Source organism: Aquirufa beregesia, from assembly GCF_011090385.1.
GTDB classification, from domain to species: domain Bacteria; phylum Bacteroidota; class Bacteroidia; order Cytophagales; family Spirosomataceae; genus Aquirufa; species Aquirufa beregesia.
On sequence record NZ_SEWW01000011.1, the window covers coordinates 1 to 57,671 of the forward strand.

54 protein-coding genes (1 of these 54 running past the window's edge) are annotated in these 57,671 nt (G+C 40.7%); 16 read left to right on the top strand and 38 right to left on the bottom strand.

The window, feature by feature from the left end:
• Window positions 1-338: transposase (locus EWU23_RS13045; RefSeq protein ID WP_166232919.1), on the bottom strand; the 338-nt coding region annotated here is incomplete at its 3' end.
• A gap of 195 nt (window positions 339-533) precedes the next feature.
• On the opposite strand from EWU23_RS13045, the gene glmM reads away from it, so the two are divergent.
• Window positions 534-1,922 carry a phosphoglucosamine mutase gene (gene glmM, locus EWU23_RS13050; protein WP_166232921.1) on the top strand — a complete coding sequence of 463 codons (1,389 nt, stop codon included), beginning with the start codon at window positions 534-536 and terminating at the stop codon, window positions 1,920-1,922.
• 5 nt (window positions 1,923-1,927) lie between these two features.
• A complete protein-coding gene (locus EWU23_RS13055; RefSeq protein WP_166232924.1) occupies window positions 1,928-3,079 on the top strand; it encodes a cysteine desulfurase family protein in 1,152 nt (383 codons plus the stop codon).
• On the opposite strand, the gene proS is transcribed toward EWU23_RS13055, so the two are convergent.
• A complete protein-coding gene (gene proS / locus EWU23_RS13060; protein WP_166232926.1) occupies window positions 3,076-4,548 on the bottom strand; it encodes a proline--tRNA ligase in 1,473 nt (490 codons plus the stop codon). The genes EWU23_RS13055 and proS overlap by 4 nt on opposite strands.
• Window positions 4,549-4,680: 132 nt before the next feature.
• On the opposite strand from proS, the gene EWU23_RS13065 reads away from it, so the two are divergent.
• Entirely contained in the window at window positions 4,681-5,688 is a 1,008-nt protein-coding gene (locus tag EWU23_RS13065) for a hypothetical protein (protein ID WP_166232928.1), read from the top strand.
• 11 nt (window positions 5,689-5,699) lie between these two features.
• On the top strand, window positions 5,700-7,256 hold the full coding sequence (locus EWU23_RS13070; RefSeq protein WP_166232930.1) for an outer membrane protein transport protein: 1,557 nt from the start codon (window positions 5,700-5,702) through the stop codon (window positions 7,254-7,256).
• Here EWU23_RS13070 and EWU23_RS13075 read toward each other — a convergent pair whose 3' ends face one another.
• Genes EWU23_RS13075 through EWU23_RS13085 form a run of 3 tightly spaced genes read right to left on the bottom strand, consistent with a single transcriptional unit; the run spans window position 7,257 to window position 9,481 of the window.
• Window positions 7,257-7,778, bottom strand: a complete 522-nt coding sequence (locus tag EWU23_RS13075; protein ID WP_166232932.1) for a shikimate kinase — start codon at window positions 7,776-7,778, stop codon at window positions 7,257-7,259.
• 2 nt (window positions 7,779-7,780) lie between these two features.
• The gene (locus EWU23_RS13080; protein WP_166232934.1) at window positions 7,781-8,890 is read right to left on the bottom strand and encodes a BT_3928 family protein; all 1,110 of its coding nucleotides are present in this window, start codon (window positions 8,888-8,890) and stop codon (window positions 7,781-7,783) included.
• 12 nt (window positions 8,891-8,902) lie between these two features.
• Window positions 8,903-9,481, bottom strand: a complete 579-nt coding sequence (locus EWU23_RS13085) for a DUF1599 domain-containing protein (protein ID WP_166232936.1) — start codon at window positions 9,479-9,481, stop codon at window positions 8,903-8,905.
• A gap of 150 nt (window positions 9,482-9,631) precedes the next feature.
• Between EWU23_RS13085 and folP the strand changes: the two genes are divergently transcribed.
• Window positions 9,632-10,426: a dihydropteroate synthase gene (folP, locus tag EWU23_RS13090; RefSeq protein ID WP_166232938.1), complete on the top strand. Its 795-nt coding sequence runs from the start codon at window positions 9,632-9,634 to the stop codon at window positions 10,424-10,426.
• A complete protein-coding gene (locus EWU23_RS13095) occupies window positions 10,404-11,219 on the top strand; it encodes an aminotransferase class IV (protein ID WP_166232940.1) in 816 nt (271 codons plus the stop codon). Before folP ends, EWU23_RS13095 begins: the two co-directional genes overlap by 23 nt.
• Here the strand turns inward: EWU23_RS13095 and mog are convergent.
• The 8 genes from mog to aroQ are packed head-to-tail and all read right to left on the bottom strand — an operon-like array spanning window position 11,216 to window position 16,933.
• Entirely contained in the window at window positions 11,216-11,743 is a 528-nt protein-coding gene (mog, locus tag EWU23_RS13100) for a molybdopterin adenylyltransferase (RefSeq protein ID WP_166232942.1), read from the bottom strand. The genes EWU23_RS13095 and mog overlap by 4 nt on opposite strands.
• Window positions 11,740-12,537, bottom strand: coding sequence for a tRNA threonylcarbamoyladenosine dehydratase (locus EWU23_RS13105; RefSeq protein WP_166232944.1), 798 nt, complete (start codon window positions 12,535-12,537; stop codon window positions 11,740-11,742). The genes mog and EWU23_RS13105 overlap by 4 nt, the downstream gene beginning before the upstream one ends.
• 2 nt (window positions 12,538-12,539) lie before the next feature.
• Window positions 12,540-13,505 (bottom strand): glycosyltransferase family 2 protein, encoded by a 966-nt coding sequence (locus EWU23_RS13110; protein WP_166232946.1) that lies wholly within the window; start codon window positions 13,503-13,505, stop codon window positions 12,540-12,542.
• 33 nt (window positions 13,506-13,538) lie between these two features.
• Window positions 13,539-14,255: a tRNA1(Val) (adenine(37)-N6)-methyltransferase gene (locus EWU23_RS13115; protein ID WP_166232948.1), complete on the bottom strand. Its 717-nt coding sequence runs from the start codon at window positions 14,253-14,255 to the stop codon at window positions 13,539-13,541.
• Entirely contained in the window at window positions 14,242-14,868 is a 627-nt protein-coding gene (locus EWU23_RS13120) for a ribonuclease H1 domain-containing protein (protein ID WP_166232950.1), read from the bottom strand. The genes EWU23_RS13115 and EWU23_RS13120 overlap by 14 nt, the downstream gene beginning before the upstream one ends.
• A gap of 2 nt (window positions 14,869-14,870) precedes the next feature.
• Entirely contained in the window at window positions 14,871-15,440 is a 570-nt protein-coding gene (locus EWU23_RS13125) for a MarC family protein (protein ID WP_166232952.1), read from the bottom strand.
• Between the two features lies 1 nt (window position 15,441).
• Window positions 15,442-16,506 (bottom strand): aminotransferase class V-fold PLP-dependent enzyme, encoded by a 1,065-nt coding sequence (locus EWU23_RS13130; protein WP_166232954.1) that lies wholly within the window; start codon window positions 16,504-16,506, stop codon window positions 15,442-15,444.
• Between the two features lies 1 nt (window position 16,507).
• A complete protein-coding gene (gene aroQ, locus EWU23_RS13135) occupies window positions 16,508-16,933 on the bottom strand; it encodes a type II 3-dehydroquinate dehydratase (protein WP_166232956.1) in 426 nt (141 codons plus the stop codon).
• 101 nt (window positions 16,934-17,034) lie between these two features.
• On the opposite strand from aroQ, the gene xerD reads away from it, so the two are divergent.
• Window positions 17,035-17,943: a site-specific tyrosine recombinase XerD gene (xerD, locus tag EWU23_RS13140; RefSeq protein WP_166232958.1), complete on the top strand. Its 909-nt coding sequence runs from the start codon at window positions 17,035-17,037 to the stop codon at window positions 17,941-17,943.
• Between the two features lie 903 nt (window positions 17,944-18,846).
• Here the strand turns inward: xerD and EWU23_RS13145 are convergent.
• Entirely contained in the window at window positions 18,847-19,020 is a 174-nt protein-coding gene (locus EWU23_RS13145) for a hypothetical protein (protein WP_166232960.1), read from the bottom strand.
• Window positions 19,021-19,942: 922 nt separating this feature from the next.
• Between EWU23_RS13145 and EWU23_RS13150 the strand changes: the two genes are divergently transcribed.
• Together EWU23_RS13150 and EWU23_RS13155 are read left to right on the top strand one after the other, a co-directional pair.
• The gene (locus EWU23_RS13150; protein ID WP_166232963.1) at window positions 19,943-20,368 is read left to right on the top strand and encodes a transposase; all 426 of its coding nucleotides are present in this window, start codon (window positions 19,943-19,945) and stop codon (window positions 20,366-20,368) included.
• 23 nt (window positions 20,369-20,391) lie between these two features.
• On the top strand, window positions 20,392-21,192 hold the full coding sequence (locus tag EWU23_RS13155) for a DDE-type integrase/transposase/recombinase (protein ID WP_166232965.1): 801 nt from the start codon (window positions 20,392-20,394) through the stop codon (window positions 21,190-21,192).
• Between the two features lie 690 nt (window positions 21,193-21,882).
• On the opposite strand, the gene EWU23_RS13160 is transcribed toward EWU23_RS13155, so the two are convergent.
• Genes EWU23_RS13160 through EWU23_RS13175 form a run of 4 tightly spaced genes read right to left on the bottom strand, consistent with a single transcriptional unit; the run spans window position 21,883 to window position 24,644 of the window.
• Window positions 21,883-22,287 carry a hypothetical protein gene (locus EWU23_RS13160; protein WP_166232967.1) on the bottom strand — a complete coding sequence of 135 codons (405 nt, stop codon included), beginning with the start codon at window positions 22,285-22,287 and terminating at the stop codon, window positions 21,883-21,885.
• A 4-nt stretch (window positions 22,288-22,291) separates the two neighbouring features.
• A complete protein-coding gene (locus EWU23_RS13165) occupies window positions 22,292-23,509 on the bottom strand; it encodes an alanine dehydrogenase (RefSeq protein WP_166232969.1) in 1,218 nt (405 codons plus the stop codon).
• Window positions 23,506-23,940 carry a tRNA (adenosine(37)-N6)-threonylcarbamoyltransferase complex ATPase subunit type 1 TsaE gene (tsaE, locus tag EWU23_RS13170; protein WP_166232971.1) on the bottom strand — a complete coding sequence of 145 codons (435 nt, stop codon included), beginning with the start codon at window positions 23,938-23,940 and terminating at the stop codon, window positions 23,506-23,508. Before tsaE ends, EWU23_RS13165 begins: the two co-directional genes overlap by 4 nt.
• Window positions 23,940-24,644 (bottom strand): SDR family oxidoreductase, encoded by a 705-nt coding sequence (locus EWU23_RS13175; protein ID WP_166232973.1) that lies wholly within the window; start codon window positions 24,642-24,644, stop codon window positions 23,940-23,942. The genes tsaE and EWU23_RS13175 overlap by 1 nt, the downstream gene beginning before the upstream one ends.
• Window positions 24,645-24,681: 37 nt before the next feature.
• On the opposite strand from EWU23_RS13175, the gene EWU23_RS13180 reads away from it, so the two are divergent.
• Complete coding sequence (locus EWU23_RS13180; protein WP_166232975.1) at window positions 24,682-25,413, top strand: MlaE family ABC transporter permease; 732 nt, start codon at window positions 24,682-24,684, stop codon at window positions 25,411-25,413.
• Here the strand turns inward: EWU23_RS13180 and EWU23_RS13185 are convergent.
• From EWU23_RS13185 to EWU23_RS13195, 3 genes are read right to left on the bottom strand one after another with little or no spacing between them, the layout of a single operon-like run.
• Complete coding sequence (locus tag EWU23_RS13185) at window positions 25,410-26,264, bottom strand: transglutaminase family protein (protein WP_166232977.1); 855 nt, start codon at window positions 26,262-26,264, stop codon at window positions 25,410-25,412. The genes EWU23_RS13180 and EWU23_RS13185 overlap by 4 nt on opposite strands.
• A complete protein-coding gene (locus tag EWU23_RS13190) occupies window positions 26,261-26,995 on the bottom strand; it encodes a peptidase (RefSeq protein ID WP_166232979.1) in 735 nt (244 codons plus the stop codon). The genes EWU23_RS13185 and EWU23_RS13190 overlap by 4 nt, the downstream gene beginning before the upstream one ends.
• Before the next feature lie 54 nt (window positions 26,996-27,049).
• Window positions 27,050-28,012, bottom strand: coding sequence for an alpha-E domain-containing protein (locus EWU23_RS13195; RefSeq protein WP_166232981.1), 963 nt, complete (start codon window positions 28,010-28,012; stop codon window positions 27,050-27,052).
• Between the two features lie 185 nt (window positions 28,013-28,197).
• On the opposite strand from EWU23_RS13195, the gene EWU23_RS13200 reads away from it, so the two are divergent.
• The 3 genes from EWU23_RS13200 to EWU23_RS13210 all read left to right on the top strand — a co-directional run bounded on the left by EWU23_RS13200 (window position 28,198) and on the right by EWU23_RS13210 (window position 32,383).
• Window positions 28,198-29,229, top strand: coding sequence for a quinone-dependent dihydroorotate dehydrogenase (locus tag EWU23_RS13200; RefSeq protein ID WP_166233047.1), 1,032 nt, complete (start codon window positions 28,198-28,200; stop codon window positions 29,227-29,229).
• 63 nt (window positions 29,230-29,292) lie between these two features.
• On the top strand, window positions 29,293-31,767 hold the full coding sequence (locus tag EWU23_RS13205) for an FtsK/SpoIIIE family DNA translocase (protein ID WP_166232983.1): 2,475 nt from the start codon (window positions 29,293-29,295) through the stop codon (window positions 31,765-31,767).
• Window positions 31,768-31,774: 7 nt separating this feature from the next.
• A complete protein-coding gene (locus EWU23_RS13210; protein WP_166232985.1) occupies window positions 31,775-32,383 on the top strand; it encodes a LolA family protein in 609 nt (202 codons plus the stop codon).
• A 181-nt stretch (window positions 32,384-32,564) separates the two neighbouring features.
• Here the strand turns inward: EWU23_RS13210 and purQ are convergent, their stop codons facing one another.
• From purQ to EWU23_RS13240, 6 genes are all read right to left on the bottom strand, one after another.
• Complete coding sequence (purQ, locus tag EWU23_RS13215; RefSeq protein ID WP_166232987.1) at window positions 32,565-33,242, bottom strand: phosphoribosylformylglycinamidine synthase I; 678 nt, start codon at window positions 33,240-33,242, stop codon at window positions 32,565-32,567.
• Window positions 33,243-33,298: 56 nt separating this feature from the next.
• Window positions 33,299-34,906 carry a M1 family metallopeptidase gene (locus EWU23_RS13220; protein ID WP_166232989.1) on the bottom strand — a complete coding sequence of 536 codons (1,608 nt, stop codon included), beginning with the start codon at window positions 34,904-34,906 and terminating at the stop codon, window positions 33,299-33,301.
• Between the two features lie 35 nt (window positions 34,907-34,941).
• Complete coding sequence (locus EWU23_RS13225; RefSeq protein WP_166232991.1) at window positions 34,942-35,328, bottom strand: phage tail protein; 387 nt, start codon at window positions 35,326-35,328, stop codon at window positions 34,942-34,944.
• A 98-nt stretch (window positions 35,329-35,426) separates the two neighbouring features.
• Entirely contained in the window at window positions 35,427-36,743 is a 1,317-nt protein-coding gene (gene ahcY, locus EWU23_RS13230; RefSeq protein WP_166232993.1) for an adenosylhomocysteinase, read from the bottom strand.
• Between the two features lie 181 nt (window positions 36,744-36,924).
• The gene (locus EWU23_RS13235; protein WP_166232995.1) at window positions 36,925-37,401 is read right to left on the bottom strand and encodes a thioredoxin family protein; all 477 of its coding nucleotides are present in this window, start codon (window positions 37,399-37,401) and stop codon (window positions 36,925-36,927) included.
• On the bottom strand, window positions 37,398-39,701 hold the full coding sequence (locus EWU23_RS13240; RefSeq protein ID WP_166232997.1) for a TonB-dependent receptor: 2,304 nt from the start codon (window positions 39,699-39,701) through the stop codon (window positions 37,398-37,400). Before EWU23_RS13240 ends, EWU23_RS13235 begins: the two co-directional genes overlap by 4 nt.
• A 104-nt stretch (window positions 39,702-39,805) precedes the next feature.
• On the opposite strand from EWU23_RS13240, the gene EWU23_RS13245 reads away from it, so the two are divergent.
• The gene (locus EWU23_RS13245; protein ID WP_166232999.1) at window positions 39,806-40,516 is read left to right on the top strand and encodes a metal-dependent transcriptional regulator; all 711 of its coding nucleotides are present in this window, start codon (window positions 39,806-39,808) and stop codon (window positions 40,514-40,516) included.
• A 78-nt stretch (window positions 40,517-40,594) separates the two neighbouring features.
• Here EWU23_RS13245 and EWU23_RS13250 read toward each other — a convergent pair whose 3' ends face one another.
• A complete protein-coding gene (locus tag EWU23_RS13250) occupies window positions 40,595-41,887 on the bottom strand; it encodes a UDP-N-acetylmuramoyl-tripeptide--D-alanyl-D-alanine ligase (protein WP_317164331.1) in 1,293 nt (430 codons plus the stop codon).
• Window positions 41,888-41,925: 38 nt separating this feature from the next.
• On the opposite strand from EWU23_RS13250, the gene EWU23_RS13255 reads away from it, so the two are divergent.
• The gene (locus EWU23_RS13255) at window positions 41,926-44,049 is read left to right on the top strand and encodes a T9SS type A sorting domain-containing protein (protein ID WP_166233001.1); all 2,124 of its coding nucleotides are present in this window, start codon (window positions 41,926-41,928) and stop codon (window positions 44,047-44,049) included.
• Here EWU23_RS13255 and EWU23_RS13260 read toward each other — a convergent pair.
• Entirely contained in the window at window positions 44,046-45,002 is a 957-nt protein-coding gene (locus EWU23_RS13260) for a sulfite exporter TauE/SafE family protein (protein WP_166233003.1), read from the bottom strand. The genes EWU23_RS13255 and EWU23_RS13260 overlap by 4 nt on opposite strands.
• A gap of 131 nt (window positions 45,003-45,133) precedes the next feature.
• Here EWU23_RS13260 and leuS point away from each other — a divergent pair, with 131 nt between their 5' ends.
• Window positions 45,134-47,956: a leucine--tRNA ligase gene (leuS, locus tag EWU23_RS13265; RefSeq protein WP_166233005.1), complete on the top strand. Its 2,823-nt coding sequence runs from the start codon at window positions 45,134-45,136 to the stop codon at window positions 47,954-47,956.
• A 90-nt stretch (window positions 47,957-48,046) separates the two neighbouring features.
• Here leuS and EWU23_RS13270 read toward each other — a convergent pair whose 3' ends face one another.
• The 9 genes in view from EWU23_RS13270 to EWU23_RS13310 are tightly spaced (at most 59 nt apart) and all read right to left on the bottom strand, a layout consistent with a single transcriptional unit that may run on beyond the window.
• Complete coding sequence (locus EWU23_RS13270; protein WP_166233007.1) at window positions 48,047-49,531, bottom strand: sulfatase family protein; 1,485 nt, start codon at window positions 49,529-49,531, stop codon at window positions 48,047-48,049.
• A 1-nt stretch (window position 49,532) separates the two neighbouring features.
• Window positions 49,533-50,579 carry an SO2930 family diheme c-type cytochrome gene (locus EWU23_RS13275; protein ID WP_166233009.1) on the bottom strand — a complete coding sequence of 349 codons (1,047 nt, stop codon included), beginning with the start codon at window positions 50,577-50,579 and terminating at the stop codon, window positions 49,533-49,535.
• Window positions 50,580-50,581: 2 nt separating this feature from the next.
• Entirely contained in the window at window positions 50,582-51,787 is a 1,206-nt protein-coding gene (locus EWU23_RS13280) for a parallel beta-helix domain-containing protein (RefSeq protein WP_166233011.1), read from the bottom strand.
• A 1-nt stretch (window position 51,788) separates the two neighbouring features.
• Window positions 51,789-52,628: a sugar phosphate isomerase/epimerase family protein gene (locus EWU23_RS13285; protein ID WP_166233013.1), complete on the bottom strand. Its 840-nt coding sequence runs from the start codon at window positions 52,626-52,628 to the stop codon at window positions 51,789-51,791.
• Between the two features lies 1 nt (window position 52,629).
• Entirely contained in the window at window positions 52,630-53,721 is a 1,092-nt protein-coding gene (locus EWU23_RS13290; RefSeq protein ID WP_166233015.1) for a Gfo/Idh/MocA family protein, read from the bottom strand.
• A gap of 21 nt (window positions 53,722-53,742) precedes the next feature.
• Window positions 53,743-54,102, bottom strand: coding sequence for a hypothetical protein (locus EWU23_RS13295; RefSeq protein WP_166233017.1), 360 nt, complete (start codon window positions 54,100-54,102; stop codon window positions 53,743-53,745).
• Window positions 54,103-54,161: 59 nt separating this feature from the next.
• Window positions 54,162-55,529 (bottom strand): alkaline phosphatase family protein, encoded by a 1,368-nt coding sequence (locus EWU23_RS13300; RefSeq protein WP_166233019.1) that lies wholly within the window; start codon window positions 55,527-55,529, stop codon window positions 54,162-54,164.
• 4 nt (window positions 55,530-55,533) lie between these two features.
• On the bottom strand, window positions 55,534-56,736 hold the full coding sequence (eboE, locus tag EWU23_RS13305) for a metabolite traffic protein EboE (protein WP_166233021.1): 1,203 nt from the start codon (window positions 56,734-56,736) through the stop codon (window positions 55,534-55,536).
• A gap of 6 nt (window positions 56,737-56,742) precedes the next feature.
• Window positions 56,743-57,671, bottom strand: partial view of a 3-dehydroquinate synthase gene (locus EWU23_RS13310; protein ID WP_166233023.1) — the 3' portion only. 217 nt of this gene lie beyond the right edge of the window; only the last 929 of its 1,146 coding nucleotides appear in the window; its start codon lies off the right edge, out of view; the stop codon is at window positions 56,743-56,745.

The window sequence follows — 57,671 nt, forward strand, 5'->3', positions numbered from 1 at the left end:
TCTTCAATATCCAATCCTTGTTGTTCACAAATAACCTCTAAGGTGCTTTCCGCAATAACTCGGTCGGTGACAATGTCTGCAATAGACATCTTTAAGCGCTTTATTTCTAGCTTTAAAGCAGCGATTTCATCTTTTTCTTGGGGAGTTTCCACACGAATAGTTTTTGGTATGAGATTAAAATTACCACTTTTTCTTGCCCAACAAGCAATCGTGGTTGAACCTTTAATTCCATAGCGCCGCTGTAATTCATTGGCACTATAAATACCTTGTGATAGTTCTTCTAATACTTGTTGTTTGAAACTCTCACTGTAACGATAAATCCTCTTAATTTTAAGCATAAGTATTCAGTTTGTAACTGTCTACTTTTTTCAGGACGGGACAGAATGAGTTTTAGGGTTTACTTTTTAGTGATTCTGTCTTCAAGCTATTTCCAACTACCAAATAATTTATAATCCATAATTTATATTTCCTTCCAATTTCTTGTTGCAAATTCGTAAATTTACCTTTCGTTTCCACCTTTAAATATTTGCATTTTGGCCTTAATCAAATCAATCTCTGGAATTCGTGGTACTATTGGAGGAAAGCCTGGTGAAGGCTTAAGCCCCATTGATGTTGTTACTTTTGCTGCGGCTTATGGTACTTGGCTTCGTCGTAATAACCATCCTTCCAATTCCATTGTGTTGGGTCGTGATGCGCGTATTTCGGGTGAAATGGTTTCTTCTTTGGTGGCTAATACGCTGATTGGTTTAGGTTGGAACGTGCTCGACATAGGTTTGTCGACGACACCTACCGTCGAACTAGCCGTCCCTTGGACAAAAGCTGCCGGAGGGATCATCATTACTGCCAGTCATAATCCAGCGCAGTGGAATGCCCTAAAGCTCCTAAATTCGGATGGTGAATTCATTTCGGATGCCGATGGGAAGGCTTTATTGCAGATTGCAGAACAACAAGATTTTCAGTTTTCAGAAGTGTTTCAATTAGGAAAAATCACTCAAGATGATTCCTTCCTAGACCAACATATTCAACATGTCCTTGACCTTCCTTGGGTGGATGTCAATGCAATTGTTCAATCCAAATTCCGCATTTTGGTGGATGCGGTGAATTCCACTGGGGGTATCGTGGTGCCTCATTTATTGAAAGCTCTAGGAGCGGCTCATATAGATGTGATCTTCGGTGAACCTACAGGCCATTTTGCCCATAATCCAGAACCACTTCCAGAAAACTTGACGGACATGATTGCCAAAATGAAGTCGGGTAATTATGACTTAGGTATTGTCGTAGACCCTGATGTGGATCGCCTTTGCTTCATTAATGAAGACGGTACTCCTTTTGGAGAAGAATATACCTTGGTGGCTGTAGCAGATTATGTATTGTCCAAACAAGTTGGAAATACGGTTTCTAACCTATCGTCTACCCGTGCTTTGCATGATGTGACCGAGTCTAAAGGGGGGCATTATTTTGCGGCGGCGGTTGGTGAGGTGAATGTGGTGAATCAAATGAAGGCACAAAAGGCCATCATTGGGGGAGAGGGTAATGGAGGTGTTATCTTCCCAGAATCGCACTATGGACGTGATGCTCTCGTGGGTATTGGTTTGTTTTTAACGCATTTGGCTAATTCAGGTATGAAGATTTCAGAGTTGAGAGCCTCATATCCAGCTTATGTGATTTCCAAGAATAAAATAGAGCTTTCGGCCAATCTCAACGTGGATTTAATCCTCGATTCCATTGCCAAAGCGTATCAAGAATACAATGTCAACACGATTGATGGGGTCAAAATTGACTTCCCGAATGGATGGGTGCATTTGCGCAAATCCAATACGGAACCTATCATTCGTATTTATGCGGAAGCTTCTACGGAGGAACAAGCGAACATTTTTGCTCAACAAATTATGAATGCGATTGAGAAAATCGCACAGTCTTAAAATTTATGTCAAATTCTGTCACGCCCATCTATTTGGACAATGCAGCTACTACGCCCATTGATCCCTTAGTTTGGCAAGAAATGCAGCCGTATTTTGAAAATTTCACGGCTAATCCCTCGTCGATTCACTCCCATGGCCGACAAGCCAAAGTGGCGGTGGAGCGAGCACGCAAGTCCATTGCCACCTTATTGAATGCTTCTCCCTCGGAGATTTTCTTTACTTCGGGTGGTACGGAGGCGGATAATACTGTCATTCAATCTGCTGTTTTATACGGTGGTGTAAAGACCATCATCACGTCGCCCTTAGAACATCATGCCGTTTTGCATACGTCTGAGGCTTGGTTGAAACTGGGATTGGTGGATCTCAAATTAGTTCAATTGCTTCCCGATGGCAGTATCGATTTAGCTAATTTGGAACGTCTCTTGCAAGAAAACCCTCATGCCTTGGTGAGTTTGATGCACGGAAATAATGAAATCGGTAATTTATTGGATTTGAATGCAGTAGGTGCTCTTTGCGAGCAATACGGCGCTATTTTTCATTCGGATACGGTTCAAACCATGGGCCATTATCGTCATGATATGTCGCAATTACCTGTCCATTTCATCGTGGGTGCAGCACATAAATTTCATGGTCCCAAGGGCATCGGTTTTTTATATACCAAAGCAGGTTCAAAATTTCATCCATTACTACATGGTGGCGCGCAAGAGCGTAACCAACGTGGGGGAACAGAAAATGTCTATGGCGCCATTGGTCTAGCTAAAGCATTGTCCATTGCTTATGAAGAAATGGATGCGCATGAGGCCTATATCAAAGGCTTGAAGGCCTATTTCATCGAGGGCTTGAAAAAAGCTTTCCCGAATGTGGAATTTAATGGAAAATCAGGTGATGTAGACAATAGTTTGTACACGGTGCTCAATGTGCGTTTCCCCCAAGTGGCGGACGGCGATATGCTCTTGTTTCAATTGGATATCGAGAAAATTTCAGCTTCAGGTGGTAGTGCTTGTTCGAGTGGGACTTCGGTAGGTTCACACGTCTTGTCGGCTTTGAACCCCAATGCCGCAGGAGCGGCCGTTCGTTTTTCTTTCTCAAAAAACAATACCCAATCGGAGATCGATCGGGTATTGGAGGTATTGAAGAAATTGATTCCCGCGTCTTAGTAAGCGCGGGCAAAAATAACGCGTTGTTTCGATGGGTTTCCAGTAAGGATGCATTTTCCTGCTTCTTCCTGGGAATCCAAAGGAATACAACGAATGGTGGCTTTGGTCAATTCCTTGATCTTTTCTTCGGTCTCAGGACTTCCATCCCAATGGGCCGACAAGAATCCCCCTTCTTCTATTTTCACTAGGAATTCATCCCATGTATTCACATCAAACGTATTGGCAGCCCTGAAATCCAGTGCTTTTTGGTAGATGCTGATCTGGATATCTTCTAAGGTATCTACAATCACTTGCTCAATGCCTTCAAATGGCAAACTGGTTTTCACACGGGTATCACGACGGGCCAATTCGATGGTTCCATTTTCAATGTCGCGGTTACCAATCGCCAAGCGAATAGGGACACCTTTTAATTCATATTCGGCAAACTTGAAGCCTGGGCTTTGGTTTTCAGATACATCAAATTTCACCGAAATGCCACTTTTCTTCAAAGCGGCAACCAATGGATCAATTTTAGATTTGATGTTATTCAATTGCTCTTCTCCTTTGTAAATTGGCACAATCACCACTTGGATAGGGGCTAATTTTGGAGGTAATACCAAACCTTGGTCATCCGAGTGCGCCATGATCAAAGCTCCCATCAAACGGGTAGAAACACCCCAAGAGGTTCCCCACACAAATTCTTGTTGGTTGGCTTTGTTCAAAAATTTCACATCAAATGCTTTAGCAAAGTTTTGTCCCAAAAAGTGGGAAGTACCTGCCTGCAAGGCCTTTCCATCCTGCATCATGGCTTCGATGCAATAGGTATCTTCTGCACCCGCAAAACGCTCATTGGCAGTTTTACGTCCTTTGATGACTGGCATAGCCATGAAAGTCTCCGCAAATTCGGAATAGATGTTCAACATCTGTTCCGTTTCTTCTACTGCTTCTTCTTTGGTAGCGTGTGCCGTATGGCCTTCTTGCCATAGGAATTCCGCTGTTCTCAAGAACAAACGGGTACGCATTTCCCAGCGCATCACGTTCGCCCATTGATTCATCAAAATAGGCAAGTCGCGGTAGGATTGCACCCAGTTTTTATAAGTAGACCAAATCACGGTTTCTGAAGTCGGACGAATGATCAATTCTTCTTCCAATTTTGCTTCTGGATCCACGATAACCCCGTGGCCGTTCGGGTCATTTTTTAGTCGGTAATGAGTTACTACAGCACATTCTTTAGCAAAGCCTTCTACGTGAGAAGCTTCTTTGGAAAGAAAGGATTTGGGGATTAAAAGGGGGAAATAAGCGTTTACGTGCCCGGTTTCTTTGAACATATCATCCAAGGCTCTTTGCATTTTTTCCCAAATAGAATAGCCATACGGTTTGATGATCATACAGCCACGTACCGCTGAGTTTTCAGCTAGGTCTGCACGCTTCACCAATTCGTTATACCATTCGGAATAATTTTCAGCTCTGCTGGGTAAGGATTTACTCATAAAAATAGCTTGTCGCGTAATTAATTAGATATTTATTCGTTTTATTTGTGTTAATATTATCACTCAACGAACGATTAGCGACAAAGATACGTTATTGTCCTTAGTTAAGCTTATACTTTTATCTCTAAGACCATGAAAAATCAACTTATTATCTTGTCTTTTCTGGGTATCGCAGCTTTATTTCAAGCTTGTGTGACCATTCAGGTCAGTCCATCAGGAGAAGTTGCCAAGAAGCAATTTGCTTCGGATGATTTGTATGATGCACCCCAGCGTGCAGTGGCTTCAACTAAAAAAGTGAAATCCGATTATTTGAATTTTGATGATAATACCGTAGTCATTGAAGAGGAAGAGGGAATTGCGGAGGAGTCGACTTATTTGAACTCCAGAAGCGTTTATAATTACAACAATAGTGTTAATCCTACTACCTATAACCAAGTGTATAACAGTGGTTATAATGCGGGTTATAACACCGCTTCAGCTTGGAACAATTGGTATGTAAATCCCATGATTAGCTTTGGTTATGGATTTGGTTCTCGTTGGTATTCACCATTGAGTTCATACAACATGATGATGAACCCATACTATTCCAGCTATGCGATGATGTATGATCCATTTTTCTCTGGTTCTTCCTTCGGTTATGGATTTAATTCTTATCGCTATTATGATCCATTTTATAACCCATGGTCATTTTACAACCCTTACCGCAATTTTGGAGGGGTAGTCTACAATAATTACAATTACTATAATTCTTTGGGTTCTAGTGGGTATAATTACAATAATACCACGGTAGACCCTCCTCGTAAAGTGAATTATGGTCCTCGTGATGCAGCTTCTTCCAATAGGGCTAGTTACGGTGATTCTTTCTCCAACACGCCTAGAAGCGGCAATAACTATTACAACAGTCAAGGTTCTAATCAGCCAAGTACCTATTCTAACCGTTCAGTGGGTACACAAAGTAACGAGCGTTCGGCAGCGCCAAGAAGAAATAGTAATGTAGAATACCGCTATGCGGAACCATCACAATCTCGTCAGACGGAAACTTTCTCTAGACCTTCTTCTAACTCAGGAGGAGGATCATATGGTGGAGGCGGAAGTAGTGGCGGCGGTGGCGGTGGTGGAAGTTCACGTGGACCTAGGTAATTTTTGATCTTATGAAAAAGTATATTGTAACAATCGCCTTAGGATTGTGTTTGCCTAGCTTTGTGTTTGGGCAAATATACAGCTATGCCAACTTGGCCAAATACTTCTCTACTAGCTATGCTACGGGAACCGCCCGTATGCAGGCCTTGGGAGGTAATTATAGTGTCTTGGGAGCAGATATTAGTTCCATTGCAGCTAATCCTGCAGGCTTGGGATTGTACAATCGTTCGGAGGTGCATTTGAGCATGGCTCAACAAAATTCCTCCACTAGCTCCGATTACCTAGGAAGTACTGCCAAGCAAACAGATGCTTTATTTCATTTACCCAGTTTAGGCTTGGTCTTAGCTGGAGATCCTAGTACCTACAGTAAATGGCATGGAGCTTTTGGTATCAGCTATTCAAAGCATGTGGTCTTTACGCAGCCAGTTTATGTGACAGGGACGAATAACCGTAGTTCATTATTGGATTCCTTCATTGAGAAGGCCAACGATAAAAATGCAACAGGGGCTAGTTTAGACGATGAATACAGTCCAGCGAGTAATTATGCCGATAGCCCGGAAGCAGCGGCTTATCAAGCCTATTTGATTGATCCTAACTCAACCTCAGGAGGTGTACCATTCACTCGATATGAGCCTAATTTGCCGACTTACCAAGTAGGGGAAGTGGTAAATTCAGGGTCCTTGAGCAGTTGGAATTTTAGTTATGGAGCCTCCTACATGGACAAATTGTACATTGGTGCGGGTTTGCAGTTTTCTAAAATTACGTCAACGACCACCAGCAATTGGACAGAAGAGTATGTAGGTGGACGCTATGTGGCTGGAATGAATTACCGTGAAAATTTAGTGACCAATGGTTCTGGCATCTCTTTGTCATTGGGCATGATTTATAAGTGGAGTCCAAATTTGAGGGTGGCGTTTAATTTCCAAAGCCCTGCTTATTTTGATCAAATGAATGAGCGTTATGATGCACGAATTAGCCCAACAGTCAATGGCATTCCATCTTATGATTCCAATGGGGTCCCTATCGTCATTACCAAAGTTAAGCCTGTTTACGTAACTCCTAATGAATTTACGTATCAAATGACCAGTCCTATGACCTTATCTGGAGGATTGGCTTATTTCTTTGGGAAGAGAGGCTTTTTGAGTATGGATTTGGCTTATGTGAACTATCCTGGCATGCGAGTTTCTTCCGGAGAATTATCGTCTTTGGCTAATCAACAGTTTCAAGATAAACATAATGGACAAATCAAACGTAATTTTGATTCGGCATTGAACATTAAGGTAGGGACGGAGATTCGTGTAACAACGAATTGGAATGTGCGAGCAGGAGTGGCCCAGTTTGGTAGTGGATATGCCAGTACGTACGATAGCATTGATCGCAATAGCCTTCAAATCTCAGGAGGAATTGGATATCGTGCCTCTTCTTTTTATATCGATTTAACGGCTGTTCAGCGTACAGCTAAAGATGGATTTACCCCATATAGCTTAAAAAATGCTGCAGATTATTCTTCGGCCATGTTGACAAAGAATAACCTGCAGCTGGTTTTAGGTGCGGGAATCTTGTTCTAGTTATTGAACAGGAACATACGATTCAATCAGCCACAACAATTGATTGACGCTGATTTCTCCATCCACCTGAATATCAGCTTGCTTGTAAAAAGGAAGTCTTTCTTCAAAGGTCTTTTTGATGGTCGCTATAACCGCTTCTTCGCTTTGGCTTTTGTCCAATAAGGGACGGTTATTTCCTTGGGCTTTATACAATCTCTTGGCTAAGTCATTCAACTCCACATTCAAGAAAATACTGATGCCGTGCTTCTTCATGTAATCCATGTTGTCGAAAAAGCAAGGTACCCCACCACCTGTGGCGATGACCATGGATTGATCCGGCTGGAAACCATGCAAAGTTTTGCGTTCTAATTCACGGAAATGTGCTTCACCTTGGTTTGAAAAAATTTCAGAAATAGTTTTTTGTTCCCTTGTTTCAATCAGCTTATCCATATCAGTAAAACTAAATCCTAAGTTTTTCGCTAATTCTTTCCCAAGAGTACTTTTACCCGAGGAGGGCATTCCTATTAAATAAATATTTCTCATTCTTAATCTGTTGTTATTAAACGTTGGTCTATGTCTTCGATACTAGGCAGGTGGTAGGCAGACCATTTACCACGAACAGTTCCTTGGTTGATCAACCAAAGTCCCGGGCTAGAACGAATGATGGTTTTTAATACTTTGGTATCAACGGACATCGCTGGGAAGTTCAATTGATACTCGTGTCGGATGGCATTGACCTCTTCGTCGGAAGAAGCACTCAATAACCAAACCTGGATTCCTTTTTTACTGGCTTCATTCGCCAATACGGCAATTTGTTTTAAAGCGTCCAAGTGCGCATGATGCACATTGGGTATAATGACCATGAGTTTTTTACCCGTAAAACTCGCTGCGGTATAGTCGATGGTATCGTTTTCCACCCAAATACGGTAATCCGTAATCAAGGGTCTAGCTTCTTTTTCATTCAAAGCTTGCATGGAAACAAAAATGGCTTGGGTATCCGTTGGCATTTCTGTCAATGTCTCTTCTTTACCATGGATTTTATATACATAAGAAAAGCGTAGCGCTTCTCTGGACTTCATGTTTTGCGGAATATTGTCACCAATGGCATAAGGAAGACCATCGTGGATAGGCAAGTAGAAAAAGCAGTAAATACCTAAAGAAACACTTACTAGGGCACTGATGAGGACAGGACTGAGATTCTTATTGAAGGACTTTATTTTGTCCGTAAACAATAAACTTACTGCCAAAACAAATAAGAACACATCTTTAAAGAAAGAAGTCCAGGGCGTTAATTTGATGGTTTCTCCGAAACAACCGCAGTCGGTAACCTTGTTGAAATAAGCCGAATAAAAAGTCAGGAAACCAAAGAATCCCAAAAGGCCTAAAAAAGTCCAAAGCACTTGTTTGGTTCGGTAATTAGCCCAAAGAGCGATACCCAGAACAATTTCCATGCTACTTAACAGGATGGATAGCGGTAAAGCCAAGGGAATCCAGAATTTCCAAAAGCCTTCCATGGCGGGAAAATCCTGGGAGAAAACATCGAAATATTCTTCCAACTTCAATTGGGTGCCAATCGGGTCATTGAGCTTGATGAGACCTGAAAAGAGGAAGATAAAGACCAATAAAAAAGTAGCGATTCGACTGTATTGCCGCATGTTATTGGTGGATTATTGTTGTTGGATTTGCATTTGCTCTTCCTTGATTTTGATTAAACAGAAGACTGCGTAATTCAGCATGTCTTGGTAATTAGCTTCTACACCTTCGGAAACTAAGGTTACACCCAGGTTGTTTTCGATTTGTTTGGTGCGGAAAATCTTCATTAAAATCAGGTCTGTCATACTACTCACCCGCATGTCGCGCCAAGCCTCACCATAATCATGGTTTTTATTACGTAAAAGCTCTAAGGTGATTTCTATTTGGTGATCATAAAATCGACTTAATTCTTCTGCTGAAAATTCCATTTGTTCCGAATTTTCAAGGGATCTTTGAATCAAGGCAATGATGCAATAGTTGATGATTCCAATGAATTCACCTTCAATACCATCTTGAATTTTTTGCTCTCCTTTTTCTTGAATGCTGCGAATACGCTGCGCTTTAATAAAAATTTGATCTGTTAAACTAGGCAATCGCAAAATTCGCCAAGAAGTACCGTAATCTTTGTTTTTTTTATCAAACAAGGCTTTGCAGTGTGAAATTACTTGTCGATATTCGATTTCAGTTTGGGAAGGCGCATTGTCCCTGTTCATAGGAGAGGATTAGTTTACAAATCTCTTTTTTTTCAGACTACAAAAATATTTAAATTATCCTAAATTTCAGCTCATTTGGAAGCTCTTTTTCCATCTTTTCAAACAATTCGATATAAGTCGGGTTTGATTGATCTTCAGATACCCCAAATCATGGGTATATTGAACGCTACGCCCGATTCATTTTTTTCAGCTAGTCGGGTGAGTGTCATCGACGATTGCCTGACATTAGCTGCCAAAATGATCGAGGAAGGGGCAAGCATCTTGGATATTGGGGGGCATTCTACCAGACCCAATGCGGATGCCGTTTCTGCCCAAGAGGAGCAAGATCGTGTAATTCCGGTGCTGGAGGCCTTACGTAAAGCCTTTCCCCAAATGTGTCTATCCGTGGATACCTACCGTTTGTCCGTTGCACAGGCTGCCATCCAAGCGGGGGCAGATTGGTTCAATGATGTGGGTGGAGGGCAAATGGATGATGGAATTTTCGATTGGGTAGCAAAAAATCAGGTTCCTTATATTTTAATGCATAGTGTAGGCGCATTTTCTCAGGTGCATCAGGTGCCAGTTTATGAATATGTGGTGGAAGATGTCTGGTTAGACATGGCAAAAAAAATACATGCATTGAGGTCCTTGGGTGCTAAGGATATCGTGTTAGATCCAGGCTTTGGTTTTTCTAAATCCTTGGATCAAAATTATCAATTGATGGCTCAACTGCATCAATTTACTCGATTAGGTGTGCCGCTATTGGTGGGGATTTCTCGTAAATCCATGATTCAGAAAGTGCTAGGAACTCAAGCGGAAGAGGCCTTGAATGGGACTAGCGTTTTGCATACGGTGGCATTGCAACAAGGCGCCAATATTTTGCGAGTGCATGATGTGAAAGAAGCCCGACAAGTCATTCAATTAGTGAAGAAATTACAAGAAAATGGTTTACCCAATTTATCATAATCACCACTGGATAGATCCAGATCAGGTGTATGTAGGCATTCAGGATGTCGGCTTTTTACGGGGCTTTGGCATATTTGACTTTTTTAGAGTCATGCATGGCAGACCTATCTTTCTATCGGATCACCTAGATCGTTTTTTGGTATCGGCAGATAAAATGGGGATTTCCCATATTTACAGCAAAGAACAGCTAGCAGGTTTAATTCATGAGATTGCGGCTAAGTCGGAAGTGGAATGCTTGGGCATCAAAATGGTGCTTACAGGTGGTGATTCCTCCAACGGATTTGAACCTCAAGGCAAAAGTCAATTATTCATCATTCCCAACGAGTTTCAGTTCATGGACCCCATTCATGGCATGAAATTGGCCAGTCGGCAGTATGTCCGTGAAATGGCGGATATCAAATCCTTGAACTATGCTTATGCCATCCGAAATTGGAGCGGAATTAAATCCCAAGGATTTGATGATTTAATCTATTATACGGATGAATATGGTGTGTCGGAATCCTCCAGAAGCAATTTGTTCTGTGTGAAAGATGGAGTTTTATATACACCTGCTCAACATATCTTAGAGGGAATTACTCGAAAACATGTGATTGACTTGGCTTCTTCCTTTATGGAGGTCAAGGTGCAAGATGTGAGTTTGGAAGCATTTAAACAGGCCGATGAGGTCTTTACCACAGGAAGTACCAAGCGAGTGGTTCCTATCCTTCAAATTGATGATAGTATCATTGCCAATGGGAAAAGAGGAGCCATCACGGCACAATTGTACGAACTCTTACTCCAGCACGAACATTAAGAAACGGGCGGACGGAAGGCTTTCATGTTGGCATCATTACACACTAAAAATGGGCCACCAATCAAATCAATACAATAGGGGATAGCAGGAAATACCGCTTCTAAGCATTGGCGAATAGCTTTGGGTTTTCCGGGTAAATTGATGATCAAGGATTTCCCTCGGATGCCAGCAGTTTGACGACTCAAAATGGCCGTAGGGACGTATTGTAAGCTGACCTGGCGCATCAGTTCTCCAAAACCAGGCATCATCTTTTGGCATACCGCCTCTGTGGCTTCAGGAGTAACATCACGCAGTGCAGGGCCTGTTCCTCCTGTCGTGACAATCAAACAAGCTTCCGCTTCATCCGCCATTTGGCACATGGTTTGTTCCAATAGCGCTTGTTCATCAGGAATTACGGCATAAACAACTTCAAAATCTGAAATCAAATATTCCTTGAGTAATTCCACTACAGCTTTGCCTGGGATATCTTCGTAGATACCCGCACTGGCCCGGTCAGAAACATTGATAACCCCTATTTTGATCATTTCTTTTGTTTATTTTTTTGCTCCATTTTAATGAAGGCCTTAGGCTTTTTTTCCATGGGAATAGGCTCATTCAATAGGTCGCGAATCACTACCGAAGCGCAAACACCACCAAAAGCCGCAGGCAGATAGGAAATAGTTCCGTAGGCCGACTTCTTGAAGTTGGACCCATCGGTTAAGATAAGCGATTCATCTTTTACTTTTTCCTGAGAATAAACAGCTTTAATGCCGCGTGAAACACCCATTTTGCGGATGCGCTTTCTCACCAAAGAAGCTAAATAACATTCTCTGGTATCCAACAAGTCCGCTGTTTTGAGTTTGGTTGGATCTAATTTTCCTCCTGCTCCCATGGAGCTCACTATGTTCAAACCTAAGTCATAGGCTGTTTTCAATAAGGTCAATTTGGGTGTGACCGAATCGATACAATCCATGACATAATCGTATTTCGTTTTTTCTAAGATGTCTTTGGCCGCTTCTGGGCTTAAAAAGGCCTCATGTTCGTGCAAGACCAAATCTGGATTAATAGCCTTTAGGCGTTCGGCCATAATTTTTACTTTAGCCACACCGTGGTTGGTAGCTAAAGCAGGTAATTGACGATTGCGGTTCGTGGGGTCTACCACATCGCCATCTACTATGGTCATGGTTCCAATACCTGCACGGGCAATAAATTCTGCTGCAAAGGAGCCAACTCCCCCTAGTCCTACAATCAATACATGGGCATTTTGTAATTGCTGAATGCCTTGTTCTCCAATGAGAAGTTCCGAGCGACTCAGCCAACGAAGGTCTTTTGTACTCATATTTAGGATATTTCTTCCTTGATTTGATAATCAGTTGTTTTATCAGAATTGGTTACCATCAGCTCACCAATGAAGCCTGCCAAAAATAATTGAACGCCCAGAATAATGGCCACCAAGGCCAAAAAGAATAAAGGGTTATCCGTTACATTGCGGTATTTTAAATGCTGTGTGATATTGTATAGCTTTTCGCCGATGAGCCATAAGGTAATGATGCTTCCAGAAAAGAAAGACAGGATACCTAGGCTACCAAATAGGTGCATGGGTCTCTTACCAAAGGTCTGTACGAAGGTGATGGAGAGTAAATCCAAAAATCCATACAGGAAACGCTCTAAGCCAAATTTGGTTACACCATATTTTCTGGCTTGGTGCTGTACCACCTTTTCTCCAATTTTAGAAAAACCGTTCCATTTAGCCTGAACAGGAATATAGCGATGCATTTCGCCGTATAAGCGAATGGTCTTAATCACTTCTAATTTGTAGGCTTTCAGTCCACAGTTGAAGTCGTGCAAATACACTCCCGAAAGAGCTCTCGTAGCGGCATTGTATAATTTGGTAGGGATGGTTTTGGATAGAGGATCAAAACGTTTTTGTTTCCAACCTGAAACCAAATCAAAGCCATCTGAAGTAATCATTTCATACAAAGCAGGAATCTCATCAGGTGAATCTTGCATGTCGGCATCCATGGTAATGACCACAGATCCTTGTGCCTTAGAGAAGCCTTCATGCAAGGCAGCTGATTTACCATAGTTACGGGCAAAAGAACTAGCTTTTAAGCTGGGGTATTGAACCGATAAGGATTTCAATACTTCCCAGGATTCATCCCGACTGCCATCATTTACAAAAATCATTTCATAGGTGAAATGATTGGCTCGCATAACCCGATCAATCCAGGCACATAGCTCAGGGAGTGATTCAGCCTCATTGTAGAGGGGAATGACGATGGAAATTTGTAGCGTAGAATCTTGCATGTTGACAAAAATACAAAAAGCTAAGTTATTATTTTAGGGGAAAATTAAATAGTACGGTTTTAATAATTCTTGAAAATCAGGGTGGTAGTCGCCCTGTTCATCCCGAATATGGATTTGTTCTTTCAATAGTTCAGATTTTTGACGAGATCCCCAGAGCATTTGTCGGAGTACCTTAGCCCCTGGCTTGGGAATAATATCGGCCAAGCGATTGGCAAATATGCCTCTTTTTTCAGCAGTTTGTAAGAAAAGACCCATTTCATAGGGAGGATATAAGACGGCAAAATTCCCTGAATCCGCTAATTGATGTTGGATAGCTTGCGCTAAATCATCTGGAGATAAGTGATCTGCATGTATGGCAGCTTGTTTGGAACTATCAGAAGCGGCTAAATGGTTCGTGAAAAATGGAGGATTACACAGGATAAGGTCATATGCTTGGCTTGCTGTCCAAGTTTTGATATCTCCTTGAAAGACCTTGATTTGCACTTTAAATGGGCCATGTTCCGCATTTTGATGGGCTAATTCCGCCACATCTGGATGGATTTCTAGGGCATCCACTTGCAAGCCGGGGGCTTTTTGACAAAGCATGTGAGCCAACAATCCGCATCCAGTACCTATATCCAAGGCATGATGGACGTTTCCTAAAGGTATCCATGCACCGAAAAGACATGCTTCCGTACTGATTTTAAGTCCTGGATTTCCGTGAGCTAGTTGAAATTGTTTGAACTGAAAAATGGACCTACTTTCTGCCATAATCCGCCGGATTTTCACCCCAATGCTCTGTTTCCCACTTCAAGATTTTCGTTTGGTAGAAATTACCTTTCAACCAAGCGATGGCCTTATCGACTCGCTGGAATAGCTCTTCCGTTTCGGTATTTCGTTCCAAATTGGTTTTGATGGCCTTATTTCTAACCCAAGCGATGGCCGTTCTGGAATCGGAATACAAGGGAAAAGGACAATCGATTTTCTTTAAATAGGCCAAGCCATGCACAATGGCCAGAAATTCGCCAAGATTGACCGTTCCAATGGGATAGGGGCCTTGGGCAAAAAGTACCTCTTTGGTTTCGGTATTGACACCCTGGTATTCCAACACCCCAGGATTTCCAGAACATGCAGCGTCCACTGAAATGCTTGGGATAATAATGGCTTGGGAGTTAATGGTCTTTTTAACACTGGCTTTTTTAGCCGTATCAATGCTAGCCCAATAGTTCTTTTTGAAGGCATCTTCGGCTGCGGCACGACTATCAAAAGATTTGTATTGTGCCCCTGGGAAGTTCTTGATTAACTTTTCGGCCTTACCCCAAGAATCAAAAATCCCTGTTTCATGACCCGCCCAGATGACATAGTATTTTTGTTTTTTACTCATGCTTAGAACAATCGGGTCTTAATGATTTTAATAGCAATGGCAATTAAGATGACCCCAAAAACCTTACGCAAGATTTGTGTACCAACGTTCCCTAATTTCTTTTCTATCCAAACGCTAGTGCGTAAAACGAGGTAGATGAAGATGAGGTTAATCAGAATACTGATGATAATGTTTTCTTCTTCAAACTGTGATTTTAAGGAAATCAGAGTAGTCATGGTCCCTGCTCCAGCAATCACTGGAAAGGCAAGGGGTACAATGGAGTGGGTCCCTTCTTGCATCTCTTCTGCTTTGAAAATATTTCTTCCCAAGGTCATTTCTAGACCAATCAAAAAGATGATCAGTGCCCCTGCCACGGCAAAGGAATTGGTATCAACCCCTAGCAGATGCAGGATGAATTTACCTGCAAAAAAGAACCCAATCATGATGGCGCCAGAAACCAAAGTGGCTTGTTCGGCGTGAATGCTTCCATTTTTCTTTCGCAGATCTATGATGATGGGAATAGAGCCCAAGATATCGATCACGGAAAAAAGAATGAGGGAAGAGGAAATGATTTCTTTTAGGTTGAAGTGCATGTTAAGCTTGTATAAGTTGAATGAGCGAGTATATATCTTCTACGGTATGGCTTGGGAAATTGGCAATGCGGAAGGTATTGTTCTTCCAGGTTCCATAACCTTTGCCTAAATCAATCAGGTGTTGTTCAGCCAACTTAAAAATGCGACTTACCTCCGAGGCTTCTCCTTTCAAAGCGAGTACCGTCGGTAGTCGAAGTTCTTGCTTGCCCACTAAAAAATCAAATTCAAAAGAGGATTGACGTGTCCAAAAATCTTCCCAAATGGCCATTTTCTCCAAGGTATGTTGGTGGATTTCTTGAATAGAAGGCAGCGTTTGGCTTAAACGATTTAGTAAATAAATCCCCAAAACATTGGGTGTATAATGCGTTTGGAACAACTTTCTATTTTGTTCCATCAAAATGATGCTATTGTAATGATCTTTTCTGTTCAGTTTTTCGGCTCTTTCTAAGGCTTTGGGAGAACAAATCAATACCCCTAATCCGGCAGGAATGCCCATGCATTTTTGACAAGAAGCCAACCAAACATCGGCTTCTGACCAAGGAAGTTCGATACCTCCCATGGAAGACGTGGCATCCACGGCAATCAGGCAATCGGTAGAAAAGCCTAATTCTTTTCGATTAATCACTTGGCCTGTTCCATTGGATGTTTCACTTTGAACTAAGCAAAGTGTATCCACTTCTGTTTTTATTTCTGCTGAGATTGTGGTGGCAAATTCCGACAAAGACTCATTTAATTCAAACTCCAAACTGGAAGCTTGGGGAATAATTTGCTCCACATAATGCCCCCATTTTTTACCAAATGCCCCATTGTAAAGATGAAGGCTTTTCTTTTCTATCAGGGATTGAGCCACGATTTCCCAAGCCTCGGTGGCCGAAGAAATGAAATAGATGGTGTATTCGGCCGGAATGTCCCACTTTTGGTGCAAGTTTTCTAGGGTTTCTTTCAACAAGCTTTCAAAGCGGGCACTGCGGTGGTTGATGCTCACAATTCCCTGCTCATACGCTTCTTGGATGAAGCCCAAAGTTTGAGGATAGACTTTGGAAGGACCAGGGTAAAAAGATAGCATGTTAAATAAAGGAGTATAGGCCTAAATCATAACTTCTCAATCCAAAACCAATGATGCTTCCTTTGCATTTTGGACTCAAGTAAGAATGCGCACGAAAAGATTCACGGGCATGAACATTGGAGATATGCACTTCAATCACGGGGGTAGAAATAGCTGAAACAGCATCTGCCAAAGCGATGGAAGTATGTGTGTATCCACCTGCATTCAACAAGATACCATCATAGGAAAAACCCACTTCATGTAATTTGCTGATCATGGCGCCTTCGCTATTGGATTGAAAATATTCCAATTCCAATTCCTTTCCGAATTTATCCTTCAGTACTTCTAGGTATTGTTCAAAGGTCTGATGACCGTAAATTTCTGGTTCTCTCGTTCCTAATAGGTTCAAATTGGGCCCGTTTAGGATCAATATTTTTTGTCGTACCATACCAATGGGTTTTGCTTACATCTACGGATTTTAAAACGTCCGTCAAGGCTTAAAATTACGTAATTCTTCTAAATTTACATGTTTGTTTCAATAAAAAGCCCATGTGGGAAAAGGAAATACGTTCGTTTGGAAACTATTTAAAGATAGAGCGAGGCTTGTCCGGCCATTCGCATGAGGCTTACTTGCGGGATGTCACTAAATTAGCCACTTATTTGGCTAGCAGTTTCGGAGATGATCTCCCCATAGCGGAAGTTCAAGAAGTACATCTATTAGCATTTTTGAAGGATTTACACGGACTGGGTATCGAGGCAAGTACACAAGCTAGGTGCTTGTCGGGCATTCGCTCTTTCTTTCATTTTCTTCAATTTGAAGGCAGCATTCAGCAAGATCCCACTTTGCATATTAAGAGTCCTCAGCAAGGCCGGAAACTCCCAGATACTCTTTCTTTTGATGAAATCAATCAGATTTTGGAACAAAATGATATGTCGACCCCCGAGGGAGTGCGCAATCGGGCCATGTTGGAAATGTTGTATGGAGCTGGCATGCGGGTTTCCGAGTTGACCAATTTGAAATTGACGGATGTTTACGAGGATATTGGTTTTTTGAAAGTGCGGGGGAAAGGAGATAAGGAAAGATTGGTGCCAGCAGGCAAGGATGCTTTTCATTATTTGAAAATCTACTTGGAGTCGGTACGGTCACAAATTTCAGTCAAAAAAGAGGCCTTGAATGTTGTCTTCTTAAATAGGCGAGGAGGGTCCTTGAGCCGGGTGATGGTTTTTATTATTTGTAAAGACCTAGCTGCCAAAGCGGGCATTGAAAAATCCATTAGTCCACATACCTTCCGACATTCCTTTGCCACGCATTTAATTGAAGGGGGAGCTGATCTTCGTGCTGTGCAAGAAATGCTCGGCCATGAATCCATTTTAACAACAGAAATTTATACCCATTTAGACCGCGCTTATTTAAGTCAGATGGTGCGGGATTTTCATCCGCTGAATAAGAGAATGTAGAGAGGAAATGATAAATTATAAATGATTTTGAGGTCATTTTGCAAATAATAGATTAGCCTATTCTTTATTCAAAATACAAATAATTTCAATTCACCTTATCGTGTTACAATTACCAAGGCATTTCTTTTTTTATAAAAAAAAAGAAAATCCAAAGAACGTTTTAATCCAAAAATGTCAATTAAATAAAGAAAATTGAATATTAACCCATTTATAATTCACCATTTACCATTTCATCATTTACTAAGGCTTTTCTTTTTTTGAAAAAAAAGAAACAAAAAAACTTCTTTTTTTGTCGTTCAGCCAAGGCGAATTCCGCTTTGCGGAACCGTGATTCTCTCCGCTAGCGCCTATATTTTTGACGCCGACGCACATCGCCCATGCTGAGGTCAAAACCTCGTCTACCGCTGCGTTCATCACCTTTCGCTCGTGCTGACCGACGGTATTTTCTCTCAAAAATTCTAGATTCTAATAACTAACCTCTAATCCCTATTAAGAAGGTTAATCCCAACGAAAGATTGGAACGAAGCTTGAGCGAAGCGGCAGGCGGATATTTGACCCTGCGCATAGGCCGTGTGCGATGGCGTCAAAGATTAAAGACGTAAGCGGAGAGACAATCGGTTCTGCGCAGCGGAATTCGTCTTGGGATTAACCGTCCTTCTTCTGTTTTTTTTGTTTCTTTTTTTATGAAAAAAAAGAAATGCCAAAGAAAGTTAAAGTAAGAAAATGTGATTGGTTATAAAATTGAAGAGATCATCCATTATAAGTAAAATTAATTACTAAGGCCTTTCTTTTTTTATAAAAAAAAGAAAATCCAAAGAACGTTTTAATCCAAAAATGTCAATTAAATAAAGAAAATTGAATATTAACCCATTTATAATTCACCATTTACCATTTCATCATTTACTAAGGCTTTTCTTTTTTTGAAAAAAAAGAAACAAAAAAACTTCTTTTTTTGTTGTCCAGCCAAGGCGAATTTCGCTTTGCGAAACCGTGATTCTCTCCGCTAGCGCCTATATTTTTGACGCCGACGCGCATCGCCCATGCTGAGGTCAAAACCTCGTCTACCGCTTCGTTCATCACATTTCGCTGGAGCTGGACGACGCTATTCTCATTTTCATAAAATTCTTCATTCTAGATTGAAAGGTTAATCCCAACGAAAGATTGGAACGAAGCTTGAGCGAAGCGGCAGGCGGATATTTGACCCTGCGCATAGGCCGTGTGCGATGGCGTCAAAGATTAAAGCCGTAAGCGGAGAGACAATCGGTTCTGCGCAGCGGAATTCGTCTTGGGATTAACCGTCCTTCTTCTGTTTTTTTTGTTTCTTTTTTTATGAAAAAAAAGAAATGCCAAAGAAAGTATTAGTAAAAAAATGCAGTTAGTAAATGAATCATTAAACTATTCAATTTTACGGAACATCAATTCCCAAGGCATTTCTTTTTTTGAAAAAAAAGAAACAAAAAAACTTCATTTTTTGTCGTCCAGCCAAGGCGAATTCCGCTTTGCGGAACCGTGATTCTCTCCGCTAGCGCCTATATTTTTGACGCCGACGCACATCGCCCATGCTCAAGGTCAAAACCTCGTCTACCGCTGCGTTCATCACCTTTCGCTCGTGCTGACCGACGGTATTTTCTCTCAAAAATTCTAGATTCTAATAACTAACCTCTAATCCCTATTAAGAAGGTTAATCCCAACGAAAGATTGGAACGGAGCTTGAGCGAAGCGGCAGGCGAATATTTGACCTTGAGCATAGGCCATGTGTGTAAGTGTCAAAGATTAAAGCCGTAAGCGGAGAGACAATCGGTTCCGCGCAGCGGAATTCGTCTTGGGATTAACCGTCCTTCTTCTGTTTTTTTTGTTTCTTTTTTTATGAAAAAAAGAAAATCCAAAGAACGTTTTAATCCAAAAATGTCAATTAAATAAAGAAAATTGAATATTATGTCAATGCCTGAAATAGGTTGACCGTTTAAAAGTAAAATTTTAAACATAAAATCTATTATCCATGGCAAACAAAAAATCATATCTTCAAAGTGTGTCACAAAGACGGCTCCGTCATTTTAGTGATAGTTTTAAAATTGAGAAAGTTCGAGAAATAGAACAAGGTCGAACTCGTGTTTCAGAAATTTGTAAGCAATACGAAGTATCTGGAACCAACGTGTACAAATGGATTTCTAAATTTGGTATCATGAAAACCAACAAGACTCGAGTCATAGTAGAAACACAGAGTGATACACAAGAATTGTTACTACTCAAGAAAAAAGTGGCTGAACTAGAGCGTATTGTAGGTCAGAAGCAAATTCTACTTGATTTTAAGGATAAAATGATTGATCTAGCCGAGCAGGCTTATGGGGTTGACATTAAAAAAAAATTCGATTCAAAACCCTTAGATACTACTGGCTTACCCGAGAAAAACATCCCTTCAGTTTGAATGAATTATATCGAAGTCTTGGTATGAGTAAGCAAGCCGTACATCAACAGTTAAATCGGCAACTTAAACAGGAATATGTAGAGCAACACCTATTAAAGACCATTGACAAAATTAGAGAAGAACACCCCACCATGGCTATACGCTACTTGTATTATATGATTAAACCTCATCATCAGCAGATGATGGGACGAGATCTTTTTGAGGTATTTTGTAAGCAACAGCATTTAACTAGACCTCGAATACTCTCCTTCATCAAGACAACAGACAGTCAAGGAGTGATTCGATTTGAGAATTTATTGATGCATCAAAAACCAAGTCGGGTAGATCAATATTGGCAGAGTGACATTAGTTATTATCAAGTCAATGAGATTTATTATTACCTCACTTTTATCATAGATGCCTATACTCGTCATATCGTAGGCCATCACACCTCTAAAAGACTGTTGACAACTCATACCACCATTCCAGCCTTACAAATGGCCATCAAGCTTCGAAAACAGAGGAGATTTGATGATTTAATACTTCACTCCGACGGAGGTGGACAATATTATGCCAAGGAGTTTTTACGTATTACTCAAAAACGAGGAATTAAAAACAGTATGTGTAAGTATCCTTGGGAGAATGGTAAAGCGGAACGAATCAATGGCATCATAAAAAACAATTATTTACGGCATCGTAACATCCATAATTTCGAAATGCTGGTCAAGGAAGTTGACCGAGCAGTATCACTCTATAATCTAGAAAAGCCTCATATTGGATTAAATAAAATGACACCTATTGCTTTTGAGAAAAAACTACTAAATTTAAATCAAGCTATAGGCTAAACAACTAAAGTACTTGAATATGAATCAAGTATAAGTGGCATAAAACGGTCAACGTCATTCAGGCATTCACATTAACCCATTTATAATTCACCATTTACCATTTCATCATTTACTAAGGCTTTTCTTTTTTTGAAAAAAAAGAAACAAAAAAACTTCTTTTTTTGTCGTTCAGCCAAGGCGAATTCCGCTTTGCGGAACCGTGATTCTCTCCGCTAGCGCCTATATTTTTGACGCCGACGCACATCGCCCATGCTGAGGTCAAAACCTCGTCTACCGCTGCGTTCATCACCTTTCGCTCGTGCTGACCGACGGTATTTTCTCTCAAAAATTCTAGATTCTAATAACTAACCTCTAATCCCTATTAAGAAGGTTAATCCCAACGAAAGATTGGAACGGAGCTTGAGCGAAGCGGCAGGCGGATATTTGACCCTGCGCATAGGCCGTGTGCGATGGCGTCAAAGATTAAAGCCGTAAGCGGAGAGACAATCGGTTCTGCGCAGCGGAATTCGTCTTGGGATTAACCGTCCTTCTTCTGTTTTTTTTGTTTCTTTTTTTATGAAAAAAAAGAAATACCGTGGTAGTATTGATGCAGCTTAGTTAATATGTACAATAAGCATTTAATAAACCCCATGTCAACCTATATCAGGAAAAGACACTAATACCTAATAACTAAACACTAAGAACTAATTTCTACATTTCCTCCGGGAACGGAATAAACACAAAATTAGTAAACTGGCCATCGACCACGAAAAGGCAAGCGAATTCTTCAATGTCCTTGTAATTTTGAACAAATAATTCTTTGTTTTCTTCGGAAACCAAACCTCTTTGAAGAAATTCCTCTAAAGTAGAAGCGTGGTAATTCCATTTATTACCATTCATTTCATTGACACCAATCAGCTTTTGACCAATTTCAATGGGTCTTTGAGAAGTAACAAAAACAGGAAAATCCGAAAAGCCTCTTTTCTTGATTTGATAGGAAGCCTCCTTCAAGAGTTCAGATACCAAGATGAAATCACTGGAAATTAGACCCAAGTACTTGCCATTCAAGTCTGGGGAGTTGGGTGCGTTGGAAAGGGCTTGATAATCTTCAATCATAATGTTAACTTTTACTTAGTAATAATAATTGGATGTCTTTGACAGCTTTATGAAATAGCTTGCCTATCATGGGATGAGTGATGTAACCTTTATACGCATAGACGCCCTTCATGAAGGATTTTCCTTGCCAAAGCATTTCTTCTACTCCACCCGTTTTTCCTGCTTTCAGTAAAAAAGAAGTAATTAAATTGCTGATAGCCAAACTGGCGGTTTGACTCACTTGGGAAGGGATGTTGGGCACACAATAATGGATGACCCCATGTTTGGTAAAAGTGGGATTGCCCAAATTGGTGGTAAACGATGTTTCAAAACACCCACCTTGGTCAATGCATACATCCATGATTAACGTGCCTTCTTTCAGCTTGCTCACCATCTCCTCCGTCACAATGCAAGGCGTGATACCGCTATCTGAACGTAAGGCGCCCACAATTACTTGAGCTTCTTGCAAGGCTTTTGGTAAGTTTTCTGAATCAATCACTTGGGTGATGAGAGGAAAGCCTAAACTTTGCTTCAAACGCTGTAATTTATAGATGTCTTTATCGAATACTTGTACTTGAATGCCCGCATGCCATGCTGCCCGTGCCGCTTGTTCCACCACTTGCCCTGATCCCAGAAGCACCATTTTGCAGGGTGGTACGCCCGTTACATTGCCCAATAAAATACCAGGCTGATGTTCCTTGCGTAATATGTCAGAGGCTATAGGCAGTATTAATTGCCCGGCTATTTCTGCCATGATTTTCACAAATGGAAAGCCTCCCCCATTATCTTCTGCATATTCCAAACCGATGGCCAGTATTTTCTTTTGGATTAATTTATCGATGATTTCCACCGACAAATGATGGTAGGAGGCACAAGAAATGAGGCAATTGCCCACTTTCATTAGCTCAATTTCCTTTTCGCTGGGTGGGCTGATTTTAATCACCAAGGGTGATTGCCAAACTTGTGCAATATCTTCCGTAACGGAAGCTCCTGCTAATAAATAATCGGCATCTGAAAAGCCCGACCGCTCTCCAGCCGATTTTTCTAATACTACTTCATGGCCATTGGCAACCAATAATTGAACGGCATGTGGACTTAATGCGATTCGGTTTTCGTATTTGGCATGTTCTTTCGGTATACCAATCAAGATACTACGTGCATTTTGTTTGGTCCAAGCCATCGCCTCCATGGGCATAATGCCTTGTTGTGCTAATAATTCTTGAAAAGGATTAGATTCCATCATTCGTGCCAAATTGCTGTAAGATGACGGTGCTTTTCATCTTGGGTACTAATATTTATTTCGATATGTGGAAAATCCCACAAGGCTTCGGCTTGCTCCGGCCATTCAATCAAACAAAGATGACCAGAATCTAGGTATTCTTCAATACCAATGTCCAAAGCTTCTCGAACATTTTTCAATCGGTATAGGTCAAAGTGATAGATGATATCACCAGCCGCGTTTTGGTATTCATTGACCAAAGAAAAGGTAGGGCTTTGGACCGATTGCAAAACGCCCAATTGTTTACCTATTTCCTTGATTAAAGTCGTCTTTCCTGCACCCATCTGTCCTCTAAATAGATAAACGGAAGGGAATTGAGAGCTTATTGCTATCCAATCTTTTACCACAGTGGGTAAATCTTCTAAGGTATAAGTAGCGCTAAATACTTGTTTCATTAGTCTAAATCAATATCTCCTAGTTGTGGACGAATTAAAATTTCTTCTAAAACGGTAGAAGGGGCCATTTGATAAGCCGCCCAAATGGTGGAGGCTATATCCTCTGCTGGAATAAATCGACTTGCTGGTAAATTGACTCCATCCCAAGAAGGAGTCAATGTTGCCCCTGGTAGAATGGCCGTCACTTTGATGCCTTGGGTCTTTAATTCTTCTCTCAACACTTTGGTGAAACCTAGTAGGGCAAATTTACTGATGCAGTAGGAGCCACCTTGGGTATAAGCCGTAATCGAAGCGGTAGAACAAATGGTAAAAATATGTCCCGATTGCTGGGCTTGAAAGTTAGGTAATAAGGCCCTCGTCAAATGGTACGCAGAATACAAATTGGTTTCAATTTGTCGCTCCAGCACATTTTCCTCCTCATTTTGAATTTGGCCTGGAAGAAAAAATCCCGCATTATTGATTAAAACATCCACTTGGGAGCTATGCTGTAAAACGAATTGAGCAAAGGCTTGAGTTTGATCTTTTTGACTGACATCAGCCACAAAAGTATGTAGCAAAGGACTGTTTAATTCCTCGCTTAAAGCGGCTAAACTAGCGACTTTACGGGAGCAGGTAAAGGTGTTAAATCCTTCCGAGATGAATTTTTTCACTAAAGCTTTGCCAATTCCCTGACTACCTCCGCTGATTACTACCGTTTTGTTCATTATATTTGAGTCTTATTGCGCTCAATTAATCCAACGCATGTCAAAATTAGGCAAATATTTAATCTTCCTTGGTAAGCTTTTTACAAATCCTGAGAAATTTAGGGTCTATGTATCTTTAGTGATTCAGGAATGTATGGATATTGGGATCAACTCCTTGTTGATTGTAACGATTGTAGCCTCCTTTTTAGGGGCAGTTACTTGCGTTCAAACCGCTGCCAATATGGACAATCCTTTTGTTCCGCAGTATATCATTAGTTTGATTGTACGCGATTCCACCTTATTGGAATTAGGCCCAACAATCACCTGTGTCGTGCTAAGTGGTAAAGTAGGGTCCAGCATTGCTGGTCAATTAGGCACTATGCGCATTACTGAGCAAATTGATGCCTTGGAGGTCATGGGAATCAATTCTCAGTCCTATTTGGTATTACCTAAAATTTTAGCTTCCATAATTACCTTTCCTATGTTAGTTACGTTAGCTTGTTTCTTGGGTATTTATGGCGGATATATCGCAGGTTGGCTGACAGGAGCCATTTCTCCACAGGAATACATTCATGGTATTCAGTTTCAATTCAAAGGAAACTACATGTTTTTTGCCTTAGTAAAATCAGTCGTGTTTGCTTTCTTGATTGCTTCCATTGCCTCATTTCAAGGTTTTTATACCAAAGGAGGAGCTTATGAAGTAGGAAAAGCAAGTACTGCCGCTGTGACCAACTCCTGTATTGCGGTATTAATTGCAGATTATCTATTAGCCCAATTATTGGTCGGCTAGATTCTTTCAATCTTAACTTCCGTTTCTAAACTGGAAATGGCGATACCTCGGTAGGTGCCATAGACAGGTGTAATTTCTTCTGGCAGGCAAGAGGCTGCTAAAGGAATATGATTTCCTGAGACTACCTCATGTTGGGTTGGATCATAGCCTCTCCAGCCACCGCCTGGTAAATAGACTTCCACCCAAGCATGTAAATGGTGTGTTTGATTCGGTACATCCACTGGGGCAACCCCAATGTAATAGCCGGAAACAAAGCGCGTGGCAAGACCCATCGCTCGGCAGAGGGCAGCAAATAATACGGCATAATCTCGACAAGAGCCTTTTCTATTTTGTAAGGTTACTTCAGGACTATGCGGAGCCCCTTCTTCTCGAATTTCGTAAGCAAAGTTTTGGAATATAAATTCATTGACCGCCGATAAAAACGCGGAAGTATCCCAAAGGACAGCCTTGGCTAATTGCTGGGCACAGGCATCTATATCAGGGCTGATAGCATCTTGCGTTAAATAAGGACTTAATGTTCTTTGGTAACTCGGACTGTATTGAAGGGGCAGTTTTTGACTTTCAAAAGGAAAGTACACAAAATCAAAGGGGTTAAATTCGGTGGTTTCCACTACCGCTTCCATGTATATGCTTAAGTGCTCTGTGGGCTGCTTGAAATACAAAATATTTTGAATGTTCCCTTCTGGGTCCAGGTTTTTTGAAATTTGGACAGGCAGTGGTTGGATGTCTAGGCTGATGGAATTAACGGACAGCATGGAACTTTTCCTGGGATGTAAATACAAGACATGCGGATCTAGTGTCACGAGTTCACTATATCGATAATTCAAACGGTGTTGAATGTGTGCGATCATGCAGGCTTGGGGCTAAGAGAAATGAGGTTTTCCATCCATTTTTCGTCGATTCCTTCCAAAGACTTACGCAAAGCGATGTTCCAATCATCCGAAATGTTTTGCATGTCTTCTTTGGATAATCGAATCTCTTTGGCATGAAAACTATTTTTTTCATATACCACCACGTCGATCGGATAATCCACGTCATTGGAACTTACTTGCGTGGCATCAAAGGAAAGAAAACCCATTTTTAAGGCATCTTTTAAGGACGTTTCTGCCGTAAGATTACGGTTTAGCAAAGGCTTACCATAATTGGAATTACCAATGATTTGATATTTCAATCCTTCATTGATTTCAATCCAATTCCCTTCTGGGAAAATCAAAAAGAGCTTATGTTCTTTATCTTGGCACATTTGTCCTCCCACTAGGGCATGGAGATTAAAATGGTATCCTTCTTTTTCCAGCGAATCGCGATCTTCGGAAGCTACTTTTTTCAGCATATTGCCAAAGGCCGTTGCCGCTTCAAACATAAAATCATAGCTAGCTTCTTCCTTTTCTATGGCTTGATTAAAATACGTGACTGCTTTATCACGTACGGAGCGTAAACCAGCCGTCATGATAAATAAGCTATGCTTTTGTACTTCGTGTATGGATATTTTCTTATTCGAGTAAACTTCGTTTCCGGCTGTAATACGCGTGTCGGCAATGGCTACTAAACCTTCTTTAACCTTAATTCCTAGGCAAAATGTCATGAGATGCAAATCAAAAATGTGCGCAAAAATACAAATTTTAAACTAAGCCAAGGCTTAGTTGACCGGTTTTAGGTCAAAATAGGTATTGAAAATGGTTTCTCCAACCTCATTATTTTTGATCTGAAAATTATCTAAGTATTGGTGTAGACCTGTACTTAAAATATCATCAATTTCCGTGAATTCCACTTCTGAAAGGAGTTTGGATAGTTTCTTCTCGGCTGGATTCGAAAATCCATTGTCGGATGAGGTTCCTGAAATGTCATAGAGAGAAACTTGCGCTTCTTTCAAGCAATGCACTACCGAGCGAGGAAAGTTTTTGTCCAAAATCAAAAACTCCACAATGTGCGTTGGATTCACCACCTTGTACTGCTGACGAAACATGTTGTAAGCAGATACCGATTTTAACACGGCAGACCAGAGTAATAAGTCCAAAGGAGAACCAATTTCATTGACATCAGGTAAAAGCGTAAAATATTTCACATCCAGAAAACGCGTGGTTTTGTCGGCCCTTTCTAGCAGCTTGCCCAATTGCCCAAAATGCCAAGCTTCACCTCGGGTAATGGTGGAATCCACAATGCCATAAAACAATTGACTGCCGGATTTGATTTCTTCTAAGAAGCCTTGGTAACGGGAGATTTCCCAGTTTTTACTGCCTTCCACTTTGTCTTTTACTTTCCAATAGATTTGATTGACATATTCCCACATCTCTTTGGAAATACTTTCCCGGATGGTACGAGCATTTTCACGGGCGCAATAGAGACAAGAAATGATGGAATTCGGATTTTTAATATCAAATGTCATGTAGTGCAATACGTTCTCTCGACTGGCCTCCGAATAATGCTCAAAGAAATTAAAATGATCGGCGGTAGCCACAATGAGCGGTTCCCATTGTTCAGGGACATTGGGAGGAAGGTCTAAAGCAAGGTTGAAATTGACAGAGATAAAGCGGGCATAATTATCCGCTCTTTCAATGTATCGATTCATCCAATAAATGGAATTAGCAACACGGCTTAACATAGGCTTTTGTTTTTATTAAATGCTTGATTTTTTGAATGATATTTAAAATTAGCCTTTTTTTTAAGAGTTGCAATTGAGCTAAGCAGAAAATTGAAATTGGAGACAAAATTTGGATTTTATGGGGAAGAATTTCCTCTATCTAGCCCAATTTTTGTATTTTTGAGGTATAATAAATTTCTTCTATGATATATCAATCCATCATTAAGCCCCTCTTATTTTTGTTGAGTCCTGAAAAAGCTCATTATGTTGTGGCCGATAGTTTACGCTGGATGATGAAGATTCCTGGAGTGAAATCCATCTTTCGTTCTTTGTTTCAGCTAGAAGATCCTCGATTAACACGTACGGTTTTTGGTATACAATTTCCTAACCCCGTTGGTCTGGCAGCAGGATTTGATAAAAATGCTTCCTTGGTGGATGAGTTTTCCAATCTGGGTTTTGGATTTATTGAAGTAGGGACGGTAACTCCTAAAGCGCAGGACGGCAATCCTCAGCCACGATTGTTTCGTTTGCCAGCGGATAGTGCTTTGATCAATCGGATGGGATTTAATAATGAAGGTTTGGATGCTATGAAAGCCCGATTGGCTAAAAGGACCTCACGGGTGATTGTTGGAGGAAATTTGGGAAAGAATAAAGTAACGCCCAATGAATTGGCAGAAGAAGATTATTGCTTGGGATTTGAGGCATTATTTGATGTGGTGGATTATTTTGTGGTCAATGTGAGTTCTCCGAACACGCCCAATCTGCGCGACTTACAAGAGAAAGAGCCATTGAAGAAATTGCTGAGTCGATTACAAGCGCTGAATGCGCTTAAACCTAGTCCTAAACCCATCTTACTGAAAATAGCACCAGATTTATCCAATGAGCAATTGGATGATGTCTTGGAAATTGTTCAAGAGACGAAATTGGCAGGAATTATTGCCACCAATACGACGCTTTCCAGAGAAGGATTGCACTCAAATGTTAGCTTAACCCAAGAAACGGGAGGTCTGAGTGGTAAGCCTTTGACCCAGCGATCTACTGAAGTAATTGCTTATTTATACCAACATTCAAACGGTAAAATACCGATTATTGGTGTGGGAGGGATACATTCTGCTGAGGATGCTTTGGACAAGTTGAGAGCAGGGGCAAGTCTAGTCCAGGTTTATACGGGTTTTGTCTATGAGGGGCCATGTTTGGTCAAAAAAATCAATCAGGGAATCATTCAATCAGGACTATAAAAATGATTTTGTAAATCGAATCAAAAAAGCGAAATTTACACAAAGCATTCACCCTACATCTTTATGGCCAAAAAGATTACTAGTCCTAGCAATACCCTCCAACTGAATTTTGAGAAGGATAGCAACAAGGAATCTGTAAAGAGGAGTGAATTGTCGGGCCGTATCCGTCTCATTGTCGCCAGTTTTTTATTTTTAACAGGGGTTTTATTGTTGGTTGCTTTTGTTTCCAACTTCTTCATGGGTGTGGCAGATCAAAGTGAAGTAGAACGTAGCACTTTGGAAGTGATTGAGGGATCGGATATCCCAGTTAAAAATTTGGCCGGACTTTTAGGCGCTAAAATTGCGCATTTCTTCTTGTTTAGAACCTTTGGTTGGTCATCCGTTTTATTGATACCCTTATTCTTATTATCAGCGTTAAAGGTTGGTTTTAGAAAAGAAATATATTCGGTGGATCGCCTATCTTGGCAAGTTCTTTTCTATGTGATTTGGGGCAGTTTGGTGGCTGGTTTTTTATCATACCAATTGGATTTACCGCATTCATTAGGAGGAGGCGTCGGCTTTTTCTTGAATGAGAAACTGCATCAGCTGATTGGATACATGTCCATTTTTGTGATTTTGTTCACAGGTTTAGTCTTCATTATATTATTCTATCAATTAAATCCTAAACCTAAGGCGCAAGCTTTGTCGGATGTGCCTAGCAAGGAAGATGCCGCTCAAGCTCCCTTGGTTCCCAATGCTGAGGATGCGTTGTTTGAGGAAGATTTATTTGATGAAGATCCGAGCATTCATGTAGATAATGATGATCTCGAGAAATTTAGGCCCATAGTTCCTCCTTTGAAAGGGAACGCGGATGTAGAAGAATTAGACTTGGATGAGGAATTGTCTACACAAGAAGTACCAGAGGCTCCTGTTGAAGATGATTTGACCTTCACTTATAAGGTAGCAGAAGTAGACCCTAATGCCCCTGTAGAAGAGGTGGAAGAACTCACTACCGAAACCAAGGCCAATGATTTAGTGGCCCAGTTTGGATTATATGACCCTACGGCTGATTTGCCCAAATACCAATACCCAACCTTGGATTTACTGAAAGAGTATGATGTGAAAAATCAGACCACTCAAGTAACCATGGATGAGTTGAAAGAGAATAAGGAGAAGATTGTAGAAACACTTCAGTACTATGGCATTGGTATTTCCAAGATTGAAGCGACCATTGGGCCTACGGTTACTTTGTATGAGATTGTTCCTAAAGCAGGAGTTCGAGTAAGCAAGATTACGTCTTTGGAAGATGATTTATCGCTTTCCTTGGCCGCTATGGGTGTTCGTATTATTGGCCAAATGCCAGGAAAGAATACCATTGGTATTGAAGTAGCGAACAAGAACCGAGAAATGGTGCCTGTGCGAGCGGTAATTGGTTCAGAGAAATTCCAAAAGTCGAATTTTGACTTACCTATTACCTTAGGGAAGACCATTTCCAATGAGATTTTTGTGGCCGATTTAGCCAAAATGCCTCACTTATTGATGGCCGGAGCTACGGGTCAAGGCAAGTCCGTTGGTTTGAATATGTTGTTGACCTCACTCATCTACAAGAAGCATCCAGCTACCTTGAAGTTTGTACTGGTAGACCCGAAGAAAGTAGAGTTGTCCTTATTCAATAAGCTGGAAAGACATTTCTTAGCTTGTCTACCCGATTCCGAAGAAGCGATTATCACCGATACCAAAAAGGTAGTGAGTACGTTGAATTCCTTATGTAAGGAAATGGACTTGCGTTATGATAAGTTGAAAGATGCCGGCTGTCGTAATATCAAGGAATACAACCAGAAGTTTATCAATCGTCGTTTGAATCCGAATGATCATGACTTCATGCCCTACATTGTGTTGGTGATTGATGAGTTGGCCGACTTAATGTTGACCGCCGGAAAAGAGGTGGAACATCCGATTGCTCGTTTGGCACAATTAGCTCGAGCTATTGGTATTCACTTGGTGGTTGCCACGCAGCGCCCATCGGTCAATGTGATTACGGGAACCATTAAAGCCAACTTCCCCGCTCGTTTATCCTTTAAAGTGATGTCGAAAATTGACTCCAGAACCATTCTGGATGCTAGTGGAGCGGATCAATTGGTGGGACAAGGGGATATGTTATTATCCATGGGTTCTGAGGTGATACGTTTACAATGTGCGTTTGTAGATACCCCCGAAGTAGAAGAGATTTGTGAGTTTATTGGCAACCAGCAGGGCTATGCTTCGGCTTATTTATTACCAGAACCCGATTCAGAAGAAACGGGAGGACAAGAGCGTGGAGATATGGATTTAAGTAATCGTGATTCCTTTTTTGATGAAGCAGCTCGATTGGTGGTGATGCATCAGCAAGGTTCCACTTCTTTGATCCAGCGTAAATTAAAATTGGGCTATAATAGGGCTGGAAGATTGATTGATCAGTTAGAAGCTGCAGGCATAGTAGGTTCATTTGGAGGTTCCAAAGCCCGTGATGTCTTAGTAAAAAGTGAAACAGAATTGGAAGAGATTTTGAGAAATTTATAACATAACCATGAAGAAAATTATAGCTATTATTGCCGGAGTATGTATTAGTACCTTCAGTTTTGCACAAGCTTCTAAAGCAATCAGTTACATTGACGGGATGCAAAAAAAGTATAAAGCGATGTCCTCTTTTGCGGCTAGCTTTTCTTATGCCACGGATGGCGGGGCTCCCATGAGTGGATCCATTTCTGTGAAAGGAACCAAATTTCGTTTAAAGACTGCTGGACAAGAGATTTTCAATAATGGCAAGGAAGTATCCACCTACATCAAAGAAATCAATGAGGTGAACGTATCGGCCTTTGATCCGGCAGATAATGATTTGAATCCTGCTAAGATTTATTCTTTTGATAAAAAAGCCTATAAAATATCCTTAGCTGGGGATGCAGGGTCGATTGCTACTGTAGACATGATGCCTACGTCTAAAAATGCACAAATGCAGAAAATCAGCATCAAGATCAATAAAGCAGACAAAGCGGTAAAGGAATGGACCATCATCAATAAAGCGGGGAAGAAACAGAACTTTAAAGTGCTGAAAATTGAATCTAAATCCTTGGATGATAAGTTCTTTACCTTTGACAAAAAGCAATACCCTGGGGTGGAGGTGAATGATTTGAGGTAAGTTGTAAATGATAGATTATAAATGATTAGGGTTTAATTAGTGATTAGATATAGATGATGGAAAATCGTTTCACCTGAACCAATAAGCCCCAATAGAATAATAATATACCAAATATTGAATAGTAAAAAAGCCCCGAATTTCGGGGCCTTTCATTTATAATCAATAATTTATAATTCATAATTTACAAAATCAGTTGCTTCAAAATCTCCAAGCCATCGATATTGGCTAAATCTGGATCAGCAGCGCGTTCTGGGTGAGGCATCATGCCAATCACATTACGACCAGCATTGCATATTCCCGCGATGTTGAATAAACTACCATTCGGGTTAGCCGCATCATTTACTTGGCCATTTTCATCACAATAGTAGAATAAGATTTGGTCATTGGCCTTTAAATCTTCCAAGGTCTTTTCATCAGCGAAATAACGGCCTTCTGCATGGGCAATAGGTATTTTATAGGCTTTATTTAAGTCTAAAGATTGCGTAATCAAGGATTGATTCGTGGCAGTTTTTAAGTAGATGTTCTTTGAGATGAATTTTTGTGAATTATTTCTCAATAAGACGCCCGGCAACAAATGAGCTTCCACTAATACTTGGAAGCCATTGCAAATACCCATCAAATATCCTCCGTCATTGGCATGCTTGATGACATTGTCCATGATCGGAGAAAAGCGTGCAATGGCACCCGAACGTAGGTAGTCGCCATACGAGAATCCGCCCGGTAAAATGATGAAATCACAGTTTTGAAGACTGGTTTCTTTATGCCACAGCTTCACAGCTTGATGACCTAAACTTTCAATGACCCCAACGGTATCATCATCACAATTGGAACCAGGAAATACTACTACGCCAAATTTCATAAGATGCTATTAAATATTGAGCGCAAAAATAGCGGTTTTTGTTCAGAATTCCCCGATTAAATTTGCTTTTCTACTTGGAATAAAAAATGCTCAAAGTCCCATTGGGGTGCTTCGGTCAACTTTATTTGCTGCCAAGTGTCAGTAGGATGTATTCTTTCCCCTAATCCTTGGCTATGTTTTATTTCAATAGGTAAGTCGATTTCCCCTGGTACATTTTTCCATTTATAGCGTAAAGTATAGACCCCATTGTCTTCTTTCAATTGATACGTTAAGGTTGGAATATCCGCCCGATTCAGGTAATACGACATGATGGACTTCATGTTTCGTTTCAACTTCTTTTCAAAGAAATTAAGCACTTCCTCGGCATTGGTGTTTTTATGGTAAAAGGTCAAACAAAAGTCCTGGATGGTGCTGAACCAAAGCTTATCATCTGCCACGATGGACCGTAAGGTATGAAACATCCATGTACCTTTGAAATACATGTCGGAATCAGGACTTTGATAATTTACGCCATAAGGGCCAATGATAGGAAAGCGATTTTTGATGTTGTTTTTTTGTCCGTTCAAATAGGACTGAGCTTGATCTTTACCTGATTTTTCTTCCAAATAAATGGCTTCGGCATAGGTTCCTAAGGCTTCATGAATCCACAGGTCAGCATGATCGGTACAAGAGATGGAATTCCCAAACCATTCATGGGCAGATTCATGCACGATGATGAAATCAAAGCCATAATTATTGTTTTTGTAATGGTTGCCATAGGCCACGGCACTTTGATGCTCCATGCCCCAATAATCCGTTTCTACCAGCGCATAACCATCTTTGGGAAAAGGGTATGGGCCAAAGTATTTTTCAAAAATGCGCAGCATTTCCGGCGTTTGCTGAAAATGTTTTTTGGCTATTTCGGCATTACTTTGAAGGACATAATAATCCAAATCCAAGGGCTTGCCATTCAGTTGAATCATTTTTTCTGACCAATGGGCATAGTCGGCTATGTTGACAGACACATTGTAGGTATTGATGGGATATTGTACTTTCCAATGGTATTCTGTACCAAAGGGCGTGGGTGTACTGGCCACTAGATTTCCATTAGATACGGCCATTAGGCCTTTGGGAGCTTCAATGCGGATATCCATGGATGCTGGTTCATCACCTGGGTGATCTTTACAAGGCCACCAAACAGAAGCACCTAGGCCTTCACATGAAACGGTTACCCAAGGTTTACCTGCGGGGTCTTTGGTCCAAGAAAAACCACCATCCCATGGTGGACGCACCGCTTTACGAGGTTGGCCTTGGTAGGAAATAAGTATCTGGTGTTTTTGTTTTACGAGGAGTGTTCTTGGAAAATCAATGAAAATGGCATTGCCATCACGACGGTATTTTAAGGCTTTGTTTTCAAATACAATTTGGTCAATGCTCAAGTTTTGGAATAAGTCCACTTGGATTTGTTGCGTCTTTTCCTTCACCACAAATTGAATGACATTAGAACCGGTGATGTAGGTTTTCTCCAGGTCAACCTTCACTTTCAAATCATAATGCAGTACATCATAGGAAGTACGCGCAGGCCGTAAACTGCCCCGCAAACTATCCGCATGACTGAACTTTTGGGCGGAGAGGCTAAAGGAGAACAGTAGAGAAAATAGAAGGAGCAATCTTTTAGGTATCATAGATTTTTCTCGATTTAATTGCAAGGATGATTAAATTATAGTGTACGGGATATAGCCGAATAATCCATTTCTAGTTTTTCTACCAGAAAATTTTCGGATGCTAAATCTTCTGGTCCAAATACAAGAGTAATGGGATATGCATTCAAGCATTGCCAAGCACGGATGGCCTCTCCATGGGAGTTTAATAACGATATGGTTAATGTATTGACAGACATTTTACCCATATTTGATAGGGTATTTGACATTGTTTGAAATGATTTGGTATTTTGACAAAGACCTCTTTTAAAGCCAATTGGAGAATGTTTAATATCTTTTTTCAAACTTGAACTTTCGATATTCAATCCAGAAACCTCTTGAAACGACATCTCAAGTTTGCCATATTGAACTTTAAAGTAAAAAGCAGGTTGGGTAATTTCAGTCATTTGTATGAATAGCTTAGTAAAAGTAGCCCAAGATTCCCTTGAAAGCAAAAAAGCCACCCTCTTGCGAAGGTGGCTTTGGGGATATAATCTCAAAAAGACTAGTAACGGTAATGCTCTGGTTTGAATGGACCATTTTGTGGTACCCCAATGTATTCCGCTTGTTCTTTCTCTAATTTCTCCAATTTAGCCCCAATGTGCGCTAAGTGTAAGAAAGCGACTTTCTCATCCAAATGCTTTGGAAGGATGTACACTTTGTTCTCATAATTAGCGGCATTGGCCCAAAGCTCTAATTGAGCTAAGGTTTGATTACAGAATGAGTTCGACATCACGAATGATGGGTGACCCATGGCGCAGCCTAAGTTGACCAAACGACCTTCTGCTAATACGATGATATTTTTACCTTCCACGGTGTACATATCCACTTGTGGTTTAATTTGGTCTTTCGAAGCACCGTAGTTTTCATTCAACCAAGCCATGTCGATTTCGTTATCGAAGTGACCAATGTTACAAACGATCGCTTTGTCCTTCATGGCTTTGAAGTGGCGGTCACGAATGATTTTCACATTACCAGTAGCTGTTACAAAGATGTTAGCACGCGAAGCAGCTTCGTCCATCGGAACTACTTCAAAACCATCCATCGCCGCTTGTAAGGCACAGATTGGGTCAATCTCCGTCACTAATACACGGCAACCAGCACCACGTAATGATTCAGCACTCCCTTTCCCTACGTCACCGTATCCCGCTACAACAGCAACTTTACCAGCTAACATTAAGTCAGTAGCACGACGAATCGCATCGACCAATGACTCTTTACAGCCGTATTTATTATCAAATTTAGATTTTGTTACTGAGTCGTTCACGTTGATCGCTGGTAAGAATAAAGTACCATTTTTCATACGCTCATATAAACGGTGAACACCCGTAGTAGTTTCCTCAGAAAGTCCTTTGATGCCAGGTATTAATTCTGGATAGTCATCAAATACCATGTTGGTTAAATCACCACCATCATCCAAAATCATGTTCAAAGGTTGTTTTTCTTCTCCGAAAAACAACGTTTGCTCAATACACCAGTTGAACTCTTCTTCGTTCATGCCTTTCCAAGCATAAACGGGGATGCCTGCGGCTGCAATGGCTGCTGCTGCGTGATCTTGTGTAGAGAAAATATTACATGAAGACCAGGTAACTTCAGCTCCTAAGGCAGTCAATGTTTCAATCAAAACCGCTGTTTGGATGGTCATGTGCAAACATCCTGCGATGCGTGCTCCTTTTAAAGGTTGAGCTTTTCCAAATTCAGCACGTAAAGCCATTAATCCTGGCATTTCTGCTTCTGCTAATTGAATCTCTTTACGACCCCAGTCGGCCAATGCAATGTCTTTAACTTTAAAAGGTACATACGTACCGGATTGTGATGCCATTGTGTATGATGTTGAATTGAATTTTCTTAATAAAATGCAAAGTTAAGTCTTTTTTAAAGAAAGAGAAAATGTAGAAATGAGTTTAATTTTATTCGTTTATTGCCGCTAAACTTCGCTAATTGATTTATGGCTCCCTGCTTTAGGTAATGGTAAATTTATACCGGAGTTTCTCAGTAATTTTTTATTTAGTGGTACTTAATATTTGAAGTAAATCAGCTGTTTTAAGATATTGCTGGTGTTGAAATAGGATTTCTTTATCAGGACTTAATAGGCAAATGCTAGGGAAGGCAATTTCCCCATGGATGCTACCTAATTTCTGAGCGAGTTCATGTATTCCTGTATTTTCACCCGTAGGTTGAAACTGAAAAACTTTACCAAGGAAGGAAATCTTTCGTTTTTCTTCAGCATTCAGAGACACAAACCAGAATTGACTGTTCAAAGCTGTGATAACCTGTTTATTTTTAAATGTGGTGTTTTTCATGAGTTGACAAAATTTACACCAATCGGTGTGTATGAAAATAAACACATGTCTCTTTTGTGTTTTTTGTAAACTATCTATTTGCTCTATAGTATAGGAATTCAATTGTGGAAAAGCCTGTATAGGCTTTAAAAAGAAAAGCGAAATCAAAAGCAAGAACAATAGATATTTCTGTCTCATTTTTTGAACGTATATCGAATACCTAAAAACATTCTGATACCTTGATTGGGACCATAGACGTAGTTGGGATCAAAGGTTAAAGCATAGGGATTATTGGGGCTTGCAATGACTTGCCCATTATTCCCGAATTGCACTTCTTTATCAAAAGGGTCATTACTTCTAGCAATGATGAATGGATTTCCTTGATTGGGAGTCCAGTTCAATAAGTTTTTCACACCACCATACAGTTGGAAATGAGTAAAACCATCATATGTTATTTGTATATTTTGAATGCTCCACCAAGGTGAATAGGCTCTTCTAGGGTCGCTTTCTCCTAGCAAAGGTAAGCGCATAGGACTGTACATGTTTCCCGTATAATCGAAAGATAAGTGCGCATGGTTGATTTTGTAAGAAATAGCCCACGTACTAGTGAGATTTTCGGTTAATATTTGCTGTTTAGTTATACCGTTTTCAGTCAGGGTGTTTTCCATTAAGGTACCTCCTACAATTACTTTTAAGCCATTGCTTAATACTGCATCAATATTTATACTGAGACCTTTGCTTTCAGCATGTCCATTTAAGTTATCGTAGATAATTTTATTGGGATCTTTATCGTAATCACCCACAATGCGGTTGTTGAAATAGGTGTAAAATGCCGAGACATCTAGTCCTATATAGGTGTCATTTTGAGAATAAATCTTTTTGATGTAATTCACATTGAGGTTATGTGAGCGTTCTGGGCGTAATTCATTTTTTATTTCAATGCTTCTTGCGCCAGTTAGTGCAGCGTGGTCTTCAGTAAATAAATTCACGACGCGGTAACCAGTTCCACCATTTAATCGAAGTATATTATTATCATTTAAAGTCCATTTATAGGCTAATCGAGGGGTAAAAATGTTGCCATGGTAGGAGTTATAGTCGTACCTGAAACCCAATAGCAATTTGTGCTTTTCAGAAAGGGATATTTCATTTTGAGCAAATATGCCTGGCAACCATGTTTGTTGTGCTTGATTTTGTTGGGTTACTTGGTTGGAAGTAGCAGTGGCCGGTGTATTATCATCATAATAAGTATACCGCAGTGCTGTGCCTATTAAAAAGTCATTTTTTCCTATTTTTTTGTCCCATGTTAATTGCAAAAAGGCAATATTTTGCTGAGCATCATACACTGTAGTGCCGTATCTACTATCTTGATTATGGTTGTTGTAAGAAAAGGAGAGTAGTAACTTTTCACTGCTAGGTAATTGATAATTCCCAAGTATTTCCCAACGGTTAGTAAATATACTTTCCCCATAAATGCTATCGCCACCTCTAAATTGTTTTTGCCATCGCATATCGCCACCCCAACGGTCTTCATACATGTAACGGGCAGCCAGGCTAAACAATCTATTTTCTTTGCGGTTAAAATTCCATTTTTGAAATAATGAAATCCGATGCTGCAAAGTCATATCGGTAAAATTGTCTTTGTTGTTATCTACTCTATTTTGAAAATTAAAATAGTTGAGACCTGTTAAAGCACTAGCCTTTTTGCCTGCATTCAGTTTGAAAGCCAGATCAGCATTGTATTCACCCCAACTTGTACTAAATATATCTACCGAAGCCAGAGGTGCATTTTGTGGTTTTTTGGTAATGATATTGATTAACCCACCTACGGCTTCACTGCCATATAATGACGATGCCGGCCCTTTGACAATTTCAATTCTTTCCACAATGGAATTCGGAATACCCGATAAACCATATACCGTACTCAAACTGCTGACTATGGGCATGCCGTCAACTAGGACCATGGTATATGGACCTTCTAATCCATTGATATGAATATCTCCCGTATTGCACACATTGCAATTCAATTGAGGTCTTACCCCATTGACGTTTTGTAATGCCTCATAGATATTAGGAGTCGGATTTTTCTTGAAATAAGTGGGCGTATAAATTTCTACTGGTACAGGACTTTCTAATCGACTTACTTCTTTCATCGTCCCAGTAATGACTACCTCATTTAAAAGAATAGCATAATTACTCAAATCAACGTGTAGGGTCAAATGATCTCCGTCTTTTATGGAAATAGCTTTTTCGAATTTTTCAAAGCCCACGCAGCTTACGCGAAGGATATAATTTCCAGCTTTGATGTTTTTAATGGTATAAATTCCTGACTTGTCGCTGGGAGCTCCATAGGTGCTTCCTAGTAAGGCTACACTAGCCAACTCGATTGGCTGGTTCTCTGAAATGATTTTACCCGTTATACTGGCTAGTTGAGCATTGGATATCGTGCCACTTAAGATAAAGCAAACAGCTAATAAAATTTGTAGTCTTGTTCTTTTCATCTTTTTTATGTTTCAGTCAAGCAAAAGTAAATAAGTTAGGCTAATCTAACAAATTAAGTTTTATCTTTTTTTGTATCTTTACGTATTAATCCCTTTTTCTGTTCATGCAATTATCCTACACCGAAGAAAATTATTTAAAAGCATTGCTAAAAGTTTCATTTGATAGTGGAATCGAAGCGGTTGGAACGAATGAATTAGCCATTTCCTTATTCGTAAAACCTGCCACGGTGAATGACATGCTCAAAAAGTTAAAAGAGAAGGGATTGGTGGATTATGAAAAATATGGTAAAATCACCTTAAGTGCTGAAGGAAAGAAAATTGCCACTTACATTATCAGGAAGCATCGACTATGGGAAACTTTTTTATATGAGAAATTAGAGTTTAGTTGGGACGAAGTACATGACGTGGCTGAGCAGTTGGAGCATATACATTCTCAAAAGTTGGTCGATAAATTGGACAAGTTTTTGGATTTTCCTGAATTTGATCCACATGGGGATCCTATTCCCAACCGTTTGGGAGAGTTAAAAGTGCAATTCAAGAAAACATTATCTGAGGTTGCGGTGGGTGGTAGTTGCAAAATGGTCGCAGTAAAAGACAATTCAAGTTCTTTTTTACAATACGTAGTTCAGGTGGGTCTAGGTTTAAATAATGAGATTAATGTGCTGTCCAAACAAGAATACGATGCCATCCTGGTGATTGAGGTTAATGGCTTAAAGTCAAGTGTTAGTCAAAAGTTTGCCGACAATATTTTTGTAGTCTGCCATCATTGTGAAGTAGGGAAAATTTGTCCCAATACCCAATGTACATTCAGCTAACCATGTGGTGTACGAAATTTTTAGGAAATTAATTGGCGGTCTTTCAGTTCTACCTTGAAACAAGCTTGAATCAAAATATTATTCCAAAAACGGCAACACACTCTCTAAAGAAATACCCCTAGAACCTTTGACCAACAAATAGCTGTTTTTAATGGGATGATCTTGCAGCCAATTGTGTAAACCAAATTTGTCAGGGAAATAATAGGCCTTAGGTAAATGAATCAAGGCATGTTGCATGTGCTGACCCACCAATAAAACTCGATCAAATCCTTGCTGGGCAATTAGCTCGCCCAATGCCGCATGTTCTTCAGCGGAAGCATCACCCAATTCAAACATGTCACCCAATATGATGATTTTGGGGTTGTTTTCTGTCTCCGAAAAATGCTGGATAGCGGCCGACATCGAGGAGGGATTGGCATTGTAAGCATCCATCAATACTTGGTTACTTCCAATGTGAATATACTGAGAACGGTGATTAGTCGGGATATAGCTTCGAATCCCCTCATGGCATTGTTCATCTGTTAGACCAAAATGTTTACCCACCGCTAAGGCCATTTGAATGTTTTCGAAATTATAGATGCCTGGTAAATGACTGCGAACTTGCAGCCCATCCCGCGTTTGGTAAACCACCGTAGGTTTAGCTTCCACCAATTCTGTATACAAGGCCTCATTGGCGATGATGGTATTTGTAAAAAGTCTTTCAGCGTGCATGTCATGGACCACGTTTTTGTCATAAGGCAAAAACACCGTTCCTTCATGGTGGGCAAGGAAATCAAATAATTCACCTTTTCCTTTTTTGATTCCTTCCATTCCCCCAAAACCTTCTAAATGGGCTTTACCTATGTTGGTAATTAATCCGTGCGTCGGTTGGGCAATACTCACCAGTTCGTGAATGTCCCCTTGTTTATTGGCACCCATTTCAATCACCGCTATTTCATGACTAGCTTGAATGGACAAAATAGATAAAGGGACGCCTATGTGATTATTTAAATTTCCAGAAGTAGCAAAACAATGAAACTTTTGAGACAGCACAGAAAATAATAGTTCTTTGGTCGTCGTTTTACCATTTGACCCCGTTAAGCCAATGACAGGAATATGCAAGGTTTCTCGGTATAGTCGGGCTACATCTTGCAAAGCTTGTAAACCATCCTCCACCAAAAGCGTGTTTGGGATGTGTGCAAAAGCTTCATCATCAATCACGGCATAGGCTGCACCTTTGGATAAAGCTTCTTCTGCCAATTGATTGGCATTAAAATTGGGACCTTTTAGAGCAAAGAATAGATTACCTGGAGCGATCTTGCGGGTATCGGTAGATACACCACTGGCTTGTAAAAATCTTTCTAAAAGTGTTACATTAGAGGTCTTCATCATAAATTAGATTACCAGGGCTTTTGGCTTACAAATATCGAATGAAATTTTTAGTATTCTTATTTTTTGGATTCCTAAGCTCGGAAATACTTGCCCAGGTACCATCTTGGAAGCAAAGTTCGCAAATCCCCGTTAAAGTCAATCAAACATTTTTAGCCAATCCATGGGCAGGAGGGTTTAATTCTGTCCAGGTAGAAAGTATGGATTTGAATTTCGATGGACTGGAAGATTGGGTGATTTTCGACCGGAGTACCCAAAAATTGAGTACTTTTTTGCGCTTAAAAAATGCTGCGGGTCAAATTTCTCAGGTGTACAGCCCTCAATTTGAATCCTTATTCCCCAAAATAGAAAACTGGTTTCATCTAGTAGATTATAATGGAGATGGAAAGAAAGATTTATTCTGCTCGGCTCCAGCCGGAATGAAGATATACCAAAATACATCGGGGGCGAATATCACTTTTCAAATCTTGGTCGATCCTGTATATTCCGAAGGCTTCTCAGGAAAAATCAATTTGTATGTAGCCGCTTCCGATATTCCGGCCATTGGCGATGTGGATGGTGATGGTGATGTGGATGTGCTGGCCTTTGAACCGGCAGGACATTATGTGGAGTTTCATGAAAATGTCGCTGCTAAAGGTTCAGGGTTGATTCAGTTCAAGAAAACAGTAGATTGTTGGGGCGACTTTCTTCACAATGATTGTGAAGATGTGGTGTTAGGCAAATCTTGTAGTACTACTTACATCCCTTTTCAAGTGAAAGGCCCTAATCAGGTCATGCATTCCGGGAATAGTTTGGCCTTATTGCCCAATAAAAATGGATTGCCTGATCTCTTGTTTGGCCATGTTTCTTGTCAAAATCTCATTCATCTAATCAATACGGGCACTGCTTCTAAGCCTCAATTCAGTCAGTTAAATTATCATTTTCCTAGTGGTAACCCAGTTCAAGTTGGTGCTTTTGCCTCGGCTTTTCCTCAAGATGTCAATGCTGATGGTCAATTAGACTTGCTGGTATCTAGTAATACCTATGATAATGCTTTGTATAGCCAAGATTTCCAACATTCATTAGCCTATTATCAGTTAGAGGGTGATACTTGGGTTGAAAAAAAATCGTCCTTCATGCAAGATCAGATGTTGGATGTAGGAGAAAATGCTGCGCCCCTTTGGTGGGATGCCGATGGGGATGGAGATTTAGACTTGCTGATTGGAAATAGCGGTATTCGTGGGGCATTGGGTGTGCGGGCCAGTTTGAGTTATTATGAAAATGTGGGCACAGCCCAGCAAGCATCCTTGGTGCAGAAGAGCACGGACTATGGCAATTTTAGTATAGCTACCCAAGCCACGGATATCATCCCTCAAGCCGTGGATTGGGATGGAAATGGGCAAAAAGAGTTATTGATTTCTTATCAAACTTTTGTGGGGGTGAAGGTGGCACTTTACACGATGGATAAAAAGTGGCAAGAATTACCTATATCCGTTCTGCAAGTAGGAGAGACACCCCTGTTTGTGGATTGGAATCAAGACGGAAAATTGGATTTGCTGGTTTTAGAAAAGTCGGGAAGAATACGATCCTATCAATTTCAAACGGATAAATCCTTGCAATTGGACAATGCCAATTGGGCCAATCTGCTTCAAGACATAAATTTCATTCCGAAAAGCCTCACCTTTTTGGATGTAGATGGGGATGGAAAATGGGAGTGTATGGCATTTGATCGAATGGGTAAAGCACAATTGATCACCTACAGTTTGGATGGGAAAAGTGCTAGTAGGGCTCAGGCATTTACCTGGACTGCTGAATTGGGGGAGCGTGTTTGGCCCTTTGCTGCCGACTGGAATGGAGATGGGAAGATGGATTTAAGTATTGGTTTAGGTGCAGGTGGAGTTCAGTTAGTAGAAAACATTTCCAATAGCCCTGTTATGGAACAGCTTAGTCAAGATGGCTTACAAGTTTGGCCTAACCCTAGCAAAGGGCCCATTTTTGTGATGAGTGCTGTGGCAGGAGAATTGACCTTCTTGGACATACAAGGAAGAGTCATGATGAATCCCATGGCCATTCAAGCCAAAGAAACTAAGACCATTCAATTACCCAAGGGATATCAAGGGTCCTTGTTTATCCGTTGGGTAAATCAAGTTGGTCAGACAATTGTAAAACGCTTACTGATCGACTAAAAGAATTTGTCAGCCCCTAGGATAATTTGACGAAGACTAACGATGATAATCACCATACCCACTAAAATCATCATGGATTTGATCGGAAGCTTGTTGGCCAAACGTGCGGCGATAGGAGCGGCAACCACACCACCCAAGATCAAGCCAATGATGACCTGCCAATAGCCCAGTCCGATGACCGTAAAAAAGGTCAAAGAAGAAGCTAAGGATACAAAAAATTCCGTTAGGTTCACACTTCCAATCGTGTATTTGGGATGACGACCCGAAGCAATTAAGGTAGAGGACACGATGGGTCCCCAACCACCACCACCGATGGAATCTAAGTAGCCACCAAATAGAGCTAAAAGACCTACTTTTTTCAACTGACGTTTTTCTTGTCTTTTAATCAATGCCTTCCGAATGATGATGGCTCCTAAAAATAAGGTATAAATAGAAACGATGGGTTTGATGTAATCTGCGTAATCTTCTAAGCTAGAAATCACATAGGCTCCTAAAATGGCACCTATGATTCCGGGTATAACTAGGGTTTTAAATAGCTTGGAATTGACATTCCCAAATTTCAAGTGCATATAACCAGAAACACCGGATGTGAAAACTTCCGAAGCATGTACACTAGCAGATGCTGCCGCGGGTGAAATACCCACGGAAAGTAAAAAGGTGGTAGCAGTAACTCCATAAGCCATGCCCAAGGCTCCATCGATCATTTGAGCAATAAAGCCCCCTAAAATGTAATAGAGAATTTCAGAATTGATAGAAGTGAAGACCACTTCCATTTTTTCAATGGTCACATAGGTAAACAATAAATGCCCCACGATCATCAAAGCCAAGGCATTACTGATGTGTATAATGACTTCGGTAATACTTCTTTCTCTTTTCCAAATGGTTTGCACCGCATTGAAAATGCTCGGGAATTTTCTCTTTGTTTCTGGACTAGGAGGAGTATTTTGGGACATAATGCTTACTCGTAAGGTAAAATTGCCTACAAAAATAGTAGACTTTATCTAATCTACCAATAAAGTAGAGTAAATATTTTTTCATAAAAAAAGCCGTAATTTGCATTCCTTTTTTAAAATGATAAAAATTTATGCGTACAGAGTATCAGTTTCGAGAAATCGAAAAGCAATGGCAGTCTTTTTGGGAGGCCAATAATACCTTTCAAGCAAATGTAAATCCGAACAAACCTAAGTATTATGTGTTGGATATGTTTCCTTACCCATCTGGGGCAGGTTTACACGTCGGGCATCCGCTAGGGTACATTGCATCTGATATCATCTCTCGCTACAAGCGTTTGCAGGGTTTTGAGGTTTTACACCCGATGGGTTTTGATTCCTTTGGTTTACCAGCTGAGCAATACGCTATACAAACCGGGCAGCATCCTGCGCTTACTACAGAACAAAACATTAGCCGATACATTGAGCAATTGAAAAACATGGGTTTTTCTTTTGATTGGACAAGAGAAGTAAGAACCTCTGACCCATCTTATTATAAATGGACACAATGGATTTTCATGCAATTGTTCAATTCTTGGTACAATCAGGTTTCCGATAAAGCGGAGTCGATGGATACCTTGGTTCAAATTTTTGAAAAATCAGGATCGATTGGAGCACAGGCTGTTTGTGATGAAGAAGTGGCACGTATCTCTGCTGAAGAGTGGAATACCTATAGCGAAGAGGAGAAATATACTTATTTACTATCTTTCCGTTTAGCTTTCTTGGATGATTCTGTGGTGAACTGGTGTCCGGCTTTAGGTACCGTTTTAGCCAATGATGAAGTCAAAGATGGTGTTTCTGAACGAGGAGGCCATCCCGTAGAACAAAAGAAAATGCGTCAGTGGTCGATGCGTATCACGGCCTATGCTGACCGACTATTGCGTGGATTGGAAGAGGTGGATTGGTCAGATTCATTGAAAGAACAACAGCGCAACTGGATTGGTAAATCCATTGGTGCTGAGGTTGATTTTGATATCGATAATCCTGCGCTTTCTCATAAAAAAATCAAAGTATTTACGACCCGGGTGGATACCATTTATGGGGTTTCCTTCATGGTTTTAGCTCCTGAGCACGAATGGGTGGAGGAATTGACAACGCCGGAGCAAAAAGAGGCAGTGGAGGCTTATGTGACTTGGGCAAAATCTCGCTCTGAGTTAGATCGTGTTTCGGAAGTAAAACAAGTGAGCGGCGTATTTACTGGTTCATTTGTGATCAATCCGTTCAATGGAGAACGAGTACCTATTTATTTGGCTGATTATGTCTTGGCAGGATATGGAACTGGAGCGGTGATGGGAGTACCTTCGGGTGATCAGCGCGACTGGAACTTTGCGACACATTTCAATCTTCCAATTATCCCTATTTTGGATGCACAGAAGGATATAGAAAAACAAGCTGATGCTACCAAAGAAGGAAAATACATCAATTCCGAATTGATTAATGGTAAGACCTATCAAGAGGCTACTCCTATTTTAACCGCATGGTTAGAAGAAAAGGGCATTGGTAAGGGTAAAATACAGTACCGTATGCGTAATGCGGTATTTTCTCGTCAGCGTTATTGGGGAGAACCCGTTCCGGTATATTTTAAACCGAATTCCAAAGGTGATTTATTGCCTTATTTGATTCAGGAAAGCGAATTGCCATTAGAGCTTCCTAAAATTGATAAATATCTACCCACTGAAACTGGCGAACCGCCATTAGGTCGTGCGGCAGAAGCTTGGAAGTACCAAGGACAGTACGACTATGAATGGTCGACCATGCCAGGTTGGGCTGGCTCTTCTTGGTATTGGTACCGCTACATGGATGCCCAAAATGACCAGGAATTTGCTTCGCAAGAGACTGTGAATTATTGGAAAGCAGTGGATTTATACATTGGCGGTTCTGAGCACGCAACGGGGCACTTATTGTATTCTCGTTTTTGGAATAAATTCTTGAAAGACTTGGGATATGTGCAGGAAGAGGAGTTTGCTAAGAAATTGATCAATCAAGGAATGATTCAGGGGCGATCTAATTTCGTCTATCGAGTGAAAAACGTGAGTCCAGCTACTTTTGTTTCTCATGGTTTAAAGGATCAATATGATGTGGCAGCATTGCATGTGGATGTCAATATTGTAGAGAATGACATATTGAATGTGGAGGCCTTTACATCTTCTAGAAATGATGTTCCTGCGGATGCCGTTTTCGTATTGGAAGATGGTAAATACCTATGTGGATGGGAAGTGGAAAAAATGTCCAAATCCAAGTACAATGTAGTGAATCCAGATGATCTGATAGCCAAATATGGAGCTGATACGCTACGAGTATATGAGATGTTTTTGGGACCATTGGAGCAATTTAAACCTTGGAATACCAACAGTATTTCAGGATCTCATAATTTCTTAAGAAAAGTGTGGCGTTTGTTCTTTGATGAAACAACCCAAAAAGTGAAATTGGAAGATGCTCCTGCAAAGCCAGAGGAATTGAAAGTTTTGCATACGGCCATCAGAAAAGTACATGAAGATTTAGAGCGTTATTCGTTCAACACGGTGGTTTCAACCTTGATGATTTGTGTCAATGATTTGACTCAATTGAAATGCCATAAGAAAGCCATTTTGAAGGATTTAGTACTATTATTATCTCCATATGCTCCTCACATGGCAGAAGAATTATGGGTTGCATTGGGAGAGGAGGCAGGAAGTATTTCCAAAGCTAAATTCCCTGAGTTCAATGCGGCCTATTTAGTAGAAGATGAGTTTAATTACCCGATTTCATTCAATGGAAAAGTGAAATTAACCTTATCTTTTTCTGCGACTGCTAGTCCAGCCGAAGTAGAAGCTGGTGTTTTAGCTCATGCACAAGTGCAAAAAGTATTGAATGGTCAAACACCTAGCAAGATCATCGTAGTGCCGAAGCGGATAGTTAATATCGTTTTGGCGAAGTAGGAATTAGTTATTAGTGTTTAGTTATTAGGTATTAGAACTCTATTTTAAATTCTAAACACTAATCCCTAAACACTAATAACTATCAATTCTTCATTCTACATTTTTAATCCGCTGTAGTAGCGCCCTCATCTCACTAACCTTTTCAGGATATTTCTCAAACAAGTTTTCCGATTCTTTGGGGTCAAGTTTTAGGTTAAATAATTGGCCAGTGATGTGATTGGTGGCTTTGACATTTCTAGGGTCAGTGAAACCTCCCGAGCCCAATCCTTCCACCCATTTCCATTCACCCTGTCGGACAACTAAATACCCGATGGACGTGGTGAATACCAAAGCCTCTTGCTCTGGAATATCCTTGCTTTTCTGGGTCAATAATGGGTAAATGCCATAACTGTCATTTTTGCTGGTGCTTTGACCTAGGATTTGTTGACAAGTAGCTAATAAACTGGTTTGAGAAACTAAGGCATGGGACGTGCTTTTGGCCTTTACTTTCTTAGGCCAACGAACAATGAACGGGATACGGTGGCCAGCTTCAAAGGCATCACCTTTCATTCCTCTCCATTCTCCAGCCGCCTGATGTTGAAATTCTTTCACGAAATTTTCTCTCCAATAGGGCCCATTATCGCTGGTAAAAATAACGATGGTGTTTTCTTTTAATCCAAGGCTATCCAAGGTTTTCATGAGTTGACCAACCGAAGCATCCACTTGTTGAACAAAATCCCCATACTCGCCGGCTTTGGAGCTTCCCTTGAATTTGTTTTGAGGAACCCAAGGAGTATGTGGACCAGAAAAGGGGATGTACAAGAAAAAGGGTTTATTGGGTTTTTGACGGGCCAAAAACTCGTTGGATTTATCGATGAATCGGGGCATAACTCCATAGAAATCAAAACTAGGTGCCATTTTTCCTTCTCGCCAAAAGGGACCTGTATACCCTGTGGTTAATTTATTGCCATCTGTATAGCCAGTAGGCTTCTCCACCAAATGTTGGTTTTCCAAATAGCAATAGGGTGGCATGTCCAACGATGCTGGCAAAATATAGGAATAGTCGAAACCCACCGCAGCAGGACCACCTGTAGGATCTTGGTCAAAATCAATATGCTCTGGCTTCATTTCTTCCTTGATGCCATAATTCACTTGGGTTATATTGCCTTCAAAACCGGCTTTTACGGCCCAGTCCAAACCCAAATGCCATTTGCCAACCACGCCTGTTTGATAGCCTTGACTTTTGAGAAAAGAAGCAACGGTCATACGTTCTTTTTCAATCAAGCTGCGACTATAGCCACGCAATACGCCCACAGGTAATTTACTTCGAAAAGGATATTGTCCCGTCATGATGGCGTATCTGGATGGCGTACAAACTCCAGAAGCAGAATGAGCATCTAAAAAGCGCATGCCTTCTTTAGCCAATTGATCGATGTGAGGAGTGGCTACTTTATCTCCTTTGGGATTATAGATGGAGATATCTCCATAGCCCAAATCATCGGCTAATATGTAAATGATATTCGGTTTCTTCTGAGCCAAACTCGGAAAAACCAGGGACATACCCAGCAAAAGAGGAAAGATAAAGCTTGTTTTCATGTTAATGTGCTAAGGAGTTTATCCAATCTTGAATCAATTTGATTCCTGCCTGATGTTTCATTTTTCGACCTAGTTCAGGCATCATAATGCCTGGGTCTACGGAATCCATGCGGTAGGCCAAGATACTTTCTTTGGCTTTGCCGGGAACAATATCGTATTTCAAATTGCCTGATCCTCTTCCCGCTGCTACCGGGGTCTTCATGAACCCATAGGCTGTTTTATCTTTTGAATCCCATTGTAAATATAATCCTGAAGAGCGTGCAGGTCCTGTTGGGTTATGGCAATGCGCGCAGTTGATGTCTAAATAGGCTTTGGCACGTTCATCGAGCGACTTACTTTCATCGGCATAATTGACTAGCGCTGGAATTTCATTCAGATGGGGTAAACCCGATAAAATGCCTGCTTTTGCCCAATAATCCAATTGATTTTGCTTCCCAGAAACATAATGAAACTCTCCGTTTACTTGTCGGGCCGAAGGACCAATGGGCGTCATTTTGCCACTTCGTTCATGGCAACCTTTGCATTGGTTCATGTTAGGCACTTGATAATTTACCTGTTTTAGTATGCCTTGTTTGTCCTTCCAACTAACCATAGAAGAACCTCCTGCTACTTCCAAAGTGGCTTCTGTTTGGGCTTCATCCCAAATATAGGGCAAGGCTACCCACGACTTTTCTTGTCGGATTAACACCCGTGTTTCCATGATTCTCCTTCCTGCCGAAGGATTGGCTTCATCTTTGGGATAATAAAAGGTTTTAATGATGGCGGTGCCCACCGGAAACTGAAATACGGAATCTGCATTATAGGCCACCTTACTTTCCGCTGGTAATTTGATAAAGCGGAGTTTGGATGCATAATCCGAAAAAAGGGGGGAATTCAATTGGTAAGGAATCACGCCGTCTTGTGGATTTTGATCTTTTAAATCACCCTTGAAAAATCCATAATCGGATAATTTCATGACATAGCCAGTCGTGCTTTTTTGGATGGAACTAGCGTTGATAAAGGTCATCCAAACCAATATCATCAAGCCTAAACGAAAAGACCTGTTCATGATTAACGGAGTGTCTTAAATGCTTGAAGATGGCAATTGTACAAACTGACGTCGCGTTGGATGTTTTTGAAATCGTGTTCAGCATCGATATTGGCGAAGCTTTGATTCGTATTGTTTCGAATACAAATACGATACGAAGGAAAATATTCACCGCTGGAATCCAATCGTTTCGGGTCCAAGATGCCATCATACACAATATTGGGTACCTGTCTACCAAATTTCAGTTTGAAGCGATACATCTGACCAAATCGACCTTTGGCAGGAACTCTGCCGGCTTTTCTTTCAAAATCATTGTCACGGATTTCAATGGCTGTAGGATAGGGGTCATATTCCAAATCCGTGATTTTATTTTCCGTCATGTGGTAAGAAATAATTCCCACGCCCATGGTTCTATTTTGGTGAATCTTATTATTGAAAATTTCTACCTGACTCGTAGCTAAAACGAGCATGCCCGTTCCTTTTGGGACACGAGCCACAATGTTTCCTTTGGGGGCAAAATTGGCTAGGTTATTTTCAATGACCTCATTTTGATATACTTTCACATGACCTCCTTTTTTCTGAACCAAATCAGGTAAATCAAAGACCAAAATGCCTCCTGTATTGCCATAGGCTTTATTGTGATGCACCTCGGCAAATTGAGAATTTTCAATTTCTATCCCAGCTACATTTTGAAATGCGATACTATTTTTCACTTCAATGTACTTGGATTGACCTACATAAATACCTGCATCTGAGGCACCAATGGCAATGCAACTATCAATCAATACATTTTCACAAAGCACCGGATAAAGCGCATAGCTACCATTGCTAGGAGAGGGTTTGCCTGTCCACTCGGCCTTGATTCGGCGAAAGGTGATGCCTTTGACATGCATGGTTTTGATTAAATCCCCTTTGGAATCCTGCACGGTCAGATCTTCCAAAATGATGTTTTCAGAATTGCTGATTTTAATGCCTTCGGCTCCTCCCACTTGATTTTTAAAGGAAAGGATGGTTTTATCGATTCCTTTACCGCGGATGATCATGTTTTTTTTACCATCCATGGAGAGACTTTGGGATATTTGGAAAGTACCTTCTTCTAATTGTATGGTACTTCCATCTTCCGCTAAAATCAAATCCGTTTGGATTTTCTTTTCGATATCTTGCTGCCCTACAACCTGGGTGACAAGGACTATTTGTAAGATCAATAGGTAAAGAAAACGCTTTGTCATATTATTTTAAATTCGATAAATAGGTTCTGCTTTGTCGGGTTTGAACGGGATATCTAGAGCTTTCATCCTCTAAATAATAATGCTGAATTTTGGCTTTTTTCGCCGCTTTCATGATTTCAGGTATGTTCAGTTGCCCACTTCCTAAAGCTACATCATTTTCCACAGATGTGCCACCCGACATATTTCCTTGCACTCCTTTTTTCAAATCCTTCAAGTGCACCAATTTAAAGCGATTACCATATTTTTCCAACAGAGACGCTGGATTTTGACCTGGGAAAAAAGTCCAAAGGATATCCATTTCATAGCTGACAAATTTAGGATCCGTATTTTGAACCAAGTAATCAAACAATGTACCTTCTCCATAAGGCTCAAATTCAAAGCCATGGTTGTGGTAGCAAAAGGTTAGGTCATATTTCTCTTTCAAGGCTTTACCAATTTGGTTAAATTCCTGAGCCGTCTTTTGGGCCATTTCTAAGGTAAACGGACCTGTATGAGGAATCCATGCCACTCGAACAAAGGAAGCACCTAAGGTTTTCGCATTTTCGCCCACCTGATCCGTCTTGTTTAATGCATCAGCCATATTTACTCCGAAAGAAGAACATTTCATGCCCCTTTCATCCAACAGGTCTCTCACTTCTTGGGCTGTTTTGCCAAATAAACTGGAGAATTCCATGTCGGTAATACCTTGGTTTTTTAAGGTATCTAAAGTTTTGGCCATGTTTTTGGATAAGCTATTGCGGTAAGTAAAAGATACCATGCCGATGTCTTTGCCATTGATTTGCATGGGTTTCTGGGCAAATGCCAACGTAGGCAATAGGAGTAAAAGAAAAAATGCTTTCATGTTATTTTAAAAAAATGGTTTTGTGAGTTTTTGCAGATTCAGAGGCAGCGGATAATATTTCCACTACAATTTCATTGATGGCTAAAGAAGACAAATCCTTTTGTGGATCTATTTTGCCTTGTACTACAGCAGCTAAATAGGCAAATACATTGGCTCTTTCGGGAGCTAATGGAGATAAATCAATGAGGCTTTCTTTGCCAAATCGACCTTCAGCAACATACTTCATTTGTTTGGTCTTATTGGCCACTAAAATACCTTTGCTGGCATATAATTCGGTGTCTTTTCTATCAAATGGCCAATTCCAGGAACCTTGAATGATGGCCTGAGCATTAGGGTAGTTTAAAATAATGGTGGTTTCATCATCTACTTTAGGATAGATGTGCGGTTTTAAATGTTGGCTCACAGCTGTCACGGAAATAGGCTTTTGTCCTTCCATGAGCCAAGTCATGATGTTAGCACCATAGCAACCAAAATCAATCAATGCTCCTCCACCGTTCATTTTAGGGTCGGTTAGCCAAGCTAAGAATTCTTTCGAACAACCAATTTCTACGGGACCATTATGTCCGTCCATGATGACTACCTTGCGCAGATCCCCCAAGGATTTTTCCACTTTCAGCATGTCCCACATCTTGGCATGGGAGGGATACCAAGTCGTTTCAAAATTGGTTAATAGGGCTATCGGATGCTTTTTAACCAAGGCTTTCATCTTAGCCAGATGATCCATATTGACAGCCAACGGTTTTTCTACCATTACATGTATGCCTTTGGGGGCACAAGTTTGGACGACTTCCAAATGTTCATAGATGCTATTAAATGCACAAACGGCTTCTGGTTTTGTTTGGGCAATCAGTGTTTCTAAATCGGGGAACCAAAGGGATTCGGGTAATTGGTATTGCTTGAGCAGGCGCATGGCCAAGTTTTTATTTTTCTCGGCAAATCCAACAATGACCACATCCGCATTTTTTTGTGCGGCATGTAGCGCCTGACCCACGTGATCATGCGTCATTCCGGCTATTCCCACTCGAATGGGATTGCTGAATAAAAGTATAGGGCTGATCATGACCAGCCCTATGAGAAATAGTTTCGTTTTCATTGCTAAAAGATATATAAAGAATTAGTTTCTTGGAGGACCACCTTGACGCATTTGACTTTGCATCGTGATGTATTTTTCCAATTGTTCTGGAGAGAAAATGGCTTTCAATGATTCCAATTGTCCATCATTGATTTTCTTCATTTCTGCCATCATTTGCTCACGCTCCATGCCAGCCTGACGGAATTCCGTCATTTTTTGCATACGAGCGGAAATAATCGGCTCCAGTTTTTTAACCTGATCATCAGTCAGTTTTAATTCCGTAGAATAACGGTCAAGCTGACGTTGAACCATCGCTTTTGGATCAAAGTCTTGTGCAGTAGCTTTTGTACTCAGGCCAAGGAGCATCGCCATCATGGCGCATAGAGCAATTAGTTTTTTCATGGTAAAGTATTTTATTGATTTAATGGCTAAATATAGTGCTAATTTTTCTAATTAAATTTTTATTGAAAAATAGTTTTCCAAATTAAATCATATACTTCAGGCGCCTCTACTTGGCTAGGAAGGCTTTTTTGATCCGATACATAAATAGGATAATAGGCTGGCTCACAAAAAATACTTCCATGGGAACCTTTGATGAGCGTGGCATCTAGTGGAATTACATCCATCAAATAGCGAAAACCACTGAGTTTTCTAGCCAATTTATAGGCCGCTCTGAGTTTAATGAAGGGGTTTTTAGGGTCCATAAACATCTCTACAGGGTCATAACCTGGTTTTTTATGAATATCCACTAAACGGGCATAGTCAGGCGCTTTGGCGTCATTCATCCAGAAATAATAGACAAACCAAGCCTGCGGCTCGGCTATTAATACCAATTCCCCACTGCGGGCATGATCAATGTGGTAGGCTTTTTGTTCCTTCTTATTTAAGACTTTAGCTATGCCGGGTACTTTTTCTAAATCGGCCTTTATTGCCGCTATTTTGTTGGCATCTTGAATGTAGACGTGCGCTATTTGGTGATCTGCCGTTGCAAATGCCACACTAGCACCTGCATCCAGTAGTTCTAAGCCTTGTTCAATGCGTATGCTAATCAAACCTTTTTCACGCAAAATACGATTGATGTAAATAGGCTGATTCACTTCGTTGATTCCATATTCGGATAATAGAATCACTTCCGCTCCTGTACTTTCAAAATGCGTCACTAGGTCTTTGACCACTTCATCTATTTCCTTCAACTCCTTCGCTATCTTGGGAATATCTGGGCCAAATTTTTGCAGACAATAGTCCAAATGCGGCAAATAAATCAGATTCAGCGTGGGATTATATTTCTTATCCACCCAGATAGAAGCATCAGCAATCCATTGGGTCGATTTGATATTGGCATTAGGCCCCCAAAAACTAAATAATGGGAATGTTCCTAGTTCCGCTTGTAATTCATCGCGTAAGGAGGCGGGGTAGGAGTAGCAGTCGGGTGCTTTTACGCCGTCTGCATGGTACTGTGGACGAGGCGTGACAGAATAATCCGCTGTAGAATACATGTTGTACCACCAGAACATTTTGGCACAGGTAAAATTCGGATTTGCCTTTTTGGCGGCATCCCAAATTTTCTCCCCTTGAACTAGGTGGTTGGATTGTTTCCAAAACTTCACTTCGGCATCTTCGCGGTCATACCAGCCATTTCCCACGATTCCGTTTTCATTGGGATATTTTCCAGTCACATAACAACTTTGAGAAGTGGTCGTAACAGCTGGTAAAACGGGTTTGATGTGGCAAATTTGCTTGGAAGCAATGAACTGGTTTAAAAACGGTGTATGTTCGCAGAGAACACTTTGACTTAATCCAACCACATCAATCACGACCGTCTTTTGCATAGTTTTAGGCTTTTAATTGTTCTTGTACCCATTGAATTTCTCGAATGATGGATTCATGAATGGGAATTTGATGTTCTTCCGGCAAGACAGCCCAGGTATAGGTTTCTATTTCCATTTGTCCGGTGAATGCTTTCTGCTTTTGTATGGCTAATGTTTCTCGAATTTCTTTCTGTGTGGAACCCAATAATCCATAATTCTCTAAAAATAAAGGCACATGGTAGTGAATTCTCCATTCCAAAAATGCCCCTGGCTCATAAGCCGCAAAGGCTTGGTCCAAATCCGGATATTGGATGAAACTGCCATCCACTTTTTTGGCTTTCACCTGATGTAAATAAACAGGCTCTTGGTATTTTTTCAGCAAGGCTAATTTTTCTTCCGCTTGCTGACTAAAGTCCAACCGCAAGGCTGAACTCACCTGTATCTTTCCTACTTGTATGCCTTTTTCCTTCAACTCAGCAATGCAGGTAGCAGGATGATCATAGCTTACTCCGAAATGACAGATGTCAAAACAGATTTGAATATGTCGACGAATCAATTCCTCGGCTTTGGTAGCGCTATATCCTTTTTCGATTAAATGAGGAATACCTAGTGGCAATAAACAGGCACCATACCAATCCACGAATTCACGGTGGTTTTCTAAAATACCATCGGGTTCTGGTTCAATATCAATGTGTATGCTTTTTCCTGTAGCTTGTTCAATGTGTGCCAAAGAATCCACTAAATCTACTAAGGCCAAGGTGCCTTTTTCAGTAGCTTCTTGCAATGCCTCTGGACTTTTCCACCAAAAACGGTAGGAGAGTGGAGAGGTGGAAATGCCTCCTGAAGCTTGACTTTCTGGCAATAATTTGGCTAAAATATGGGCCAAACGCAGGGTATAATCGTAACGTTCTGTTGTGGTCCAATCAGGTGTGTGCACATCGTCTTTAACCACTACGCCATGAAATCCTCCAAAAGGAAATCCGTTGAGCGTAAATACGTACAAATCCTCGGCTTTCAACCAATCTGTCAAGGCTTTCCAAGCTTGTTCATCTTGTAAATCTCTACTGGCTAAATCGGCAATGCGTAAACCTAGGCCCATGGGAGCATCAGGACTTACTACCGCTTTGATAGCCGGTATGTTTTTTTGAAGATTGGCAAAATGTTCAGACCAAATTTCACCCGGATGAATGTTGGAACAATAACTTAAAAGCCCTTGTGCTGTTTTCATGGTATGCTATCCTAATTGAGCTAAGAAATCAACCGATTTTTTAATTAAATCGAAATTCATTTCATGCACTTCTTTTCCTTTGCCTAGTTTTTCCAACAAAGTAATACATAATTGTCCACCCAAATGCTCTTGGAATTCCTGCAAGCCTTTGAATAAATTGGCTTTATCATTTTCTGCCAAAGCTGGGTGGTAGGTATCAAATCCTAAAGTTCGAATCACCGCAATCACACGGTCTCTTTCCTCAGCGGTTAAATAGCCAATTTCATGCGAATAGGCTGTATCTAAAGCAAGACCAATGGCCACAGCTTCTCCATGACGAATCTCAAAATTGCTTAAATATTCTAATTTATGAGCTGCCCAATGGCCAAAATCCAAGGGTCTAGCTGATCCTAATTCAAAAGGATCCCCGCTGGAAATGTGCTGCATATGTAATTCAGCGCAACGGTAGATTTGTTCCATCATGGCCGCTTCATTGCGCTCATTCATGGCTGCTGCATTGGCTTCCAACCATTGGAAGAAGGCTAAATCCTTGATTAAAGCTACTTTGATGGCTTCTGCAATACCTGATCTCCAGTCGCGGTCGTTTAAGGTAGCCAATAAATTCACATCGTTGAACACAGCTACGGGTGGAGCAAAAGTGCCTAGGAAATTTTTCTTTCCCATGTAATTCACTCCATTTTTAACGCCTACTCCCGAATCATTTTGAGATAAAACCGTACTCGGTATACGAATGAATTTCACCCCTCGGTGCGAGATAGCTGCGGCATAACCGCTCATATCTAAAAAGGCTCCACCACCAATACATGCCACAAAAGAGTGTCGATCGATGCGATGCTCATCAATAGCCCGAACCACTTCTTCATAAAAGCGAGGGTCATTTTTACATATTTCTCCACCGGGTAAAATCAAGATTTCTGGGGATAAATCTGCCACAG

Bases quoted from the DNA above. Each gene is read 5' to 3' on its own strand.
- EWU23_RS13055 (WP_166232924.1), top strand. From the start codon at position 1,928: ATGTCAAATTCTGTCACGCCCATCTATTTGGACAATGCAGCTACTACG.
- proS (WP_166232926.1), bottom strand. From the start codon at position 4,548: ATGAGTAAATCCTTACCCAGCAGAGCTGAAAATTATTCCGAATGGTAT.
- EWU23_RS13065 (WP_166232928.1), top strand. From the start codon at position 4,681: ATGAAAAATCAACTTATTATCTTGTCTTTTCTGGGTATCGCAGCTTTA.
- EWU23_RS13070 (WP_166232930.1), top strand. From the start codon at position 5,700: ATGAAAAAGTATATTGTAACAATCGCCTTAGGATTGTGTTTGCCTAGC.
- EWU23_RS13075 (WP_166232932.1), bottom strand. From the start codon at position 7,778: ATGAGAAATATTTATTTAATAGGAATGCCCTCCTCGGGTAAAAGTACT.
- EWU23_RS13080 (WP_166232934.1), bottom strand. From the start codon at position 8,890: ATGCGGCAATACAGTCGAATCGCTACTTTTTTATTGGTCTTTATCTTC.
- EWU23_RS13085 (WP_166232936.1), bottom strand. From the start codon at position 9,481: ATGAACAGGGACAATGCGCCTTCCCAAACTGAAATCGAATATCGACAA.
- folP (WP_166232938.1), top strand. From the start codon at position 9,632: ATGGGTATATTGAACGCTACGCCCGATTCATTTTTTTCAGCTAGTCGG.
- EWU23_RS13095 (WP_166232940.1), top strand. From the start codon at position 10,404: ATGGTTTACCCAATTTATCATAATCACCACTGGATAGATCCAGATCAG.
- mog (WP_166232942.1), bottom strand. From the start codon at position 11,743: ATGATCAAAATAGGGGTTATCAATGTTTCTGACCGGGCCAGTGCGGGT.
- EWU23_RS13105 (WP_166232944.1), bottom strand. From the start codon at position 12,537: ATGAGTACAAAAGACCTTCGTTGGCTGAGTCGCTCGGAACTTCTCATT.
- EWU23_RS13110 (WP_166232946.1), bottom strand. From the start codon at position 13,505: ATGCAAGATTCTACGCTACAAATTTCCATCGTCATTCCCCTCTACAAT.
- EWU23_RS13115 (WP_166232948.1), bottom strand. From the start codon at position 14,255: ATGGCAGAAAGTAGGTCCATTTTTCAGTTCAAACAATTTCAACTAGCT.
- EWU23_RS13120 (WP_166232950.1), bottom strand. From the start codon at position 14,868: ATGAGTAAAAAACAAAAATACTATGTCATCTGGGCGGGTCATGAAACA.
- EWU23_RS13125 (WP_166232952.1), bottom strand. From the start codon at position 15,440: ATGCACTTCAACCTAAAAGAAATCATTTCCTCTTCCCTCATTCTTTTT.
- EWU23_RS13130 (WP_166232954.1), bottom strand. From the start codon at position 16,506: ATGCTATCTTTTTACCCTGGTCCTTCCAAAGTCTATCCTCAAACTTTG.
- aroQ (WP_166232956.1), bottom strand. From the start codon at position 16,933: ATGGTACGACAAAAAATATTGATCCTAAACGGGCCCAATTTGAACCTA.
- xerD (WP_166232958.1), top strand. From the start codon at position 17,035: ATGTGGGAAAAGGAAATACGTTCGTTTGGAAACTATTTAAAGATAGAG.
- EWU23_RS13145 (WP_166232960.1), bottom strand. From the start codon at position 19,020: ATGAACGAAGCGGTAGACGAGGTTTTGACCTCAGCATGGGCGATGCGC.
- EWU23_RS13150 (WP_166232963.1), top strand. From the start codon at position 19,943: ATGGCAAACAAAAAATCATATCTTCAAAGTGTGTCACAAAGACGGCTC.
- EWU23_RS13155 (WP_166232965.1), top strand. From the start codon at position 20,392: ATGAGTAAGCAAGCCGTACATCAACAGTTAAATCGGCAACTTAAACAG.
- EWU23_RS13160 (WP_166232967.1), bottom strand. From the start codon at position 22,287: ATGATTGAAGATTATCAAGCCCTTTCCAACGCACCCAACTCCCCAGAC.
- EWU23_RS13165 (WP_166232969.1), bottom strand. From the start codon at position 23,509: ATGATGGAATCTAATCCTTTTCAAGAATTATTAGCACAACAAGGCATT.
- tsaE (WP_166232971.1), bottom strand. From the start codon at position 23,940: ATGAAACAAGTATTTAGCGCTACTTATACCTTAGAAGATTTACCCACT.
- EWU23_RS13175 (WP_166232973.1), bottom strand. From the start codon at position 24,644: ATGAACAAAACGGTAGTAATCAGCGGAGGTAGTCAGGGAATTGGCAAA.
- EWU23_RS13180 (WP_166232975.1), top strand. From the start codon at position 24,682: ATGTCAAAATTAGGCAAATATTTAATCTTCCTTGGTAAGCTTTTTACA.
- EWU23_RS13185 (WP_166232977.1), bottom strand. From the start codon at position 26,264: ATGATCGCACACATTCAACACCGTTTGAATTATCGATATAGTGAACTC.
- EWU23_RS13190 (WP_166232979.1), bottom strand. From the start codon at position 26,995: ATGACATTTTGCCTAGGAATTAAGGTTAAAGAAGGTTTAGTAGCCATT.
- EWU23_RS13195 (WP_166232981.1), bottom strand. From the start codon at position 28,012: ATGTTAAGCCGTGTTGCTAATTCCATTTATTGGATGAATCGATACATT.
- EWU23_RS13205 (WP_166232983.1), top strand. From the start codon at position 29,293: ATGGCCAAAAAGATTACTAGTCCTAGCAATACCCTCCAACTGAATTTT.
- EWU23_RS13210 (WP_166232985.1), top strand. From the start codon at position 31,775: ATGAAGAAAATTATAGCTATTATTGCCGGAGTATGTATTAGTACCTTC.
- purQ (WP_166232987.1), bottom strand. From the start codon at position 33,242: ATGAAATTTGGCGTAGTAGTATTTCCTGGTTCCAATTGTGATGATGAT.
- EWU23_RS13220 (WP_166232989.1), bottom strand. From the start codon at position 34,906: ATGATACCTAAAAGATTGCTCCTTCTATTTTCTCTACTGTTCTCCTTT.
- EWU23_RS13225 (WP_166232991.1), bottom strand. From the start codon at position 35,328: ATGACTGAAATTACCCAACCTGCTTTTTACTTTAAAGTTCAATATGGC.
- ahcY (WP_166232993.1), bottom strand. From the start codon at position 36,743: ATGGCATCACAATCCGGTACGTATGTACCTTTTAAAGTTAAAGACATT.
- EWU23_RS13235 (WP_166232995.1), bottom strand. From the start codon at position 37,401: ATGAGACAGAAATATCTATTGTTCTTGCTTTTGATTTCGCTTTTCTTT.
- EWU23_RS13240 (WP_166232997.1), bottom strand. From the start codon at position 39,701: ATGAAAAGAACAAGACTACAAATTTTATTAGCTGTTTGCTTTATCTTA.
- EWU23_RS13245 (WP_166232999.1), top strand. From the start codon at position 39,806: ATGCAATTATCCTACACCGAAGAAAATTATTTAAAAGCATTGCTAAAA.
- EWU23_RS13250 (WP_317164331.1), bottom strand. From the start codon at position 41,887: ATGATGAAGACCTCTAATGTAACACTTTTAGAAAGATTTTTACAAGCC.
- EWU23_RS13255 (WP_166233001.1), top strand. From the start codon at position 41,926: ATGAAATTTTTAGTATTCTTATTTTTTGGATTCCTAAGCTCGGAAATA.
- EWU23_RS13260 (WP_166233003.1), bottom strand. From the start codon at position 45,002: ATGTCCCAAAATACTCCTCCTAGTCCAGAAACAAAGAGAAAATTCCCG.
- leuS (WP_166233005.1), top strand. From the start codon at position 45,134: ATGCGTACAGAGTATCAGTTTCGAGAAATCGAAAAGCAATGGCAGTCT.
- EWU23_RS13270 (WP_166233007.1), bottom strand. From the start codon at position 49,531: ATGAAAACAAGCTTTATCTTTCCTCTTTTGCTGGGTATGTCCCTGGTT.
- EWU23_RS13275 (WP_166233009.1), bottom strand. From the start codon at position 50,579: ATGAACAGGTCTTTTCGTTTAGGCTTGATGATATTGGTTTGGATGACC.
- EWU23_RS13280 (WP_166233011.1), bottom strand. From the start codon at position 51,787: ATGACAAAGCGTTTTCTTTACCTATTGATCTTACAAATAGTCCTTGTC.
- EWU23_RS13285 (WP_166233013.1), bottom strand. From the start codon at position 52,628: ATGAAAGCATTTTTTCTTTTACTCCTATTGCCTACGTTGGCATTTGCC.
- EWU23_RS13290 (WP_166233015.1), bottom strand. From the start codon at position 53,721: ATGAAAACGAAACTATTTCTCATAGGGCTGGTCATGATCAGCCCTATA.
- EWU23_RS13295 (WP_166233017.1), bottom strand. From the start codon at position 54,102: ATGAAAAAACTAATTGCTCTATGCGCCATGATGGCGATGCTCCTTGGC.
- EWU23_RS13300 (WP_166233019.1), bottom strand. From the start codon at position 55,529: ATGCAAAAGACGGTCGTGATTGATGTGGTTGGATTAAGTCAAAGTGTT.
- eboE (WP_166233021.1), bottom strand. From the start codon at position 56,736: ATGAAAACAGCACAAGGGCTTTTAAGTTATTGTTCCAACATTCATCCG.